At 62.1% G+C, this 56,316-nt stretch carries 52 protein-coding genes (1 of these 52 only partly in view); 30 read left to right on the forward strand and 22 right to left on the reverse strand.

Annotated elements, in window-relative coordinates; all coding sequences use genetic code 11:
• Positions 1-655 precede the first annotated feature (655 nt).
• Positions 656-1,162 carry a YciE/YciF ferroxidase family protein gene (locus tag AB4072_RS11590; protein ID WP_441968095.1) on the forward strand — a complete coding sequence of 169 codons (507 nt, stop codon included), beginning with the start codon at positions 656-658 and terminating at the stop codon, positions 1,160-1,162.
• A gap of 22 nt (positions 1,163-1,184) precedes the next feature.
• Positions 1,185-1,727 (forward strand): DUF4142 domain-containing protein, encoded by a 543-nt coding sequence (locus tag AB4072_RS11595; RefSeq protein WP_441968096.1) that lies wholly within the window; start codon positions 1,185-1,187, stop codon positions 1,725-1,727.
• Positions 1,728-1,775: 48 nt separating this feature from the next.
• Here AB4072_RS11595 and AB4072_RS11600 read toward each other — a convergent pair whose 3' ends face one another.
• Positions 1,776-1,931 carry a general stress protein gene (locus AB4072_RS11600; RefSeq protein ID WP_441968097.1) on the reverse strand — a complete coding sequence of 52 codons (156 nt, stop codon included), beginning with the start codon at positions 1,929-1,931 and terminating at the stop codon, positions 1,776-1,778.
• Positions 1,932-2,262: 331 nt separating this feature from the next.
• Between AB4072_RS11600 and AB4072_RS11605 the strand changes: the two genes are divergently transcribed.
• The 4 genes from AB4072_RS11605 to AB4072_RS11620 all read left to right on the forward strand — a co-directional run bounded on the left by AB4072_RS11605 (position 2,263) and on the right by AB4072_RS11620 (position 6,207).
• A complete protein-coding gene (locus AB4072_RS11605; protein WP_441968098.1) occupies positions 2,263-3,432 on the forward strand; it encodes a zinc-dependent alcohol dehydrogenase in 1,170 nt (389 codons plus the stop codon).
• Positions 3,433-3,444: 12 nt separating this feature from the next.
• Entirely contained in the window at positions 3,445-4,236 is a 792-nt protein-coding gene (locus AB4072_RS11610; protein WP_441968099.1) for an SDR family NAD(P)-dependent oxidoreductase, read from the forward strand.
• Between the two features lie 155 nt (positions 4,237-4,391).
• Positions 4,392-4,934, forward strand: coding sequence for a PRC-barrel domain-containing protein (locus AB4072_RS11615; RefSeq protein WP_441968100.1), 543 nt, complete (start codon positions 4,392-4,394; stop codon positions 4,932-4,934).
• A gap of 169 nt (positions 4,935-5,103) precedes the next feature.
• The gene (locus AB4072_RS11620; RefSeq protein WP_441968101.1) at positions 5,104-6,207 is read left to right on the forward strand and encodes a YihY/virulence factor BrkB family protein; all 1,104 of its coding nucleotides are present in this window, start codon (positions 5,104-5,106) and stop codon (positions 6,205-6,207) included.
• Between the two features lie 24 nt (positions 6,208-6,231).
• Here the strand turns inward: AB4072_RS11620 and AB4072_RS11625 are convergent, their stop codons facing one another.
• From AB4072_RS11625 to AB4072_RS11635, 3 genes are all read right to left on the reverse strand, one after another.
• Entirely contained in the window at positions 6,232-6,726 is a 495-nt protein-coding gene (locus AB4072_RS11625; RefSeq protein ID WP_441968102.1) for a YciE/YciF ferroxidase family protein, read from the reverse strand.
• A 128-nt stretch (positions 6,727-6,854) separates the two neighbouring features.
• Positions 6,855-7,112: a hypothetical protein gene (locus AB4072_RS11630; RefSeq protein WP_441968103.1), complete on the reverse strand. Its 258-nt coding sequence runs from the start codon at positions 7,110-7,112 to the stop codon at positions 6,855-6,857.
• A 106-nt stretch (positions 7,113-7,218) separates the two neighbouring features.
• Positions 7,219-8,217 carry a PhnA-like protein gene (locus tag AB4072_RS11635; RefSeq protein ID WP_441968104.1) on the reverse strand — a complete coding sequence of 333 codons (999 nt, stop codon included), beginning with the start codon at positions 8,215-8,217 and terminating at the stop codon, positions 7,219-7,221.
• 228 nt (positions 8,218-8,445) lie between these two features.
• Between AB4072_RS11635 and AB4072_RS11640 the strand changes: the two genes are divergently transcribed.
• Entirely contained in the window at positions 8,446-8,865 is a 420-nt protein-coding gene (locus AB4072_RS11640) for a CopG family transcriptional regulator (RefSeq protein ID WP_441968105.1), read from the forward strand.
• Positions 8,866-8,969: 104 nt separating this feature from the next.
• Positions 8,970-10,238 (forward strand): extracellular catalytic domain type 1 short-chain-length polyhydroxyalkanoate depolymerase, encoded by a 1,269-nt coding sequence (locus AB4072_RS11645; RefSeq protein WP_441968106.1) that lies wholly within the window; start codon positions 8,970-8,972, stop codon positions 10,236-10,238.
• 235 nt (positions 10,239-10,473) lie between these two features.
• Here AB4072_RS11645 and AB4072_RS11650 read toward each other — a convergent pair whose 3' ends face one another.
• Positions 10,474-11,403, reverse strand: coding sequence for a LysR substrate-binding domain-containing protein (locus AB4072_RS11650; RefSeq protein WP_441968107.1), 930 nt, complete (start codon positions 11,401-11,403; stop codon positions 10,474-10,476).
• A 93-nt stretch (positions 11,404-11,496) separates the two neighbouring features.
• Here AB4072_RS11650 and AB4072_RS11655 point away from each other — a divergent pair, with 93 nt between their 5' ends.
• Positions 11,497-12,414 (forward strand): DMT family transporter, encoded by a 918-nt coding sequence (locus AB4072_RS11655; protein ID WP_441968108.1) that lies wholly within the window; start codon positions 11,497-11,499, stop codon positions 12,412-12,414.
• Here the strand turns inward: AB4072_RS11655 and AB4072_RS11660 are convergent, their stop codons facing one another.
• On the reverse strand, positions 12,415-12,735 hold the full coding sequence (locus tag AB4072_RS11660; protein ID WP_441968109.1) for a hypothetical protein: 321 nt from the start codon (positions 12,733-12,735) through the stop codon (positions 12,415-12,417). It abuts the gene before it with no gap.
• A 35-nt stretch (positions 12,736-12,770) separates the two neighbouring features.
• Positions 12,771-14,309: a serine hydrolase gene (locus tag AB4072_RS11665; protein WP_441968110.1), complete on the reverse strand. Its 1,539-nt coding sequence runs from the start codon at positions 14,307-14,309 to the stop codon at positions 12,771-12,773.
• Between the two features lie 97 nt (positions 14,310-14,406).
• Between AB4072_RS11665 and AB4072_RS11670 the strand changes: the two genes are divergently transcribed.
• Both AB4072_RS11670 and AB4072_RS11675 read left to right on the forward strand, forming a co-directional pair.
• The gene (locus tag AB4072_RS11670) at positions 14,407-16,335 is read left to right on the forward strand and encodes a heavy metal translocating P-type ATPase (RefSeq protein WP_441968111.1); all 1,929 of its coding nucleotides are present in this window, start codon (positions 14,407-14,409) and stop codon (positions 16,333-16,335) included.
• Between the two features lie 70 nt (positions 16,336-16,405).
• Positions 16,406-17,305 (forward strand): Gfo/Idh/MocA family protein, encoded by a 900-nt coding sequence (locus tag AB4072_RS11675; protein ID WP_441968112.1) that lies wholly within the window; start codon positions 16,406-16,408, stop codon positions 17,303-17,305.
• A 51-nt stretch (positions 17,306-17,356) separates the two neighbouring features.
• Here the strand turns inward: AB4072_RS11675 and AB4072_RS11680 are convergent, their stop codons facing one another.
• From AB4072_RS11680 to AB4072_RS11695, 4 genes are all read right to left on the reverse strand, one after another.
• Positions 17,357-18,295 (reverse strand): ring-cleaving dioxygenase, encoded by a 939-nt coding sequence (locus AB4072_RS11680; RefSeq protein ID WP_441968113.1) that lies wholly within the window; start codon positions 18,293-18,295, stop codon positions 17,357-17,359.
• Between the two features lie 162 nt (positions 18,296-18,457).
• A complete protein-coding gene (locus AB4072_RS11685; RefSeq protein WP_441968114.1) occupies positions 18,458-19,894 on the reverse strand; it encodes a M20 family metallopeptidase in 1,437 nt (478 codons plus the stop codon).
• Between the two features lie 82 nt (positions 19,895-19,976).
• Positions 19,977-20,204 (reverse strand): DUF1127 domain-containing protein, encoded by a 228-nt coding sequence (locus AB4072_RS11690; RefSeq protein ID WP_441968115.1) that lies wholly within the window; start codon positions 20,202-20,204, stop codon positions 19,977-19,979.
• 310 nt (positions 20,205-20,514) lie between these two features.
• The gene (locus AB4072_RS11695; RefSeq protein WP_441968116.1) at positions 20,515-22,062 is read right to left on the reverse strand and encodes a helicase HerA domain-containing protein; all 1,548 of its coding nucleotides are present in this window, start codon (positions 22,060-22,062) and stop codon (positions 20,515-20,517) included.
• A 315-nt stretch (positions 22,063-22,377) separates the two neighbouring features.
• On the opposite strand from AB4072_RS11695, the gene AB4072_RS11700 reads away from it, so the two are divergent.
• From AB4072_RS11700 to AB4072_RS11720, 5 genes are all read left to right on the forward strand, one after another.
• Positions 22,378-23,508: an anhydro-N-acetylmuramic acid kinase gene (locus AB4072_RS11700; RefSeq protein ID WP_441968117.1), complete on the forward strand. Its 1,131-nt coding sequence runs from the start codon at positions 22,378-22,380 to the stop codon at positions 23,506-23,508.
• A 250-nt stretch (positions 23,509-23,758) separates the two neighbouring features.
• Positions 23,759-24,337: a TetR/AcrR family transcriptional regulator gene (locus AB4072_RS11705; RefSeq protein ID WP_441968118.1), complete on the forward strand. Its 579-nt coding sequence runs from the start codon at positions 23,759-23,761 to the stop codon at positions 24,335-24,337.
• Positions 24,334-25,314 (forward strand): HlyD family secretion protein, encoded by a 981-nt coding sequence (locus AB4072_RS11710; RefSeq protein WP_441968119.1) that lies wholly within the window; start codon positions 24,334-24,336, stop codon positions 25,312-25,314. Before AB4072_RS11705 ends, AB4072_RS11710 begins: the two co-directional genes overlap by 4 nt.
• A complete protein-coding gene (locus AB4072_RS11715) occupies positions 25,311-26,264 on the forward strand; it encodes an ABC transporter ATP-binding protein (protein ID WP_441968120.1) in 954 nt (317 codons plus the stop codon). The genes AB4072_RS11710 and AB4072_RS11715 overlap by 4 nt, the downstream gene beginning before the upstream one ends.
• Entirely contained in the window at positions 26,261-27,430 is a 1,170-nt protein-coding gene (locus tag AB4072_RS11720; RefSeq protein ID WP_441968121.1) for an ABC transporter permease, read from the forward strand. The genes AB4072_RS11715 and AB4072_RS11720 overlap by 4 nt, the downstream gene beginning before the upstream one ends.
• Before the next feature lie 46 nt (positions 27,431-27,476).
• Here the strand turns inward: AB4072_RS11720 and AB4072_RS11725 are convergent, their stop codons facing one another.
• Positions 27,477-28,985: an MDR family MFS transporter gene (locus tag AB4072_RS11725; RefSeq protein ID WP_441968549.1), complete on the reverse strand. Its 1,509-nt coding sequence runs from the start codon at positions 28,983-28,985 to the stop codon at positions 27,477-27,479.
• A 92-nt stretch (positions 28,986-29,077) separates the two neighbouring features.
• On the reverse strand, positions 29,078-30,028 hold the full coding sequence (locus AB4072_RS11730) for a GNAT family N-acetyltransferase (RefSeq protein WP_441968122.1): 951 nt from the start codon (positions 30,026-30,028) through the stop codon (positions 29,078-29,080).
• Between the two features lie 155 nt (positions 30,029-30,183).
• On the opposite strand from AB4072_RS11730, the gene AB4072_RS11735 reads away from it, so the two are divergent.
• From AB4072_RS11735 to AB4072_RS11745, 3 genes are all read left to right on the forward strand, one after another.
• Positions 30,184-31,398: a winged helix-turn-helix domain-containing protein gene (locus AB4072_RS11735; protein ID WP_441968123.1), complete on the forward strand. Its 1,215-nt coding sequence runs from the start codon at positions 30,184-30,186 to the stop codon at positions 31,396-31,398.
• A 150-nt stretch (positions 31,399-31,548) separates the two neighbouring features.
• Complete coding sequence (locus AB4072_RS11740) at positions 31,549-32,298, forward strand: phosphatase PAP2 family protein (protein ID WP_441968124.1); 750 nt, start codon at positions 31,549-31,551, stop codon at positions 32,296-32,298.
• Between the two features lie 8 nt (positions 32,299-32,306).
• A complete protein-coding gene (locus AB4072_RS11745; RefSeq protein WP_441968125.1) occupies positions 32,307-32,843 on the forward strand; it encodes a regulatory protein RecX in 537 nt (178 codons plus the stop codon).
• Between the two features lie 125 nt (positions 32,844-32,968).
• On the opposite strand, the gene AB4072_RS11750 is transcribed toward AB4072_RS11745, so the two are convergent.
• Positions 32,969-33,610 (reverse strand): DUF1345 domain-containing protein, encoded by a 642-nt coding sequence (locus AB4072_RS11750; RefSeq protein WP_441968126.1) that lies wholly within the window; start codon positions 33,608-33,610, stop codon positions 32,969-32,971.
• A 159-nt stretch (positions 33,611-33,769) separates the two neighbouring features.
• Here AB4072_RS11750 and AB4072_RS11755 point away from each other — a divergent pair, with 159 nt between their 5' ends.
• Both AB4072_RS11755 and AB4072_RS11760 read left to right on the forward strand, forming a co-directional pair.
• The gene (locus AB4072_RS11755) at positions 33,770-34,192 is read left to right on the forward strand and encodes an OsmC family protein (RefSeq protein WP_441968127.1); all 423 of its coding nucleotides are present in this window, start codon (positions 33,770-33,772) and stop codon (positions 34,190-34,192) included.
• Positions 34,193-34,396: 204 nt separating this feature from the next.
• Complete coding sequence (locus AB4072_RS11760; RefSeq protein WP_441968128.1) at positions 34,397-36,517, forward strand: transglycosylase domain-containing protein; 2,121 nt, start codon at positions 34,397-34,399, stop codon at positions 36,515-36,517.
• A 156-nt stretch (positions 36,518-36,673) separates the two neighbouring features.
• Here AB4072_RS11760 and AB4072_RS11765 read toward each other — a convergent pair whose 3' ends face one another.
• The 3 genes from AB4072_RS11765 to AB4072_RS11775 all read right to left on the reverse strand — a co-directional run bounded on the left by AB4072_RS11765 (position 36,674) and on the right by AB4072_RS11775 (position 40,002).
• On the reverse strand, positions 36,674-37,864 hold the full coding sequence (locus AB4072_RS11765; protein ID WP_441968129.1) for a multidrug effflux MFS transporter: 1,191 nt from the start codon (positions 37,862-37,864) through the stop codon (positions 36,674-36,676).
• Between the two features lie 58 nt (positions 37,865-37,922).
• Positions 37,923-38,666 (reverse strand): M48 family metallopeptidase, encoded by a 744-nt coding sequence (locus tag AB4072_RS11770; protein ID WP_441968130.1) that lies wholly within the window; start codon positions 38,664-38,666, stop codon positions 37,923-37,925.
• A gap of 88 nt (positions 38,667-38,754) precedes the next feature.
• On the reverse strand, positions 38,755-40,002 hold the full coding sequence (locus AB4072_RS11775) for a polyhydroxyalkanoate depolymerase (RefSeq protein ID WP_441968131.1): 1,248 nt from the start codon (positions 40,000-40,002) through the stop codon (positions 38,755-38,757).
• A 212-nt stretch (positions 40,003-40,214) separates the two neighbouring features.
• On the opposite strand from AB4072_RS11775, the gene AB4072_RS11780 reads away from it, so the two are divergent.
• Both AB4072_RS11780 and AB4072_RS11785 read left to right on the forward strand, forming a co-directional pair.
• A complete protein-coding gene (locus AB4072_RS11780; RefSeq protein ID WP_441968551.1) occupies positions 40,215-41,555 on the forward strand; it encodes an ActS/PrrB/RegB family redox-sensitive histidine kinase in 1,341 nt (446 codons plus the stop codon).
• A 170-nt stretch (positions 41,556-41,725) separates the two neighbouring features.
• Positions 41,726-42,301, forward strand: coding sequence for an ActR/PrrA/RegA family redox response regulator transcription factor (locus AB4072_RS11785; protein ID WP_441968132.1), 576 nt, complete (start codon positions 41,726-41,728; stop codon positions 42,299-42,301).
• A 146-nt stretch (positions 42,302-42,447) separates the two neighbouring features.
• Here the strand turns inward: AB4072_RS11785 and AB4072_RS11790 are convergent, their stop codons facing one another.
• A complete protein-coding gene (locus AB4072_RS11790; protein ID WP_441968133.1) occupies positions 42,448-42,948 on the reverse strand; it encodes an MmcB family DNA repair protein in 501 nt (166 codons plus the stop codon).
• A gap of 232 nt (positions 42,949-43,180) precedes the next feature.
• Here AB4072_RS11790 and AB4072_RS11795 point away from each other — a divergent pair, with 232 nt between their 5' ends.
• From AB4072_RS11795 to AB4072_RS11815, 5 genes are all read left to right on the forward strand, one after another.
• Complete coding sequence (locus tag AB4072_RS11795) at positions 43,181-45,703, forward strand: ABC transporter ATP-binding protein (protein WP_441968134.1); 2,523 nt, start codon at positions 43,181-43,183, stop codon at positions 45,701-45,703.
• A gap of 83 nt (positions 45,704-45,786) precedes the next feature.
• Complete coding sequence (locus AB4072_RS11800; protein ID WP_441968135.1) at positions 45,787-46,704, forward strand: MBL fold metallo-hydrolase; 918 nt, start codon at positions 45,787-45,789, stop codon at positions 46,702-46,704.
• A 144-nt stretch (positions 46,705-46,848) separates the two neighbouring features.
• Positions 46,849-47,856, forward strand: a complete 1,008-nt coding sequence (locus AB4072_RS11805) for an NAD-dependent epimerase/dehydratase family protein (protein WP_441968136.1) — start codon at positions 46,849-46,851, stop codon at positions 47,854-47,856.
• A 1-nt stretch (position 47,857) separates the two neighbouring features.
• Complete coding sequence (locus tag AB4072_RS11810) at positions 47,858-48,859, forward strand: glycosyl transferase (protein ID WP_441968137.1); 1,002 nt, start codon at positions 47,858-47,860, stop codon at positions 48,857-48,859.
• On the forward strand, positions 48,856-49,791 hold the full coding sequence (locus tag AB4072_RS11815; RefSeq protein WP_441968138.1) for an NAD-dependent epimerase/dehydratase family protein: 936 nt from the start codon (positions 48,856-48,858) through the stop codon (positions 49,789-49,791). The genes AB4072_RS11810 and AB4072_RS11815 overlap by 4 nt, the downstream gene beginning before the upstream one ends.
• On the opposite strand, the gene AB4072_RS11820 is transcribed toward AB4072_RS11815, so the two are convergent.
• The 4 genes from AB4072_RS11820 to AB4072_RS11835 all read right to left on the reverse strand — a co-directional run bounded on the left by AB4072_RS11820 (position 49,706) and on the right by AB4072_RS11835 (position 54,318).
• Complete coding sequence (locus AB4072_RS11820) at positions 49,706-51,688, reverse strand: SDR family NAD(P)-dependent oxidoreductase (RefSeq protein ID WP_441968139.1); 1,983 nt, start codon at positions 51,686-51,688, stop codon at positions 49,706-49,708. The genes AB4072_RS11815 and AB4072_RS11820 overlap by 86 nt on opposite strands.
• A 110-nt stretch (positions 51,689-51,798) precedes the next feature.
• A complete protein-coding gene (locus AB4072_RS11825; RefSeq protein ID WP_441968140.1) occupies positions 51,799-52,584 on the reverse strand; it encodes an ABC transporter ATP-binding protein in 786 nt (261 codons plus the stop codon).
• Positions 52,581-53,585: a FecCD family ABC transporter permease gene (locus tag AB4072_RS11830; protein ID WP_441968141.1), complete on the reverse strand. Its 1,005-nt coding sequence runs from the start codon at positions 53,583-53,585 to the stop codon at positions 52,581-52,583. Before AB4072_RS11830 ends, AB4072_RS11825 begins: the two co-directional genes overlap by 4 nt.
• A gap of 52 nt (positions 53,586-53,637) precedes the next feature.
• On the reverse strand, positions 53,638-54,318 hold the full coding sequence (locus AB4072_RS11835) for a glutathione S-transferase family protein (protein WP_441968142.1): 681 nt from the start codon (positions 54,316-54,318) through the stop codon (positions 53,638-53,640).
• Positions 54,319-54,526: 208 nt separating this feature from the next.
• On the opposite strand from AB4072_RS11835, the gene AB4072_RS11840 reads away from it, so the two are divergent.
• Both AB4072_RS11840 and AB4072_RS11845 read left to right on the forward strand, forming a co-directional pair.
• Entirely contained in the window at positions 54,527-55,681 is a 1,155-nt protein-coding gene (locus tag AB4072_RS11840) for an aminotransferase (RefSeq protein ID WP_441968143.1), read from the forward strand.
• Between the two features lie 107 nt (positions 55,682-55,788).
• Positions 55,789-56,316, forward strand: partial view of a polyamine ABC transporter substrate-binding protein gene (locus AB4072_RS11845; protein ID WP_441968144.1) — the 5' portion only. The gene runs 561 nt beyond the window's last position; the window shows 528 of its 1,089 coding nt (coding positions 1-528); it begins with the start codon at positions 55,789-55,791; the stop codon falls past the right edge of the window.

Below are 56,316 nucleotides of genomic sequence, written 5' to 3' on the forward strand. Positions count from 1 at the left end.
AATATGTACTGGCGTCCGATTTCGAGGGCGCCGTTAACATGATCTACGCGCGTGAAGGACTGCGTTGCGAACTCGTGACGGCAATGACGAACCTCAACCAGGCCGACGAGTTGCCGGATTCCGTAGCGTGGCCTCCATTATAAGCACTACCGCCATGCTGTCGTTGGACGCGAGTTCATGATTTCAATCGCACGGGATTCGGCCAAACAGAGAATTCTCCTGCCTTATTCGCCACCGGCATCGTCGCGGGCGCGACGGTCGGGCCTGAAGGCAAATGGCTGTAGCCGAAAAGGCCATCAAGCGCTTGGGCAAGCGGAAGCCGTTCTGGCACAAGTTTTAGAAACGGAGCGACATACAGAATTGTCACTTTCTCCACGAGTCGTTTCCGCCCCGTTCGTGTGACTAAACGACGAAAATTTCGAGCGATCAGGAACCCTCTCCTCGATGACTGGTTAATGAGGCAAATTTCGGTGTCAACTAGTGGGTTTGAACAATTTTGCAGTGGTCACGTTTCAGTCCAATAAGCCCAGCTTTTGTAGGCGTTTTGCATCTGTAAAAAGTTCTTTTTTGGCAAAATAAATTGCTTCGATTGCTATTTTCAATCTCTGAAAATCAGGATCGCTGCGTCGCGCTCGTTAGCAAAGTGGAGGGAACCATGGCTCTCTTTTCAAGTGAAATGAATACGCTGGACGATCTCTTTAGCCATACGTTGCAGGACATGTACTATGCTGAAAACCAAATCGTCCGCGCTCTGCCAAACATGATCGAAAAGGCTTCTAGCCAGGAGCTGAAGCAAGGGTTCGAAGAACATCTTGCGGAGACGAAAAACCACGTGGCGCGTCTGGAGAAGGTTTTCGAGATGCGCGGGCAGTCTCCGAAGGGAGTCGATTGCCCGGCCATCGATGGAATCATTGAAGAGGCGGACGACGTTATTGGTGAAATCAATGACGAGAATCTCTTGGATGTCGCCATTATCGCCGCAGCACAGGCAGTCGAGCATTACGAAATCACGCGTTACGGCACGCTGATAGCCTGGGCGACGCAGCTCGGTCAGGACGATTGCGCTGCGCTGCTTCAGGAAAATCTGGAAGAGGAGAAATCAGCCGACCGAAAACTCACGGCTATGGCTAAGGGAGGGGCTAATCAACGCGCAGTCGCCTAATATTAGATGACAGGAGATAGTCATGGATCGTCGGTACGTTTTGGCCGGAATTGCCGGCGCAATGGCCGCGCCTGCACTTGCGCAGACCACAGTACCTTCCGCTATGGGACAGCTCACCCAAGCTGACGTGCAACATATTCGACAGACGCTACAGGTCGGAGGCGTTTCGCTTGAGACGAGTCGGATTGCCCTGCAGAAGGCGCAGAATGCGGATTTAAAGCAGTTTGCCGGATTCGAAGTTCAGGAGCAGACAACTCTTTCCGAGGTCTTGCACTCAATATTGGAGCCGGGCGCTACGTCGGCGACAGGTGGGGCGGCTACTTCAACCGATGCGCAGAGCCGGGATATGATCCAAAAACTTCAAAGCGCCCAGACCGGAAGTGACTTCGATCGTCAGTACCTGCAGGGGCAACTGCAAGGCCACCATGCCCTCTTACAGATTCAAGAGCGCTATTTGCAATCTCGCTCGCAAAATCGTGAAGGCACGAATATCACCAAAATGGCTCGTGGCCAGATCCTCGAACACATTGCGCTGTTGGAGGGGATTCAGCGGAAGATGAGTTGAACGTAAAAGAGCCGCCAAAGGCGGCTCTTTTTAGTCCTATATATGGCGTTAGCGCTTGCCGCCTTTGCGCCCGGCTTCCGAGGCTTTCTCGGGATTCTTCTTGAAGTTTTCGGGGCTGGCCTCGCCGCCTTTCTTGGCGATTTCGCGTTGCTTGTCTTCATCCATGGACCCAAAGCCGCGTCCTGAACCTTTACTCTGTGGCATCGTCTCTCTCCTACAACTTCCACATGGCATCGCACATGGTTGAAAAGACAACGGTGTCCTTTTCGTTCGGTTCGACCTGTGCACTAATAATTCGACCTGTGCACTAATAATAAGTTGCTGGCCAATTCTTTGCCTTGCCGAATGCGGTGACGGCCGATGAGCTTTGCAGAGGGCGTTGATTTCGTCGAGCGATGTCGATTGGTCGTGTCGCTGCGGGCGGTGGGCACGGTCAACCCTGAGCGTTATCGCTGCAAAAAGAAACTCCGCTACATGCCAAAGGAACGCCTGTAACTCTGCGCCGTTGGAATCACGTCAATGAGGGGAGAGCTCGGTGAAAGCCCTGACATGGCATGGCAAAGGCGATATTCGGTGCGAGAGTGTTCCCGACCCCAAAATCGAACACACACGGGATGCCATTATCAAGGTAACGGCTTGCGCGATCTGCGGCTCCGATCTTCATATTTTCGACGGCGTAATCCCCACAATGAAAAGCGGCGACGTTCTTGGCCACGAAACCATGGGAGAGGTTGTCGAAGTCGGAACGGACAACAAGAAGCTCAAGGTTGGTGACCGCGTCGTCGTGCCCTTTACCATCTCTTGCGGCGAATGCTTTTTTTGTAAGCGCGGGTTTTACTCAGGTTGCGAGCGTTCGAACCCCAACAAGGCTATGGCCGAGAAATTATGGGGACACTCTCCTGCAGGCCTTTTCGGATATTCGCACCTCCTCGGTGGTTATGCAGGTGGACAAGCGGAATATCTGAGGGTGCCTTACGCCGATGTTGGCCCCATCAAGGTTCCGGACGGGCTCGGCGACGAGCAGGCACTCTTCCTGTCCGATATTTTCCCGACAGGATATATGGCCGCGGATTTCTGCAATATTCAGAAAGGCGACACGATCGCCATTTGGGGTTGCGGTCCGGTTGGACAAATGGCGATCCGAAGCGCGTTCTTGCTGGGCGCGGACCGTGTCATCGCGATCGATACTGTTCCCGAACGCCTCGCGCTGGCAAAAGCGGCGGGTGCTCTTACGCTCGATTTCAAGGAAGAAGACATCTACGACCGAATCCAGGAATTGACCGACGGACGCGGAGCGGATGCTTGCATCGACGCTGTCGGCACGGAGCCGGATATTGGAAGTGGCTTAGATGCGGTAGTGGATCGTGTCAAAGTAGCCACGTTCATGGGCACGGACCGTCCTCATGTCTTGCGGCAAGCTATTCAATGTTGCCGCAACTTCGGCACCGTTTCCATCGTGGGTGTTTATGGTGGGTACCTCGACAAGATCCCGATGGGTTCAGCGATCAATCGTGGCTTGACCTTCCGCATGGCGCAGACCCCGGTGCAGCATTACCTACCCCTTCTTCTTAAGCGGATTGAGCAGGGCGACATCGATCCGTCCTTCGTGATCACGCACCGAGCGACACTCGAAGAAGGTCCCCGTCTCTATAAGACTTTTCGCGACAAGAAGGACGGCTGCATCAAAGTAGTGCTCCGGCCGTAGAGGAGATCGACCATGGCAGGGACACATAAGTTAGCTGTCGTCACGGGTGCCTCAACGGGTATCGGATACGAGCTGGCTAAATTGGCAAGCCAGCAAGGCTATGATCTGATCGTCGTGGCTGATGAGCCCGCTATCGAAAAAGCGGCGCAAAGTCTGGCGGACGGCGTCTCCGTCAAGGCCGTCGAAGCCGATCTTTCAACGATCGAAGGCATCGATTCGCTCTATTCTTCCATCAAGGCGGATGGTCGGCCCGTCGACGCGCTGTTCGCCAATGCCGGGCGCGGTTTAGGAAGGGCATTTCTCGATCAAGATCTTACGGCATGGCGCAAGGTGATCGATACCAACATTACCGGAACGCTTGCGCTTATTCAGAAAGTAGCGGCCGATATGCGCAACCGCGGTGAAGGCAAGATTCTCATTACGGGATCCATCGCCGGTTTTATGCCGGGAACATTTCAGGCTGTCTATAATGGTACCAAAGCTTTCATCGACTCGTTTTCATTTGCCCTCCGCGACGAATTAAAGGATTCCGGCGTCACGGTGACCTGTCTCATGCCAGGGGCAACGGAGACGAAATTTTTCGAGCGAGCCGACATGCTCGACACCAAAGTCGGACAAGACCCCAAGGATGATCCCGCAGATGTCGCAAAAGTCGGTTTCGAAGCCATGCTACGTGGCGATGGAGATATCGTGAGCGGCTGGAAGAACAAGCTTCAATCCGCGATCGCGAACATAACACCGGCGGAAGTGCTGGCCGAGCAGCACCGTAAGATGGCAGAGCCAGGGACTGGCAAAAAAAATTAAGTGATGCTCGGGTCGGCACGCACGCTGTCCATGGTCCAGCTCAAACGGCTAAGGTCGATCTAGAGAAAGAAGCCGGGCCCAGAACGAAAAGCCGAACTCCTCGTTATTCTGACAAGCAGACAATTGTCCGCGCGTTCATGAACATGGAGGAGACCATGCTGACCCATCATTTGGCCTTGGCTTTTTTCGGAGCCGCACTGATCTCGGCACCCGCTATTGCCCAGACGACCCAGCCGAGCGCACCCACACCGTCTTCGGGGCAAATGAGCACCGGCAACTGGATGACTCAGGAGCAGCCAGGCCAGTGGCGTGTGTCGAAAATCGAGGGTCTGAATGTCTATAACAACAACAATGAAAAGATCGGCGATATTCGCGAACTTTTCCTGGATAACAGTGGCAAGGTGGCGGCGATTGTAGTTGGTGTCGGCGGGTTCTTAGGGATGGGCGAGCACGACGTGGCGGTACCCTTCGATCAGATCACTCTGGTCTATGAGCCTCTTTCCAATACGACCGCCTCGAGTGGTACCGCGGTTGCACCAAACCCCAATGCACCGGCGAGTTCGGGTACGGTAAACACAACGGGTTCGGTCGCGACCGTTCCCAGTGCCACGAGCCATGCCTCCACTCCTGATCATGCCAAGCTGAACATGACCAAGGATCAGTTGAAGGCGGCCCCCGAATTCAAATATGTCCGCTAGAGAGCGCATGAGATGTCGAGAGGGGCCACGGGCCCCTCTCTGATCCGCTGGGATCCTAAGCAGCCGGTCTCTGATGCCAAGTTCATTCAGCCACGGCTTGCGAGTATCGGCAAAACGGAATTCCGAGATGCCTCATCATAAGGCCACCGGTCCAGTCCGGAGCGCGTCCATGTCCAAGTTATGGTTGGTCGTTCTCGGCTGGACGCTCTTACGACTTGTTGTTGTCGGAGGTCACTCGCATCGCCGCCTTGCTCGTTACGAACATGGACGCTCCGACGGAACGCCAGCCGCCGGCAAGCCTGCGGAGGCTGCAACTGGAGGCAGCGAACCCGGTAGGGGACGCCAAGCTGCGAAACCAACCGAAATTCCGGCTCAAGGATGGAAGGACATCTTCTGGCGTCTGTATGAGCGAATGCAGCGGGATAGCGTCATGCTCGTTGCCGCAGGTGTCGCATTCTACACCCTCTTAGCGATCTTTCCTGCAATTGCCGCCCTTGTCTCGATCTACGGGCTCTTTGCCGATCCAGGAACGATCCACGGTCATTTGGAGGCTCTTTCCGGTATTCTTCCGGGCGGGGCTCTCCAAATCGTCGACGAGCAAGTGCAACGGATCGCCAGCAAGGGCGCAGGAACGCTCGGTCTCAGTTTCTTGTTCGGCCTCGCCGTCGCACTTTGGAGTGCGAACGCGGGCATGAAGTCCGTCTTTGGTGCGTTGAATATTGTCTACCGGGAAGATGAGAAACGCTCGTTTCTGGTTCTGAATGGCAGCTCGCTCGCATTCACACTCGGCGCAGTTCTGTTCCTGCTGGTTGCTCTCGGCGCGGTGGTAATCTTGCCGCTCGCACTGCACTATCTGGGGCTTGGCCCTTGGGCGAAGTCTCTCATTACAATTCTCCGCTGGCCTCTTCTTCTGGGCGGTATGGTCTTCGCCCTCGCGCTCATCTATCGGTACGCACCAAGTCGCGACTATCCGCAATGGCGTTGGGTGACGCTGGGCAGTGTGATCGCCGCCGTGCTGTGGCTAGTCGCTTCGATGCTCTTCTCTTGGTATGTGGCGGACTTCGGCAGTTATGACGCTACATATGGCTCGTTAGGCGCGGCGATCGGTTTCCTGACTTGGATCTGGATTTCCACCATTGTCGTTCTGGTTGGAGCGGAGCTCAACGCCGAGGCAGAACACCAAACAGCAGAGGACACGACGGAAGGCCCCCGAAAGCCGCTTGGTGCTCGGGGCGCCACGATGGCCGATACGGTCTGTGAAGCAAAAGGCTGAGACGCCCCGCTTAGGCGCAGATGATCACGCGGCAGCTCGCTGATTGACCGCCTTCGCCATCTTCGAAAGAAGTTCGTCAGTTTGCTTTTCCTCGGCCAGAGTTTGATCGAGAAGCTTCGCGGCGTCTTTCAAGCCCAGTTGTTCGGCCCAGGTGCGCAAGGTTCCATATCGAGTAATCTCATAGTGCTCGACTGCTTGTGCGGCGGCCACAAGGGCGGCATCAAGTGCGGCGCTATCCGCGAAGTCTCCCATGACTTCTTCACCTTCTTCGAGAATCCCCTTGATGGCCTCGCAGGTGACGCCTTGAGCCCGCGCTCCTGCAATTTCAAAGACTTTTTCGAGACGATCGACGTGGATCTCCGTCTGCTTGCGATGGTGTGCGAACGCCTTCTTCAGCTCGTCGGTCTCGGTCGCCTTCTCCATCTTTGGCAACGCTTTGAGGATCTGTTTTTCCGCGAAGTACATATCTTTCAAAGTGTGAAGGAAGAGATCATTGAGGTTCTTTTCTTTCGAGGGCATTGCTCATCTCCTTGTCGAAAGTGGCAAGGATGAAACTCGGAAGGCGCCGACTTGATCCAGAACTAAGTGAGGCCAAGCTTGAGCGCCGGCAAGTGGGATGGGGGCAAGCCGGAAAACGACCGAGCACATCATTGGTTCTGAACAGGCTTCAGTTCCATCAGCGCTTTCAAAGCTGATTGCGAGAGCAGGTCTGGATCCCGTTCTCCTACATTCGCCCTTTCAATTATGAGCTGAGCCAATAAACGCCTAACTTGCATCGCTGGGATTGCGTGGTCCGACGCCGCGTCCGTAAGGGTATTCAGTGCCTTTTTGAACGCGGCGTCCAGAATTTGAATTCCTTCAGGGTCAAAAATATCGAATCCACGCGGATGTTCTACGGGTTCCACGGGACATCTCCCATGCAAATTTGCCAATCGAGGACACGGATCAGGAATCAGCCCACTTAGAGCTTCCGACATCGCTCAAGTAACCCTTCTCCTCCGCATTGAAATTTCACGGCCTCGCGACCGGTCCGCTGACCGGGGGCAGACGGCTATTCTCCATCTCGACCCCACCGCGCGACGCCGATTCCGCGAACCCTGTACGCGCTGCCGAAGCCAAAGCGGTATCCGTAAGTGTCGGGTACACCGTGCCGGTCCGACCGCCAAACCAACCCGCCAAGGCACCGACGACGAGGGCGAGCGAGCCAAACAGCGCACTCCGAGAGACAGCTTGGGCGGCAGCGTCGGCGGCCTGCGTCGCCTGCAGCTTGGCCTGATCCACCGCCTGCCGGTATTGCTGCTCGTATTGCTGGATCTGGGCGCGGGCCTGATCCTCCGGAATGTTCTGCGCCCGGGCCAATGCGGCGACGGCGCGATTCCGCGCGGCCTGTGCCTGAGCCTGGTCGCCCGTGAGCGTGGCGCGTATGGCGGCGATCGCCGCGTCGCGCAGCGCAGCGGGGTCATTGCCGCCGGCTACGCCCCGTATCTGGTTCTCGATAGCGCTGAATGGATCGGTGACCTGCGATAATGAGGGGGCAGCGGCTTGAAGTGCGGTTTGAGCCGTGGCGCCGACCGTGCGGCTCACGCCTCCAAGCGCGCTTGTCACCGTACTGTAGGCCCCGCCGACCAGGCTGCTGGCCGTGGAAGTCAGAAGATAGAAGATGACCAGGGTCGTGAGCGCCCAGGCGGTGAGGCCGTGCCAGCCCGCAGTCGATTCCTTCGGCTTACCTGCAAGCCGACCTGCGGCGTAGCCGCCCGCAAAGGAGGCAATCACGCCGGACAGAAGAAACCAGGCTCCGGCCCCGATGGAAAGGGACATCGCGGAGGGATTCGCATTCGCTCCCGCGCCTGGGTTAAGCGTCGACACGCCAATGCCGACGCCGATCATGTTGAGGATAAGCTGCGTGACGAGGGCGATGACGACGCCGGCAAGGACGGCGCCCCAGGCAATGCGGTTGAGCATCATCGTGCGGGCATCTTCGGCGGGGAGTGTGACGGGGCGATCGACCATAGTAGCCTCCTGAACACAAGATTACCCAAAAAGAACGTGCGCCACCCACGCGTGTTCCGGAGGGGCCGCTTTTCCGAGAGCTTGTGCGCGCGTCCAGGGTCCGCCCTGACGGCTTCTGCGAAGCCAAGACCTTCAAGAGCGAGGAACCGGGGACTTGAGTGATGTCCCTTGTAATGCGACCGAGTCATCCCAAATACCATCCATGTGGATGGTCGATGGATGGTCAAGATGACTGGTAAAGGACAGGAGCTCCGCCCGAAGGCAGCCGATAGCGAGAAGATCACGATCAATCTCGGCTATGTCGATCTCGGCCATATCGACCTCCTGGTGCAGGAGAGTTTTTACTCGAACCGCACCGATTTCATTCGGACAGCGATCCGGAATCAACTCGATCGCCACAACGACGCCGTCAAGCAGTCCGTTGCGAGACACCAACTCGATCTCGGTCTGCGTCAATACAGTCGGCAGGACCTGGAGGCCGTGCGAGCGGCTGATGAGATGCTTCACATTCAGGTCCTCGGGCTGGCCGTCATCGCGGCAGATGTCTCTCCCGAACTGGCGCGCGAAACCATTGCCTCCATCCACGTGCTTGGCGCCTTGCAAGCCAGTCCCGCGGTGAAAGCAGCGTTGAGCGACCGCATCCGATGAAGGTCTGATTCTCGCTGCTTGAAGTGAGTGCCTTCAATCCCTTCCGAGAGGAAGGGCACCGCTCTTTCTTTGCCGAAATCCCACCTCGCATAGGAGCTATTCCCATGACCGTATTCCTGAAAATCGACATGATGGAGGCGACCCGCCTCACACGCGAAGGGCGACTTGAAGAAGCGATGGCCGTTCTGCGCGGAGGGCTCGCCCCTTCATCTGCCGCCCCGTCCGGTTTCGACGGTGATGCACAGCAGAAGCCGGCCGGGCATACGCCGCCCATTCTCGATATGGTGCCACCGTCCATGGAAACCGGAGGCGCCTGGACGGCCCCGCAATTTTGTGAGGCGCATCCCGCCGGTCGTCCCGGGAGCATGAGCCCGCCGCAGATGCCGGAAGCGCTCCGCGGGTTCCTCGATCGTGTCGTGCAACCCGGCTCCGTCCGTGGACTCGATGGATTGGTCGGGCCTGCTGTAAGGCGCGCCCCGGCTCCTCTACCGGACGGGGCGCGGTTTGAGGAGCACAGCTATGCCAACGAGGCAGGAAGCCGAGCGTACAAGCTCTACGTTCCAAGCGGCTACGACGGAACGGCGCTGCCCCTTGTGGTGATGCTCCACGGCTGCACCCAGTCGCCCGACGACTTTGCCGCCGGTACGCGAATGAACGATCTGGCTGAAGAGCAGACTTTCCTTGTCGCTTATCCGGCGCAGGCACAATCAGCCAATGTCTCCAAATGCTGGAACTGGTTCGACGCGAGCCATCAGCAGCGCGACCGGGGCGAACCCTCGCTGATCGCCGGGATCACCCGCCAGATCATGCGCGACTTCCCCGTCGAACCCGGCCGCGTGTATATCGCCGGCCTGTCTGCCGGAGGTGCCACAGCGGCAATCATGGGCTCGGCTTACCCGGATCTCTATGCGGCCGTCGGCGTCCATTCCGGATTGGCGTGCGGGGCTGCGAGCGACATGCCATCCGCCTTCGCTGCGATGCGGCAGGGCGGATCGCCCGCTGCAAGAGGATCGCGTCCAGACGGCGGGTTCGACGCTGTTCCGATCATCGTATTCCATGGCGACCGCGACACGACTGTCAACCCGGTCAACGGCGATCAGGTCATCGCCCAGTCGAGGGCTATCGCTGATCTCCGGGTCACCGTCAGCCACGGCGAGGCTCGGGGCGGGATCAGGTACACCCGCACCGTTCAGACAGACGAAACCGGGCGACCGATGCTGGAGCAGTGGGTCCTTCACGGCGTGGGCCACGCATGGTCCGGCGGGAGCGCTGCCGGATCATACACCGAGCCGCGCGGGCCCGACGCCAGTCGCGAGATGATGCGCTTTTTCCTCCAGCATCCTGACATTAGGCGGGAGTCCGAACCCACTTAGATCTAGGGCTTAACGAACACTCACGCGCCGCCCGTCACTCGACCGCTTACTCGTGATCGCGCGCTCGATCAGGCCTCTCGCACCGATGAGTCTGGCTTCGGCTGGGGATGCGCACGCGCTTGAGCCCGAGGCCGCGCTTTTCGCTATTCCGCGAAGGCGGGAAATTTTCTGAGTTCCGCGATGAGCAGACCAGGCCTGGGAATGCTGATGCAGCAACGCGTAGAGTTCCTCGTGCTCACGCTTTCAGAAAAGCCGCTATCGTCGCCTCGTCCGCTTCGGCCGCAACCATGATGCGGCGGGCGAGTTCGGCAGCGGCAGGACGTAAAGGTGCATGGGACCGGTCGAGCCAATAGGCGACCGGGTTGAGCGCTGTTCTCTCATCGACCGCAACGAGGCGTCTGCTCGCCAGCATTTCCGTCGTCAGGGGCGGACGGGCAAGCGCGATGCCGAGCCCATGAGCGGCGGCGTCGAGCACAAGGTTGTAATCCTCGAAGCGGCGATCTTGCGGGCGCGCACGATAATCGAAGCCCTGCTCCGCGAACCAGGCGCGCCAGCCGCCCGCGTTGGAATCGTGAATCAGCGGATAATCGAGCAGGCGTTCAGGTGCACCTTTGCCGATCCGGCTGGCAAGGCCGGGTGCCGCGATCGGAAAGCAATATTCTTCGAACAGGCGCACACAACGCCGACCCGGCAGCGCCCCGCGTCCGCAACGCATCGCCAGATCAACTCCCTCCTGATCGAGATCGGCATCCCGGTGTTCGACGGAAAGCTCGATGCGCAAAAGCGGATCGCCCTTCTCGAACGCGCTGAGACGCGGCATCAGCCACAGGCCGCTCAATGACGGAATCGAGGTCAGGCGAACCACGCCCGCGCCGCGCGCCTCGACCCAGCGGTCGGAACTCGCGGCGATGAGAACGAAAGCCTCCGTCGTGCGTTGAAAGAGCCGCTGCCCGTCCGGCGTCAACGAGACGCCACGAGCCTTGCGCTCGAACAGGCGCACGCCCAGCCAATGCTCCAGCTTGGCGACCTGACGGCTGATCGCCCCATGGGTGAGATTGAGGGTGGAAGCCGCCGCCGAGAAACTGCCAAGGCGCGCCGCCGCCTCGAAGGATCGCAAGGAATCGAGGGGCGGCAGGGTCGGGAAAGAAGGCAAGCTGTGATTCATGCTCACAGCTCATCCTCGATTTGTTCGTTTGTCAACGAGCCAGAACGGAGAGATTCTCCGGCCCGAAAGCCGATTCGAGGAGAAGCCTACGCCATGACCGCCACCACCGCCTCCGACAATCGGCCCTTCGACATGGTGACGTTTACCGCCGTCACCATCACGATCATCGCCTGGGCCTCGGCCTTCCCGGCCATCCGCGCCGGATTGCAGGCGTTCGGCCCGTTGGAGCTTGGCGCGCTGCGCTTCGCCATCGCGGCGGTTCCGGCCGCCCTGTTTCTCATCGTCACCCGTCCCGGCTGGCCCACATGGACGGATTTCGCCCGGCTCGCGGTCGGCGGCATCGTTTTCGTGGCGCTCTACACGGCGCTTCTCAATATCGGGGAGAAGACCGTGTCGGCGGGGGCCGCCAGTTTCATCATCAACGTGAACCCGATCATCACGGCGGGATTGGCCATGTTCTTGCTCGGCGAGCGCTTCAGTGGGCGCGCCTGGGCCGGGACCGCCTTGTCCTTTGGCGGAATTGGCCTGATCGCGCTCGGGGAAGGCAAAGGGCTGCATCTCGATGCGGGCGCTCTTTTCATTTTGGGCGCAGCCTTCTGTTCCTCGATCAGCACGGTGGTGCAAAAGCCTCTCTTCGCACGCCACCGCCCGCTCACCGTTTCGGCCTGGAACATGGTGATCGGCGCCATCGTGCTGTCACCGGCCTTGCCGAGCGCGGTGACGGAGTTGTCGTCGGCCTCCACCGAAGCGACGCTCGCGGTGATCTATCTCGGCATCGTGCCGAGCCTCATCGCCTATGGCACCTGGGCCATTGCGCTCTCGCGCCTGCCCGCCAGCCGCGCTTCGAACTTCATGTATTGCGTGCCGCCCGTCGCGACTTTGCTCGGCTTTCTCTGGCTCGGCGAAACACTCACCTTATTCGGAGCCATGGGCGGCGCAATGGCCCTCATGGGCGTCGCTTTCGTGAATTGGCGGCCCATCGCCAAGACGCCAAAGATGAAGAAGGCCTGATCACCAGCCGCGCTGGCGCTTGATCATCTGCTTCTGCATCTCTTTCTGGTTCCGCCAATAATCCTTCTGCATATCCTGCTGCATCCGGTAGTAATCCCGGATGCGCTCCTTGCGGCTCGTGGAATTGCGATACTGATTCCAGTCGTAATGCCTGTTGCCGCTGTAGGGATCGTCATCGTCGGAGAAGTCGAAACGAAACTGCGCCGGTGACGTGAGCGAAGGCGTCTGTAACGGTGCGGGACCCATGGCGGCAGCCGGCCCGGTACCGGCAACGAACATCGCCATCATCGTCGCGATGACGGAGCATTTGCTGATGGTCATGACCTTCTCCATTTTGCGCTGACACGGAGTGCCGATCATGGTCGACGCTCGAAGACTTGCGGCAAGGCCGGATCGATCCAGCGCATGAGAACGACGTCGCCGCGCTCGTTGCGCTCGAATCGCATCTGCGCGGCTGACTCGTCGCCAATCAAGGCCGCCGGAGCAACGAAAGCGCCCTCGGCCAAGAGCCTCGTGGAGAAGACATCCGCATAAAGCGGCGTGAGCACGAGCACTGCGTCCGATTCAAGCTTGATCAGGAGCTTCGCATCGGAGACCGAAACATTCGCCTCTCCCAAAAGCGGCGAAGTATAAGTGCCGGCATAGATGGACACATCCTGCAACGCTGCGGGCGTCATCTTCGGTTTCGCCTGCTCGGCAGCCTCTCTCCTCACGCGTAATGCCTCGGCGGCGAGCGCCACGTTGTCGACGGTGGTGTTGCCGAGAATGCGATCATAAAACCATTGCGCGATGGCATCCGGAAAACCGTTATTCTCCAGATTGGTGAGAACGACGATGCCCACATCGCGGTCAGGCAGAAAACCCACATGCGCGCCAAAACCCGAGGTGCCTCCATTGTGCCAGATGACGCGCCCGTTCGGCGTCGCGGTGACGATCCAGCCGACCGCATAGGATAGGCGCTCGCTGATGGCGACGCGTGGCGTCCAGGTCACGTCGAGGTTCTTCTCGGAGACGATGACCTTGTCCCCGAATTGTCCGCGCCCCAGGTGCAGCCGCAGCCATTGGGCGAGATCGGGCACGTTGGAATTGAGATTACCCGCCGGGCCGAGCGCATAAGGAAACGCCGCATGGAACGGCACCGTGACAGGATCGCCCGCCGTCGCGCGATGCCCGGTGGCGTGGTCCGGTGCTTTCTCGATCGCTTCCGACGTCGCGCTCGTCGCGCGCATGCCGAGGGGATCGAGCAGGTTCTTTCTCACCACATCGTTCCAGGAGGCGACATCTTCCTTCTGGGCGAGAATGCGTCCGGCAACCATATGGGGAATATTGAGATAACTGAAATCGGAGCGGAACGACGCCGTGACCGGCGCATAGCGCAGCGAGCGGATGAGGGTCGCCTCATCGAAGCCGAGCACGGTCAGGCCGTCATTTACATAAGGCGTCAGCCCACTGCGTTGAGCGGGAAGATCGAGCATGCGAAATTCGCGCGTCAGCCAGGGATCGCTCAGTTGAAATTCAGGGAGAAGATCGACGACCCTGTCGTTCCAGGCCAGCTTTTCCGCATCCACCGCCTGAGCCATCGTCGTTGCGAGAAAAGCCTTCGTGGTCGAACCGATCTGGAAAATCGTCTCCGCGCCGACCTTGTCGGGCCGACCGCGCTCGCGCAGGCCGAAACCGTTGCTGTAGACGAGCTTGTCGCCATGCACGATGCCGACGGCGACACCCGGCACCTTGAATGTCGCCATGCCCGCTTGCAGATAAGTCTCGAGTTCCGGCACCAGCTTCTGGATACGCTCCTGCACGGGAGCCTGAGCCATGGCCGTGCCGGCCGCCAGACTTGTCATCACCGATGTGGCGGTCACAATCGTCAGACGAAGCAAACCGAACGGCATCATGAGACCAACCCTTTTTTTGCGGATAGGATTATGATCGTGTCAGAACTTGACATTACGTTCAATCCCAACCGCCACGGTGACCGTATGGGTTCATGAAATGAGTGCGAGCGACCCGACATCCGTCGCTTCTGTTCCGGTGACGGCGGGTGTGAAGCCGGCGCGATCTCTTCGCGACCTTCAGCGGCTGGCGCGTCCGGTGCTGGTGGCGGTGCCTGCGTTCGGGCTCGTCGTCGGCCTGATCGCGCGCTATTCCGGGTTCGCGCCATGGGCGGGGCCGATCTGGGCCTTTGCAACCGTGCCGGTTCTGGCGGTCCTCCTGATCGAGATCGTCGCCAGCCTGCGCCGGGGCGATGTTGGGCTCGATATCGTCGCCGCCCTGTCGATGACGGGCGCACTCGCCTTTCAGGAAAATCTCGCCGCCGTGGTGGTCGCGCTCATGTATGCGGGCGGCCAGTATCTCGAAAACTATGCGGAGCGCCGGGCGCGACGGGAAATGACGGCGCTGTTGTCGCACGTACCACGCACGGCCATGCGCTATCGGGACGGGCAGCTCGAAGAGGTCGCGCTCGATCAGGTGACGCCCGGCGACCGCATTCTCGTGCGGCGCGGCGATATCGTGCCCGTCGATGGCACGGTCTCTAAGGGCATCGCCGTGCTCGATCAATCGGCGCTCACGGGCGAATCCATTCCCGTGCAACAGGGCGCGGGCGAAGCGGTGATGAGCGGCTCGACCAATGCGGGCGATCCCTTCGATCTTGCCACCACGCACCGGGCGGCCGAGAGCACCTATGCGGGCATCATCCGTCTCGTGGAGGAGGCGGAGCGGTCCAAGGCGCCGATGTCGCGGCTCGCCGACCGTTTCGCCATGGTCTTCCTCGCCGTCACGATCCTCCTTTCGGGCGGCGCTTGGCTGTGGACCGGCGATCCGATCCGCGCGCTCGCGGTGCTCGTCATCGCCACGCCCTGTCCGCTGATTCTCGCCGTTCCGGTGGCAATCATTTCCGGCATTTCGCGTGCCGCGAAGGCGGGCATTCTCATCAAAGGCGGCAAAGCCCTTGAAACACTCGCCCGCATTCGCGCGCTCGTCGTTGACAAGACTGGCACGCTCACCCACGGCGAAGCACGTGTGAGCGCGGTTCATCCCGAGAGTTGGCTGTCGGAAGCCGAGCTTTTTCGCATCGCCGCATCCCTCGATCAGGCTTCGAAACACGTGATTGCGCGCGCCATCGTCGTGGAGGCGCAAAGGCGGGACTTGAGGCTCTCATTGCCCACGTCCATCGAGGAAACGCCGGGCGAAGGCGTCGAGGGCATCGTCGACGGCAAGCACGTCATCCTCGGCGGACGCAGCTTCGTCGCCAATCGTGTGCCGGATGCAGAGCGTGCCTTGAGCGCGCAAAAGAAAGCCGTCGGCGCGGTCACCGTCGCTGTCGCCATCGACGGACAGTTCGCGGGCACGTTGGTGTTGGCGGATGAATTGCGCGCGGGAACGGCGCGCCTTCTCGCCGATCTGCGCCACCAAGGGATCGCGCGCATCGTGCTCGCGACCGGTGACCGTCGCGACGTGGCGCAGGCCGTGACGGCGGGTTTGCCGTTCAATGCCATCCACGCGGACCTGACCCCCGACGCCAAGATCTTCGTCGTGACCGGCGAACGGGAGAACGGGCCTGTGATGATGATCGGCGACGGCGTCAACGATGCACCGGCGCTTGCTGCCGCAGATCTCGGAGTCGCCATGGGCGCACGCGGCGCGGCGGCCTCGGCACAAGCCGCCGACGTGGTGCTTCTCGTGGACCGTCTCGACCGCGTTCTCGTGGCGATTCAGATCGCCCAACGGGCCCGCCGCATTGCACTGGAAAGCGTCTATGTGGGCATCGGCCTCTCGTTCATCGGCATGATCGCCGCGGCCCTCGGTTATCTGCAACCGGTCGAGGGAGCTCTGATTCAGGAGGCCATCGACGTGACGGTGATCCTCAATGCGCTGAGAGCTCTGCGAGGTGGCGTGGGAACAGTCACTCCGCACAACTAAGTTTCACTGCATTCTCGCTTCGCCTCCATTCAGCGGTTATACGCGCTTGGCAAAGATTGGGAGCGAGACGATGACTTTTGGTGTCGGCGTGTTGGGTCTTGGCGTGATTGGCCAGCGGCTGATCGAAGGGTTCGAGGCCGATCCGCATTTTCGTGTGATCGCCGCATACGACCCGAGCCCGGTCGATGTCGACGTGCCGCGCGCAAACAGCGTGCAGGAGCTCATCACGAATCCGGCCATCGCCTGCATCTACATCGCCACGCCACCGGCAACGCACGAGGAACTCGTCCGTGCCGTGGCTGATGCTCGCAAGGCGATCTTCTGTGAGAAGCCGCTTGCCGCGTCAGCGACTTCCGCGCATGCCTGCCTCGAGGCGGCACTGGACGCGGGCGTGCCCGCAGCCGTGAATTTCCCCTTCGCGACGGCGCCCGCCGCAGTGCGGCTAAAGGAACTCGTCGAGACCGGCGCGCTTGGCGACGGTCTTTCAGCCACCTTGAAGGTGCGCTTCAAGACCTGGCCGCGCGGGTGGCAACACAGCGCGGTGGGATGGCTTGCCGGACCCGAACAGGGTGGCTTCACGCGTGAGGTCGTCTCGCACTTCGTGTTTCTGGCGCTCCGCCTTTTCGGCCCTGCCACCGTGGTCGAGAAGCAGATCCAACGCGGCCCCTCCGGCACGGAAACGCGCGTCAAAGCGATCTTGCAATTCGCCCGCTGCCGTCTCGTCATCGACGGCGCGGTCGAGGGTGAGATCGACGATCTCAATCAGTTCGAGGTCAGGGGTTCCAAGGGCTCCGCTATGATGAGCGACTGGTATCGCCTGCGTTATGCGGGCGGCGACATCGAACCCGTCCGCGCGGTCGGCAGCCAGATCGCTGAACTCGCCAAACTCCTCGCCGGAGAGCCTTGCCATCTTGCGACGATGCAGGAAGCGGCGGACGTGGTCGAGATCATCGAGAGCATCTTGTCGTAATGAGGTTTCTCCTCCCGCTGTTTCGACGGGAGGAGAAAGGGTAATCGCTCCTTAGAGCGGCTTCAGTCCGGCCTCAATCTGCGTGCGCCGTGGTTCCAGGAACGGCGGCAGGGCAAGGCTTTCGCCCAAGGTCGCCATGGGCTCGTCGGTGGCGAAGCCGGGGCCGTCGGTGGCAATCTCGAACAGGATGCCGTTGGGCTCGCGGAAATAGAGGCTGCGGAAATAATAGCGATCGATCGGCCCGCTCGATGGCGCGCGGATGGCTTGAAGCCGTTCGGCGCATTCGAGATAGGTCTTTTCGTTTGGCGTGCGGAAGGCCACATGGTGCACGCCTCCCGCGCCCGGTTGTGCGAAAGGAAGCTTCGGCTCGACCGCCACATGAAGCTCGGCAGCAGGTCCGCCTTCGCCCATGGCGAAGACGTGAACCGTGCGGTCGGCTTCCGCGAATTCACGCTCATGGCGCATGTCCATGCCTTCAGTCAGGACAAGGGCGGTGCGCTCAAGCTTCGGCACGCTGATCGTGATCGGGCCGAGGCCCCGGATTTGATGCTCGACGGGGACGGAACTGCGCTCCCACGGCACGCCATCACCCTTACCGCCGTCATCCACCAAGGCAAGGCGCTGGCCTTCCGGGTCCTCGAAGCTCAGCCACAAACGCCCATCGCGCTCGACAATGCCGCCATGAGCGATCTTGTGCGCGTCGAAGCGCTCCTTCCACCATTGCAGGGTTTTTTCGCCGGTGACGCGCAGGGCCGTTTGCACGATGCTGTGTGTGCCACGCTTTTCGCGCCCCACGGGCCAGTCGAAGAACGTGACGTCGCTGCCTGGCGAGGCGACACCGTCGCCGTAGAACAGGTGATAGGCGCTGACATCGTCCTGGTTCACGGTCTTCTTCACGAGGCGCATGCCGAGAGCCTGCGTATAGAAGGCGTGATTACCGGATGCATCCGCCGTGACGGCAGTGAGATGGTGAATTCCTGTGAGTTGCATAATGCTCTCCATCAATCGGTTGCCCCGAAGATATGATTGCGATCATGCAAGATCGACCCCACGAAAAGCGGATGAATACTTGCCAAAATGCAAGATAGCCTATTCGCCCAATCGAAGGCGTGGATGCCCGGGACGAGCCCGGGCCCGACGGGAGAGGGTCGTCTAAGCCGCCTTGGCGTTCAGGTGTTCCGGCGTCACTTCGGGTGGGATCGGGCAGACATAGGCCTTGCCGCCGGTTCGCTCCTTCAGCTCCGCCTTGGCACGGGCGAGAAGCTCGGGGTTGCGTAACACGTCAGCGGCGGTGGCGGCCATGGATTTGGCGGCGAGCACCATGCCCTTATGCGCTGCCGGCAGCTTGCCCTGCGCCACGAGCTGCCAGGTATGGAACGGGGTGCCGATGGCAAAGCACGCCGTGTGGCATTGCACCGTCGGTACGATCCAGCTCACATCGCCCACATCGGTGGACCCCATGAGCACACCCTCGCTTTCGGTCATGGGAAGAAGACCGTCATGCAGCGCCTTCACCTTGAGCGCGATGTCATGCAGCTTCACGCTTTCCAGAATGTCTTCCGCCGTCAGCGCCTTCTTCTGAAGCTCTTCCGCGAAGGCCACATCCGCCGCATCGAAAACGGGCGGACCGAGGCGCTTCATGTTCTCGTACATGGCCTCCTGCAAAGCTTTGTTGGGAAGTACGTTGAACGTCGCATCGGTGATCTGCACCTCGACGCTCGTCTCCGTCATCAAGGCCGCGCCTTCCGCGACTTTCTTCACGCGCTCGAACAGGATTTGCGCGTCGGGAAGTTGCGGCGAGCGCACGAGATAGAGCACTTCCGCATAAGCCTGCACCACGTTCGGCGCGATGCCGCCGGTATTGGTGGTGGCGTAATGCACGCGCGCGTCGGAGGGCATGTGCTCGCGCATGTAATTGACGCCGACATTCATCAACTCGACCGCATCGAGCGCGCTGCGCCCGAGATGCGGAATCGCCGCCGCATGCGCCGCGCGGCCCTTGAAGCGAAAGTAAGCCTGCACGGTGGCAAGCGAACTCATGGTCGATACCTCATTGACCACGTTCGGATGCCAACAGAACGCCGCGTCGATATCATCAAACGCGCCCGCGCGGGCCATGAAGGTCTTGCCCGATCCGCTCTCTTCTGCCGGACAGCCGTAATAGCGCACGGTGCCGGCGATTCCCTCATCTTCCAACGCGCTCTTCAAAGCCGCCGCCGCGAGCGCGGAGGCGGAGCCTAAAAGGTTGTGGCCACAACCATGACCGGGCGTCCCGGCCTTGGTCGGCGCATGTTCGGTGAGGCCCGATTCTTGCGCGAGATCGGGTAGCGCATCGTATTCACCAAGAATGCCGACGACGGGTCCGCCCTGGCCCGCCTCCGCGATGAAGGCGGTCGCCATGCCGCCCACATTGCGCGTGATGCGAAAACCTTCGCCTTCAAGCAGCGCGATCTGCTCTTCGACCGAGCGATGCTCGTCGAAGGCGAGTTCCGGCATGCCCCAGATCCGGTCGCTCATGGCGCAATATTCCGCGCTTCTTTCATCCACGCGGCGCGCGACTTCATCGAGGCTCAAGCGATCGTTGTGCATTTGTGAAAGGCCTTTCTTCGGACACGTCGAGGTAAGAGCTTATCCTTCCCGAAGCCGTTCCGAAAGAAGCCTTCCCGTATCTTCAACTGAAGCCGAGATGCTTGCGCCAATAGAGCTGATGGACATCATGCACCGCCATGAAATCGTCTGCACCAAGGCCGATATCGCGCAATTGATCGTCGCTCAGATCGGAGATGGCGAGCCGCGTCCGCCTGATGGCCCCAAGCAGCCGCAGCCGATGCCATAAATCCGCGAAGAGGACGAGCTTGTTCGTCGCGGCGAATGCGCCGCTTTCCACCGAGATGTTCATGATTCACAGTCCTTTTGTCGGACTGAAGAATCGCAGGAAAGACCGCTCACGTCCCGCCCAATCCCTTCGCCAACGGCCGAAGCGTTCGGCGGTTCGGCCATGACAGGAGGTGTTCTCGCCAGCGAACCCACCGTCATTCCGGGGCGCGCGAAAGCGCGAGCCCGGAACCCATAAACGTCAACGTGTTCTAAAAAGGAACAACGGCCAATGTTGCGCAGGAACCGTCACCCTTGACGGCTCTGGATTCCGGGCTCCGCTGCGCGGCCCCGGAAGGACGGAGAAGTTGTGCACCACGACGTGATGCACGGCCCTAACCGACCGCGAACAGGTCCTGATCGCCGGATGGCGAGGTGGCAGGTTCCTCGAAGGCGTTCGGATCGCCGGGACCCGTCTCCCAGCCGAGATCGGGCAGGGCGATGATTCGAAGCCCGCGCGGATCGTTGCGGGTCACCACGATGTTGCGGCTTTCCATATAGGCGACGAGGCGGCGGGCGCGGCCTGGCGAGCGGCTGCCGCAGGCACGCGCGATCTCGCCATCCGGCGGACACGCGGAGCGCTCCATGGCGGCGCGGGCGAGCAGCAGATAGACGCCTTGAATGTCTTCTTCGAGATCGCTCGCGAACGCCACCGCGCGATCCCATTCCGTACCCTCGGCGGTCGCCATGTCGACGCCCGCGCGCGCCACCGCGAGACGACGGCGGAAGGCTGGGAGGTTTGGTGGTTCGCCACTGACACGACGGATGCGGCAGCGCACGAGAAAGTCCTGGTAGAGCACGGCAACCGTGCGGAACGCCGCTTCCGGATCGTCGAGGATTTCGCGCATCACAGCGTCAAGAGCGAGTTCGCGCTCGGCTTTCGATTCCTCCGTCATCGCGGTCGGTGCTTCCGGCGCGGTGGCGGGGCGGGTTCTTGCGAGCTGCGCCAGAAGATCGTTGGTCGCGGGCGGCGGTGGTGGCGGTGCGCGACGCTGTACGACAGGCCGGGCCATTTCCTCCGCGCTCGCAGTAAAGATGAGATCGCGCGCATCGTCGGTCTGCTGCTCCGGCATGGGCAGCAACTTGAAGCTGCCGCTGCGCGCCGAGGTCTCAACATTCCCAATCCGCACCGGCAGCGGGCGGCGCGACAAGGCAGGACCCAACGCCACGAAATGGCCGCGCTCCAGATCCCGGAACATTTCGGCCTGGCGACGCTCCATGCCTAACAAGTCCGCCGCGCGGGCCATATCGATGTCGAGGAACGTGCGGCCCATGAGAAAGTTCGAGGCTTCCGCGGCCACGTTCTTGGCGAGCTTGGCGAGGCGCTGCGTGGCGATGATGCCGGCAAGGCCGCGCTTACGGCCACGGCACATGAGGTTCGTCATGGCCCCGAGCGAGATCTTTCGGGTCTCGTCCGAGACCTCGCCGGCGGCAGCGGGTGCGAAAAGCTGGGCTTCGTCGACGACCACGAGCATCGGATACCAGAGATCGCGCTCCGCATCGAAGAGGCCGCCGAGAAAGGCGGCGGCGCAACGCATCTGCGCTTCCGAATCGAGTCCTTCGAGGTTGAGCACGACCGAGACGCGGTGCTGACGCACGCGCGCCGCAATGCGCTGAAGATCGCCCTCGCTGCGGGCGGCATCCACCACCACATGGCCGAACTTGTCGGCGAGCGTGACGAAATCGCCCTCCGGGTCGATCACGGCCTGCTGGACGTAAGGCGCGCTCTGTTCAAGCAGGCGGCGCAACAGGTGCGATTTACCCGAGCCGGAATTGCCCTGGACGAGCAGGCGCGTCGCCAGAAGCTCCTCGAGATCGAGAAGGGCCGAGCCGCCGGACGTTGCCCCTGAGGACACGACCCCCATGTCGATGCCGACCTTCATTCCCTGTCTCGATTCTCCACGCGCAGCCGTTGCCGGAGACCCCTCCTAGCACGATGAGGAGCGCGAAGGGGCAAGAACGACTCAGGCTTTCCACAATCTTGCCGCGCCCCGACGACAGCCACGGGGTCGCAGGAAGCGGCTAAGTCGGCTCGAATTCCGGCTCTCGACCCGCCTCGAGCCTTCTTCTTGGTCTGAAACCACTGGATTGGGCATTGAGATTGCCTGACCTGACGGTAGGATGGCCGCCATGATGCGGGCCTTGTCCGGCCGACGCCGGAGCGACAGGCTCGCCCGATCCGCAACATGGAGATTGTCGTGAAGCCAGCCTGGGCCATCGGATTGATGACTGGAACCGTCCTCGACGGCAATATCGACATCGCCCTGATCAGGACGGATGGCGAGACGGTTCAGGAATTCGGGTCCTGGACGCTGGCGCCCTACCCACCGGAACTGCGTCCCCTCCTGCGAGACGCCATGGCTCAGGCCCGCGATTGGAATTTTGAAGGGCCGGAGCCTGCGATCTTCGGGCAGGCGGAAGACGCCTTGACCCGGGCGCAGTCGGCGGCGGTGACAGCTTTTCTCGCCAAGGCCGGCATCAAACCATCGGACATATCCGTCATCGGCTTCCATGGTCAGACCATGCTCCACCGGGCGCCCGATAGCGCGCGCCATGGCCAGACCCGGCAACTCGGCAACGGCGCGCTGATGGCGAGCCTCGTCGGCACGAATGTGGCCTTCGATTTCCGCACCGCCGACATGGCGGCGGGAGGGCAAGGCGCGCCTCTGGCCGCCAGCTACCATATCGCCCTGTTGCGCAGCATCGACGCCAAGCCGAACACGGCCGTTCTCAATCTCGGCGGGGTGAGCAACGTCACCTGGTGGGGCGGCGGCGATATGATGGTCGCGTTCGATACCGGACCCGCCAACGCTCCGCTCAACGACTGGATCGGCCGGCACGGCCTCGGCGACATGGATCGCGATGGCGCCATCGCGGCCCGTGGAACCGTGGACGAGGCGCGGCTCGCCCGCCTCCTCGAGCATCCCTACCTGACGGCTTCCTATCCCAAGTCGCTCGACCGCAATGATTTCACCGCAGCCATGGCTGACGGGCTGAGCCTGGAGGATGGCGCGGCCACCTTGACCGCGTTTACCGCAGGGGCCGTGGGCAAGGCGCTCGATCTGTTGCCGCAGCGCCCCGAGCATCTCATCCTGTGCGGCGGCGGGCGGAGAAACCCGACGCTCGTCGATGCCATCCGCACACGCGCGCGCATCGAGCCCGTCATGGCCGAGGCTGTGGGTTGGCGCGGCGATGCCGTGGAGGCGGAATGCTTCGCCTTTCTGGCGATCCGCGCCCTTCGTGGATTGCCGATCAGCTTCCCGCTCACGACGGGCGTCAAACAGCCAATCACCGGCGGACGCATCGCGACATTCGACGCGGCGGCTTGAGCAGGAACAACACCTGACATCCGATCGGCTTTGCCGTTCAGGTGATGGTGCGGGTGAGTGCCCGCGCCATTCTGTCGTTTCGACTCGGCAATAGCCTTCCATTACGATGACTGGCCAGTCAGTCATGTGATGAAAGATGCCCCGCGCGTCGAAATCGCCTGAGCTTTCAAGGACTCAACCACTGCGCAAGCGGGCCGCTCCCCGCCGCCGGGCGCCCGCCCGAAGCGATGAGGATCGGCAGGCGAAATTTTTGCGCATCCTCGATGCGGCTCTCGATGTCTTTTCCGAGAAAGGGTTCGCGCAGAGCCGGCTGGAAGATGTCGCGGCAAGAGCCGGAATCGCCAAGGGGACAATCTATCTTTACGTGCCCTCGAAGCAGGGGTTGTTCGAGGCACTCGTGCGCTCCGGTATCGGCGGCGCCATCGCGGAACTCGAGACACGTCTCGCTGTTCTCGATTCCACCGCCGAGGACCGCCTGCGCGCCCTGCTCCACTTCTTCAACAAGGAAGTGTTGGGCACCCGCCGCCGCAACATCGTGCGGCTCCTGATCGTCGAAGCGGAACGCATTCCGGCGCTGGCCGATTTTTATCACCGCGAAGTGCTCACCCGCGTGCTCAGGCTTTTGCGCGGCATCGCGCAGGAGGCCGTCCGACGCGGCGAGTTCAAATCGGACGAGTTGGTGCGCTTTCCGCAATTGGTCGCCGCGCCCGGCATCGTGGCGCTGATCTGGGGCGATCTGTTCCAGAGGCTGGAACCCATCGACACGGAGGCGATGTTCGAAGCGCATCTGTCGCTTCTGATGAGGGCGCTGAAAGGAGAAGCGGCATGAACCGCAAACTTCTTGCAGCGCTTGCGCTCATTCTCGTCATCGGGGGCGCCGTCACGTGGTGGATTCTGAGCAACGAGAATGAAAGCGAAGTCTTCCAAGGGTACGTGGAAGGCTACTACGTCTATGCCGCACCGGAGACGGGCGGGCGCATTGAAAATCTGACCGTCGATTCCGGTTCGCAGGTCAAGGCCGGGCAGTTCCTGTTCCAGATCGAAGGATCGATGGAACTTGCCCAGCGGGATCAGGCGATAGCGCTGTTGGAGCAGACGAAATCGCAACTGGCCAACCTGGAAGCGGCCCTGCAACGCCCGGAGGAGATCGCCGTTCTGCAGGCACAGGAGCGGCAGGCCCAGGCGCAACTGGTGCTCTCCACGACCGATCTTACGCGGCAGAAGACCTTGCTCGACCGGGGTATTTCGGCGCAAGCGACCTACGATCAGGCCAAGGCCACCAATGACCGGGACAAGGCGGCGCTGGAAGCGGTGCAACGGCAGATTCAGGCGGGACGGATCACCGCCCGCACCGCCGAGATCGCCGCCGCCGAAGCGGCGGTAAAAGCGGCGCAGGCCAATCTCGAACAGGCCGAGACGCGCCTTGCGAAGCTGAAGGTCTACGCCCCCGCCGATGCGCAGGTGCAGGACGTCTATTTCCGCACCGGCGAAGTGCCCAATGCCGGTCAGCCGGTGCTCTCCCTTCTGCCGCCGGCCAACCGGCGCATCCGCTTCTATGTGCCGGAGCCGAAGCTCTCCACCATCGCGCTCGGGCAAGTGGTCGGCGTGACCTGCGACAATTGCCAAAAAGGTCTGACCGCCAAGATCACCTTCATCTCCCACGACGAGGAATACACACCGCCGGTAATCTTCAGCCTGGAGGAGCGCGCCAAGCTCGTATTCCGCGTCGAGGCGACACCCATCGGCGACACCATCTTGCCGGTTGGTCAGCCGGTGAGCGTTGTCCCGCCGGAGAACCGTTCATGAGCGCACAGACGATCGCCAGAGCGCCGGAATCGGACATCGTCATCGACGTGGAAGGCCTGACCAAATCCTTCGGCGGACCACCCGTGGTGAAGAACCTGACCATGCAGGTGCGCAAGGGCCTGATCTACGGCTTTCTCGGCCCCAACGGCAGCGGCAAGACCACGACCTTGCGCATGCTGTGCGGACTTCTCACGCCCGATAGCGGACACGGCACCTGCCTCGGTTACGACATCCGCACCCAGACCGCCGACATCAAGCGCCATGTGGGCTACATGACACAACGCTTCTCGCTCTATGCGGATCTCTCGATCCGCGAGAATCTGGAATTCGTGGCGCGCATCTACAATCTCGACCACCCGCGCAAAGCTGCGCAGGACGCGATCACGCGGCTCGGACTTGAGAACCGGGCCGACCAGCTCGCGGGCGATCTGTCGGGTGGGTGGAAACAGCGCCTCGCGCTCGGCGCCTGTATTCTTCCTCAACCTGAGCTGCTTCTTCTCGACGAGCCGACGGCGGGCGTCGACCCAAAGGCGCGCCGCGATTTCTGGGACGAGATCCACAGGCTCGCTCATGAAGGCCTGACCGTTCTCGTCTCGACCCACTACATGGACGAAGCCGAGCGCTGCCATGAGATCACTTACATCGCTTATGGCGAGATCCTGGCGCACGGTTCCGTCGCGCAGGTCGTCGCCGATGCGCATCTGTCCACTTACATCGTGACCGGGGCGAACCTCGCGGATCTTGCCGATTATCTCAAAACACGCGACGGCGTCGACATGGTGGCGCCCTTCGGCGTCGAGCTGCATGTGAGCGGACGCGACGGCGCGAAGCTCGATGCCGCGACGGCAGAATTGCGCGCCCAAGGCCCGCAGGTTTGGACACGCGGCGAGCCGACGCTCGAGGACGTGTTCATCGATCTGATGAGCCGCACGAAGGACAACTACGCATGAACGGGACAAGCGACGTCGACCGGCGTACGCGGGGCTTTCGCGCCTCGTTCGGCCGGTTGCGCGCGACCTTCATCAAGGAATTCCTGCAATTGCGCCGCGACCGCATCACGTTCGCAACGATGATCTTCATTCCGCTCATGCAGTTGCTGTTGTTCGGCACGGCCATCAACGCCAATCCGCGCCATCTGCCGACAGCGGTGTTGATTCAGGACGACAGTTCCTTTGCGCGTTCCTATCTCGCAGCCATGCGCGCGACCGACTATTTCGACATCAGCATGACGGCTTCAAGCGAGGCGGATCTCGACTATCTCATCCTGTCCGGAAAGGCGCTGTTCGGGGTGCAGATTCCCGCCCATTTCGGGCGCGATCTGATCCGAGGCGACAGACCGGAAATCCTCGTCATCGCGGACGCCACCGATCCCTCCGCGACAGGAAATGCGGTTGCCGCCCTCAACGGCATTTCCGACACGGTTTTCTCCCGCGAACTGACGGGCGCCGCCGCAAATCTCGCGCCGAAACCGCCACCTTTCGACCTGCGCGTTCACCTGCGCTACAACCCCGCCATCGAGACGCGGCTCAACATCGTGCCCGGCCTGATGGGCACGATCCTGACGCTCACCATGCTGATCTTCACCGGCCTCTCCGTGACCCGCGAGATCGAGCGCGGCACCATGGAGAGCCTGCTCGCCATGCCGATCAGGCCCGTGGAAATCATGCTCGGAAAGATCGCGCCCTATGTGGTGGTCGGCGGCCTGCAGATGACGTTGATCCTCACCGCCGCACGGCTTCTGTTCGGTGTTCCCGTCGAGGGCAGCCTTCTTCTTCTGGTCACGCTGACGCTGCTCTTCATTCTCGCCAATTTGTCCGTCGGCTACACCTTCTCGACTATCGCCACGAACCAGTTGCAAGCGATGCAGATGTCGTTCTTCTACTTTCTGCCGAACATGCTTCTGTCGGGCTTCCTGTTCCCATTCAGGGGCATGCCGGTCTGGGCGCAATATTTCGGCGAGTTGCTGCCCCTGACCCATTACCTGCGCATTGTGCGCGGCATCATGCTCAAAGGCACGACCTTCGCCGATTTGCAGATGGATGTTCTGGCGCTCGCCCTGTTCACGCTCGCCGCTATGGCGCTCGCGGTCGCACGGTTCCGGCAGACCTTGGATTAGAGCGTAATCAGAACAAGATCTTGTTTCAATCTGAAACGATCAAACTCTAGTCCGCGATGGCTGCCTCGGCTGCCTTGACCGCGCTGCCCCGCAAAGGACGCTCCTCCATCAAGGCGATGAAGGTGAGCGCGATGGCAAAGCCGATAGCGGCGGCGGCGAAGACCATCTGGAATACGCCCGCGAGATCGATGCCGCTCTTCGCGGCAGCGGAGGCCATATTCTCGAAGTTCGCAACGTCACCCAAACCCGTGCCGCCGAGCACGATGGCTCCGAACAGCGCGACGATGAGCGCGCCGCCGAGCGAGCGGAAGAAGTTGGTCGATCCCGTCGCCGTCCCGAGCTGATGCGGCAACACCGCATTCTGGATCGCAACCGTCGTCACAGGCAAAAGCGTGCCGACGCCGACACTAATGAGGCCGAGGACGAGTTCCACGGCGGCGAGCGGAAGCGTCGCAGCGAAAGCGATCAGAATACCCATGCCGACGAGGGAGAGTGTCAGTCCGGCGAGCGGAAGGCGCTTGTAGTGGGTGAAGCGCGCCATGGTGCGCCCGGACACGGTCGCGCCCATCACCGTGCCGACACCGAGTGGAATCAGGGCAAGGCCAGAATGGCTCGCGGAGAGACCGCGCACGACCTCGAAAAAGATCGGCAGATAGATGGTGAGCCCGATATAGGTGCCCATGCCGAAACAGGCGGAAAGCGTGCCCATCCGCACCACGGGGTTCTTGAGAACATCGGCGGGAATGAGCGGCTCCGGCGCATACTTCATGCGAGCGGCGAACAACACCCACAGCCCCGCCGAGGAGCCGACGAGACCGATGATCGGTGTCGAGAACCAGGGAAACCGCAGACCGCCCCAGCTCAGCGCCAGAAGAAGCGACACGGTCGCGACCACGAGGAGGAAGGCACCCAGAAAATCGAGGCGATGCGGGTGGTCGTGACGCGGCAGTTTCTTCAGGCCGTGATAGGAGATGACGAAGGCGAGGAGGCCGAGCGGCAGGTTGATCCAGAAGATCACCGACCAATGCAGATGTTCGGCAAAAAACCCGCCGAGCACCGGGCCCGCAAGGCTCGCCGTCATGAACACGCTGGCGAAATAAACCTGATAGCGGCCACGCTCCTTGGGCGGGACGAGATCCGCGACGATGGTTTGCGCAAGGGCTATCAGCCCGCCCCCGCCGAGCCCCTGCAAGGCGCGCGCGGCGACTAGCACGAGCATGGTCGGCGCGAGCGCACAGGCGAGAGAACCCACGATGAAGATCGTGATGGCGATGAGAAGCGTGATGCGCCGCCCATGGCTGTCGCTGAACTTGCCGTAGAGCGGTGTCGCCGCCGTGGCCGTGAGAAGATAGGACGTCACGACCCATGGCATATGCTCGAGATCGCCCAGCTCGCGCCCCATGGTCGGCAGCGCCGTCGCGATGATGGTCTGATCGAGCGCTGCGAGAAGCAGGGAGATCATCAATCCGAGAATGATCGATCGGATTTCGGCTTGGTTCAAAGAGGCGGCAGGTCCGCGCTGGGTTCTGGTCGTCGACTGGTCCATCTCATCCATCGCGTCGTGGCGGATTGTCTTTTTAAGAGCGAAGGCGGCTTTGTCCCGAACAATCCGCGCAGGTCTGGTATGCATCCTTCCTGACGAGAGGATCAAGCGGCCTGTTTTCTCCGCACGAATCGCTGTTCCATAACCTCCTCGCCCCACTGCCGCCCCGACCTTTCTTCGGCCAGGGTGAAGCCGGATGCCTCATAGAGACGCCGGGCCGCATCGAGACCTCGAAACGTCCAGAGGTGAGTTTCAGGAAAGCCTTGCCGGTCACAGAAGGCGACAGCCTCGGAAAGCAATTTGCGACCGATACCGCCACCGCGGATTCCATCATCCACGATGAACCACCGAAGATGTGCAACACCAGGCCCCATATCTTCGCCGTCGATGGCAATCATGGCGACGACGCGTCCAGCCTGCATGGCCCGCCAAAGCTGATTGCAAGGGTTGTCCAAGCGACCGGAAAACTCGGCCAGGCCCGCGGCCACGGTCGCTTCGAAGGGACGACCGAAACCGACTGTTCGCGCGTAATAGAGCGCGTGCATCTCGACGCAGCGGGCCAGGACACCCGGCTGATATCCGGTCTCGATTGTCACGGGCAGCAAGTCGTCTTTTGCTGTCGATCTATCCTCCCCCAGGGCTTGCGCATAGAGCCGCAGGCCGTCAACCACGGTCTGGTGCTGCTCGGGGCGCAATCGCCCCAGCGCCTCTGCCACCTGTCGCCGGGCGAAATCATGAATTTCAGCCACCACCACTCGACCTTTGGAGGTCAGGATGAGCTTTTTCGTGCGGCCATCCGGCTCGCCCGGCTCCTCCTTCAACATGCCCGCTTCTATAAGCTTGCGCAGCATTCGGCTGACGCTCGACTTTTCGAGATTGAGAAGATTGGACAACTCGCCGGCCGTGATCGCCTCTTGCGCGCTGATCTCAAGGAGTGCGTGGACCGCCGAAGGCGGCATCTCGGTTCCAGCCAAACCCTCCCGCATGAACCCGAGTTCTCGCACAAGGCGGCGCGATGCCACCCGGATCGATTCGATGGAGGTTACGTCCGCCATTGTACCCGTCTCCGCTTGCTGATTTAGTTGCATGATACAACCAATAACCGAAACATCGTGGCTTCGCAAGGATGTGCCGGTTCCGGCCTCCCGCTGAAGACGCGGTGGAAAACACCCCGCACTTGCGACATCCGGCGACTTGGCGCTAACTGGGCATGTTCTTGATTCGTTTCGCCATGGCCAATCGCACGAAACTCTCCCTCGCCCAAGCCCGGCGCATCGCGCTGGCCGCCCAGGGTCTTCACGAAGGCCGTCCCGGCGCAGCGACATCGCGGCATCTCACCCGGGCGCTGCAAAGGTCGCACCTGTTGCAGATCGATTCGGTCAACGTGCTGGTGCGCGCCCATTACATGCCGCTGTTCTCGCGGCTGGGATCGTATGATCGCGCCCTCCTCGAACAGGCCGCCTACGCGCGAAAGCACCGCAAGACCTTCGAATATTGGGGGCATGAGGCCTCGCTGATCAATCTCGACCTGCATCCCCTGTTCCGCTGGCGCATGGCGCGCGCGGCCAAGGGCGAGGGGATTTATGGCGGCATCGCCCGGTTCGGACAGGAAAAGCGCGCCTTCATCGAGAAAGTCCGCCAGGAAATCGCCGCGCGCGGCCCCATCGGCGCGGGCGAATTGTCGGATGGCGGCAAGGCCAAGGGATCCTGGTGGGGCTGGAGCGACGGCAAGCGCGCGCTGGAATGGCTGTTCTGGGCTGGCGAAGTGACCACCGCCTCGAGGCGCGGATTCGAACGGCTCTACGATCTGCCGGAACGGGTGATCCCGTCATCCATCCTCAACGCGCCGACACCATCCGAGGATGAGGCTCAGCGCCAGTTGCTGCGGCTCTCCATCCAGGCGCTCGGCATCGCCAGCGAGCGCTGCCTGCGCGATTATTTCCGCATCGGGCCAACCATCGCCAAAGCGCGTCTTCCCGAACTCGTGGAGGCGGGCGATCTCGTTCCCGTCACCGTCGAGGGTTGGGACGGCCCGGTTTATCTCGACCCGAACGCCCGCATGCCGCGCAAGGTGGAAGCGCAGGCGCTGGTTTCGCCCTTCGACCCCATCGTCTGGGAGCGCACCCGCACCGAGCGGCTGTTCGACTTCCACTATCGCATCGAAATCTATACCCCCGTGGAGAAACGCGAGTTCGGCTATTACTGCCTGCCGTTCCTTCTCGGCGAAGACATCGTCGCCCGTCTCGACCTGAAGGCGGATCGCGCGACGGGACGCCTGGTCGTCCACTCGATCCACCCGGAACATCACGCCAAGCCCGATGAAATCGCCCCCGCCTTGGGCGACGAATTGCGTCTTATGGCGAAGTGGCTCGATCTCGGCGAGATCAAGACGCCGAAAGCGTGGACGAAAAGACTCGGGCTTTGAAAGCCTTCCCCCAGAGTATCGCGGGATACGGCGCCTCAATTTCACTCTTCCCCACCCGGACGACCCCCCCACCCCGACCCCTCCCCGCAAGGGGGAGGGAGGGCCGAACCACCCTCGCCAGGATCCATCACACAGCCTATTCTCCCCTCCATGAAAACATTCTTCTCGCCCGCCCAGCGTCTCTGGCTGCGGTTTGGTCTCAATGAAATCGGCCCGCTCGTTTCCTTCTTTGGCATCGCACTTTTCGCGCTCGCTTTCGTGTTGATCGCGGACGAAGTCGTGGAAGGTGAAACGCACGCCTTCGACCGCGCGCTCCTTATGGCTCTGCGCAACCCGGCCAATCCGGCCGACCCGCTCGGTCCCGTCTGGCTCGAAGAGGCGGCGCGGGACATGACCGGCCTTGGCGGAACGGCCGTGCTCGGCATCATCACGGTGTCCGCCATCATCGGCTTTCTCATGGCGGGAAAGCGCGGCACGGCCCTTCTCGTGCTGATCGCCGTCGACGGCGGCATGATCCTGTCGAGCCTTCTGAAGAACGGGTTCGACCGGCCGCGTCCCGATCTCGTGCCACATGCCATGGAAGTCTACACGGCAAGTTTTCCGAGCGGCCACGCCATGCTCTCGGCCATCGCCTATCTGACGCTCGGCGCGATTTTCGCGCGGACGCTTCCGCGAAAACGTCTCAAGGCCTTCATCATGAGCCTCGCCGTCTTCCTCACGCTCATCATCGGCGTGAGCCGGGTCTATCTCGGCGTTCACTGGCCGAGTGACGTGTTGGCCGGCTGGAGCGTCGGCGCGGCGTGGGCTTCCTTGTGCTGGTTCGTGACTTTGCAATTGCAACGTCGGGGCCAGGTGGAGCGGCCCGGCGAGCGCGCACCGGAATCCTCGGGCGCCGCCTGACATCAACCATGCCGTTTCAGGACACAACACCCAAAAAGCCGCCGCGCCGGGTCACGGCCGCCTATCTCAAGCGCGCGGCCATGGCCTATCTCGAACGCTATGCCTCATCGGCGGAGAACTTGCGCCGGGTGTTGCGGCGCAAGGTCGAGACGCGCTGTCGCCTGCGCGATGAGGACCCGTCGGAATTCTTCGAGATGGTCGATGAGGTCATCGCGACAAGTCTGCGCATCGGGCTCATCGACGATGCGCGATATGCGGCGGCGCGGGTCGCCACATTGCGCCGTCGCGGCGGCTCTACCCGGGCAATCGGCGCGAAGCTCGCCGCCAAGGGCGTCTCCCGCGCCGTGGTAGCGGACGTGCTTGAGGAAGCCGAAGGCGATGACGAGGCCGCCGCCCATGCCTATGCCCGCCGCCGCAGGCTCGGCCCCTACCGCCCTGGAGAGAGCGCACCTTATAGGGACAAGGACATAGCGGCACTGGCGCGCGCCGGTTTCAGCTTCGCCATCGTCCGTCGGGTGATCGAGAGTGAGCGGGAAGAGGTCTAGAGTTTGATTGTTTCAGATTGAAACAGAATCAAACTCTCGATTCTTTTGATGTCGCATGATCCGGGCGAACAACCGGTTTCCACTTGTTCTGATCAAGCTCTAGAGTCCGATCATGCGCTGAAACATCAGATCAGACCGGCCCCGACATTCACCGCCAGCGCAAGCACGGTGGTGTTGAACAGAAATGCCAGTATCGAATGCCCGAGAGCCAGGCGCCGCATGCGGCGAGAACAAACGATGACGTCCGATGTCTGCGCCGCCGCTCCGAAATTAAAGGCGACATACAGAAAGTCCCAATAGTCCGGCTGTGTCTCCTTCGGGAACTTCAATCCACCGCGTTCGCCGCCATCGCCGTAATATTCATGGGCATAATGAGTGGCGAAGATCGTGTGCACCAGAAGCCATGAGCAAAGGATGGTGGCGATCGCGATCGAAATACGAAACACCTGCTGGCTGGCGCCCGAATCATGAATGCCGTGCAACTCGATGACGATTGCTCCGAGACTCGCCAAGGCGGCGCTGAGCGTCAGAATCAGGACGACGACAGCGCCCACGTCCTCCATGCTTGCCCGTCGCCGCATTTGCTCCGTGGTGGATCGCGCGAACATGACAGCCAACGTCGCAAGATACATGAAGACGCCCGCATCCCAGGTGACTAGCAATCGTGTGTTCACCTGCCAAGTTCGCGGCAGCAGCGCATAGATGATGCCCGCAATCACCATCGAGATGAGAAGGCGCGGGCGCGGGCCAGCGTGGAGCCGGATCATACGGGGTTCCTCGAAAATCGGTTTGAGGCGACGCTATGTCTGAACATGCGAAGAATGATTAATCTGCCAAGGCATTTGGCGGAAGTTATTCCGTTCTCCACTTTCTTTTCATCGCGCAGCCCTAAATGATCGCCTTCAACCGAAGCAGGAGAGACGATCATGGAGCGTAAGGCAAAAGCCGTTTGGCAGGGCAGCGGCAAGGATGGAACCGGCCAGCTCACATCCGATTCCGGCGTCCTGTCCTCAACGCCTTACTCATACAAGACCCGTTTCGAGAACGAGAAGGGCACCAATCCGGAAGAGTTGATCGCAGCCGCCCATGCGGGTTGTTTCACCATGGCGCTCGCCTTCCAGCTTCAGGGCGCGGGCTTCACGCCGACGGAACTGGCGACCGAAGCTGCGGTCTCGCTCGTGCAGGAAGGCCAGGGCTTCAAGATCTCGAAATCAGCCCTCACTCTTCAGGCGAAGGTGCCCGGCATCGACAAGCCCAAATTCGAGGAACTCGCCCGCGCAGCGGAAAAGAACTGTCCGGTCTCGAAGGTACTCAATGCCGAGATCACGATGAATTTTACGCTGACGTAGGGTGAAGGGGCGAGCGGTCGGTCGTTGAGTTGATAGGGACCCGCGTGTTGCGCGATCTCCACGACGAACGACTAACCAACAACCATTCGCCATTCGCCACCCCCCATTCGCCCCTTCGCGCTTAACCGCCCCTTAAACCGCCACAATTACGTTGCTCCACGACCGTGGGGCTATGATACAGGTCCCGTGAAGACGAGGAAGCACGTGGCGAACGGACGCAATCGGCGCGAGCCGGTTTTCGAGACGCCCGCCGCCGATGCGAGAGATGGAGATTTCCGCCTCTCGCCTGAGGACAGGGCCGGGGCACCCATGACACGCAAGCGCGCATCGCGAGACGGCGATGACGAGAAGCCGACGCGCCCTCGCGCGCGGCGCTCGAAAAAGCCGAAGCGCCGTGGCGGTCGCTCCCTTCTGGGCAAGCTCTTCTATGCGGGTGTCGTGCTCGGCCTCTGGTGCCTGATCGCGGTAGGCGGCGTCGTGGCCTATCACGCTTCGAAACTGCCGCCCATCGACCAGCTCACGGTGCCGAAACGCCCCCCGAACATCGCCATCATGGCTGGCGACGGCTCTCTTCTCGCCAATCGCGGCGAGACCGGCGGACGCACGGTTTCGATCAAGGAATTGCCGCCCTACCTGCCGAATGCCTTCGTCGCCATCGAAGACCGACGCTTCTATGACCATTTCGGCGTCGACCCCATCGGCATCGCCCGCGCGATGGTGCGTAACGTAACGTCCCGCGGCAGCATGCAAGGCGGCTCGACGCTGACCCAGCAGCTCGCCAAGAACCTGTTCCTGACCCAGGAACGAACCGCCTCGCGCAAGATTCAGGAGGCGATTCTCGCGCTCTGGCTGGAGCGCAACTACACCAAGAACGAGATTCTCGAACTCTATCTCAACCGCGTCTATTTCGGCTCGGGCGCCTATGGCGTCGAGGCAGCGGCACAGCGCTATTACGGCAAGTCGGCCCGCAACGTATCGCTCGCGGAGGCCGCCGTTCTGGCAGGCCTCGTCCAGGCTCCGTCGCGGCTCGCACCCAATCGCAATCCGAAGGCGGCGCAGGATCGCAGCGAATTGGTCATCGCGGCCATGAACGACCTCGGCTTCATCACGCCGGGCATGACCAAGACCGCGCTCGGCGCGCCCGCTCAGCCGGTCCGCCCCAAGGGTGCGGGTTCGGCCAACTACGCCGCCGATTACGTGATGGACGTGCTCGACGATTTCGTCGGCACCATCGAATCCGACATCGTGGTGTCGACCACCATCGAACCGAGCCTGCAGGGCGCCGCCGAGCGTGTTCTCGTGGAGGAGCTCGACGGCAAGGGCCAGAAGTTCAACGTGAGCCAGGGCGCCTTCGTCGCCATGCAGCCGGACGGCGCGCTCAAAGCCCTGGTCGGCGGGCGGAACTACGAGGCGAGCCAGTTCAACCGCGCGACGGCAGCGCACCGCCAGCCGGGCTCGTCCTTCAAGCCCTTCGTCTACCTCACCGCCATCGAGCGCGGCCTGACCCCCGACACGATCCGGGACGACAGCCCCGTGAGCTATAAGGGCTGGCAACCGGAAAACTACGACCGGGGCTATCGCGGGCCGATGGCGCTTCGCGACGCGTTGGCCTTGTCCCTCAACACCATCGCCGTAAAGCTCAATCTGGAAGTCGGCCCGAAGGCCGTGGTGCAGACGGCGCAGCGACTCGGCATCACCTCGGCCCTGCAGGCCAATCCGTCGCTGGCTCTCGGCACTTCGGAAGTGACGCCGCTCGAACTCGTGACCGCTTATGCGGCCTTCGCCAATGGCGGCGACGGCGTCATTCCCTATGTCATCGCGCAGGTGAAGACGACGGATGGCAAGGTGCTCTATCAGCGTCCGCCCGGTGGCGGTCTCGGTCGCGTCATCGAGCCCAATGCTGTCGCGATGATGAACGAGATGATGCACAACACGTTCGTCATCGGCACCGCGCAAAAGGCGCAGATCCCCGGTTGGACGCTCGCGGGCAAGACCGGCACGACGCAGGATTACAAGGATGCCTGGTTCGTCGGATTCTCGGGCAGCCTCGTAGCGGGCGTCTGGCTCGGTAACGATGACGGCACGTTGACCAAGCGCGTGACCGGCGGCAACCTGCCAACGGAAGTCTGGCACAATTTCATGAAGACGGCGCTCAAGAACCAGCAGCCCGTGCCGCTTCCCGGTCTCGATCGCTTGCCCGGCGATGTGCCGGTTGCAGGCGTTCCGGGCCAGACGATCGCCACCGCCCAACGCGAAAGCGCCTGGATTCCACCGACCCAGAAACGCGGCGAGAAGAATTTCTTCGAGCGGTTGTTCGGGCTTTAGAGCATGATCAGAACAAGTGGAATCCGGTTGTTCGCCCGGATCATGCGGCATCAAAGAATCGAGAGTTTGATTGTTTCAATCTGAAACGATCAAACTCTAGAGCATGATCCGGACGGGTTTGATGATGCCATGTCGAACGTCAGGACATATGCCGTTCTAATCCCTGGTACGTGCTCTCGCCGTCGAGGCGAAAAGGATCAGGGCCAGGGATCCCGTCATGGCGATAGCGAGCGGCAGCGGCAGGGCGGAACCGCCGAGAAACCGTCCGAGCCCGACTCCCAAAAACGCTGCGAAAGTCATCTGGCAGATCCCGAGGAGTGAGGAGGCCGCGCCCGCGCGATCCGGGAAAGGCATCATCGCGCAAGCCATGGCCTGCGGCATGGTGAGGCCGACGCCAATTCCATAGATCGCCATCGGCGCGCTCACCGCGAGCGATGAAGGCACGCCGAATCCGACGAGGGTCAGCATCACGATACCCCCGGCGGCAAGGCAGATCACACCGAGCCTGATAGTGCCGTCGAGGCCGCGCCGTCCAATGAGACGCTGCGCAAGTATCGTGCCGAGAATATAACCCATCACCACGAAGCCGAAGGAAAAGGCATACGGCAATTCGCTCAGGCCGTAGACACCCTGCAACACGAAGGACGAGCCGGAGATGAAGGCGAAGAGCCCGCCATAGGCGAACATGGAAAGGCCGACATAGACCCGGTAGCCGCGATGTTTCAGAAGCTGCGCGAAGCCGCGCAGCATGGCAGGCACCGAGAGTGCCGACGAGGAACGGACGCGAATGGTCTCGGGCATGCGCAACGCGACGACACCAGCCAACGCAAGGCCGCAGAAAATCGTGAGGACGAAGGAGGCGCGCCACCCGAAGGCGATTCCGATAACACCGCCGAGCACCGGCGCGATGGCCGGGACCACACCCATGATCATGCCCATGCGCGAGAGTTCCCGGCCCGCGCGGGCGCCATCGTAAAGATCGCGCACGATGGCGCGCCCGAGAACGATGGGACCGGACGCCCCGAGGGCCTGCAGGAAGCGGGCGGCGATCAGGGTCTCGATAGAAGGCGCTACAGCGCAGGCCGCGCTTGCCAGAGTGAAAAGCCCAAGCCCGAACAACAGAACGGGCTTGCGCCCGATCCGATCGGAAATCGGCCCATAGAAGAACTGTCCTGCCGCAAAGCCGAGGAGAAAAGTGGAGAGGGTCAGCTGAACTTGCGCATCCGTCGCCTGCAAGGCGCTCCCGATCGCCGGCAGGGATGGCAGGTACATGTCCGTGGACAACGGACCAAGCGCGGTCAGAAGCGCCAGAACGGCAGTGAGCGCGAGAGTATCGGGCTTGAGCATCAGGAACCGGAAAGGAGGACCGCGACGGGCTTAAAGCCAAACCGAAGTCCTGTCACGCTCACCCGAAGCGATGCAAGGCGCTGCCGTAGACCTTGAGCCAGTTCTCCGCCTCGTCCGTACGCGGGCAGATCCCGTAGACCAGGGACCAGAAGCGGTTCGAATGGTTCAGCTCGCGCAGATGCGCCACTTCATGCGCCGCGAGATAATCGAGGACGAAGGGCGGCGCCATGATGAGACGCCAGGAGAAGCTCAAGGCCCCCCGCGCGGAGCAGGAGCCCCAGCGGCTTTGGGTGTCGCGCACGGTGATGCGCTTGGCGACGACCCCAAGCGCGGCCGTATGTTGTTTCACGGCTTCCGCGAAGTCCTTCTTCGCCTCGACTTCGAGAAAATCCTGAATGCGGCGGGCCACATGGGGCAACTCGCCGGACACCGCGATGATCGGCTCGCCGTTCTCCCCCGTTGTGGCGCGCGTGCGCGCGCGGACGTTCGACCAGTGCACGACCTTGTGCGGAACGCCGCGCAGAGGCACCAGCGCGCCGGGTTGAAACAGCACCCGCGCGGGCACCTTGGACAGGCGCGTGGCGATCCAGCTGCCGTGGCCGTCCGCGAATCGCTGGGCGATGCCGAGATCGGTGCGCTCGGGAATCGTGAGCACCACTTCGCCGGTGGCGTTGGAGACGCGAAGCGTAATGCGCTTGGCCGTGGGACGGCGACGCAGGGCCACCTGGAAGGACTGCCCGGCGTGAAAAACCTTCAAGGCTGGAGGGTCCGCGGGAACGCGGCGGAACAATGCGAATTTCATGTCCGCAATGTGCCCCGAAGCGCGGCCGATGTCAGCGCAGCCGTTTGCCGCTGGCGGGAATCGCTCCCGAGACGCCGTCGGCTCTTGACTACCGCGCGGTGTTTGTTCTCGCGTGATTCTTAATGAATTCACCAATTCGAGGAACGATTTCCGCACGGAAGCGGGACCCGTTGAAGACCCCATAGTGACCGACGCCAGGCTGGAGGTGATAAAGCTTCTTGTCCGAGGACAGATTCGAAGTGAGATCGAGAGCCGCGAGCGTCTGGCCGACGCCGGAGATATCGTCGCGCTCGCCTTCGACCGCCATCAGGGCGCAGCGGCGGATCGCCATGAGATCCACCGGCTTGTCACGATGCAGCATATCGCCCTTGGGCAGTTCATGCCGCACGAACACCTTGTCGACGGTCTGAAGATAGAATTCGGAGGTCAGGTCCATGACCGCCAGATACTCGTCGTAGAAATCCCGATGCTTTTCGGCCGAATCGCCGTCTCCGTCGACCAGATGATTGAACATGTCCCAATGGGCGTTCACATGCCGGTCGAAATTCATGGCCATGAAGCCGGAAAGCTGCAGGAAGCCGGGATAGACCGAGCGCCAGACGCCCGGATAGGCGGGGGGCACCTGCGTGATGCAATGGCGCTCGAACCACGCGATACCGCGCTTTTCCGCCAATTGGTTGACGCCGGTCGGCGAGCGGCGCGTATCGATGGGCCCGCCCATCAGAACGGCCGTGGCCGGGGTCAGGGGATCCTGCTCGGCCTCCATGCGCGCGATGGCGGCGATCACCGGCACCGCCGGCTGGCAGACCGCGAGCACGTTGAGTTCCGGCCCGAGGGTGCGGAACATGGCGACCAGGTAATCGATGTAATCGTCGAGGTCGAAGCGGCCCTCGCTCAGAGGCACCATGCGGGCATCGGCCCAATCGGTGATCATGACCTCGTGAGTCGGCAAAAAGGCCTCGACCGTGCCGCGCAGCAGGGTCGCGAAGTGCCCGGACATGGGGGCGACGATGAGAAGTTTCGGTTGCGGCTTGGAAAGCTTGACCGCACGATCGAACGCGATCACGCGGCCGAAGGGGCGCTCCCATACGACGCGCTCGGTCACGGCCGCCTTCTTGCCATCGACGATTGTCGTCTCCAAGCCGAAAGCCGGCTTGCCATAGCGCCGGGTGGTGCGCTCGAAAAGCTCGCAGGCCGCGGAGACCGTTCGTCCGTAAGCTGTGCTGTTCAGGGGGTTGCTGGGATCGTCAAAAAGGCGCTTGGTCACATCCGTTGCGACACGGGCGGGACTGAGCATCCAATGAGCAGCTTCGTACCAACAATAGGCGAGATTCATCGACAAAACCCCCGAGGCCGGGACCCGATTTCCTCCGCGAATCAAAATGCGAAGCCGGGCAATATCCTCGACCCGAATCGTAAAATGAGAGTTCTCAAGGCGTTATGCAATGGTGTTTAGGGTCGCATGGTCAAGATTAATGTATGAGACTTGAGCATTCACCCTGAGTTTATTCCTTGGAAGGGAGAGGAAGAGCCCTATCCTCTTTGCAGATGGTCGAAATCAAACCGAAGGATCTTGCTCGCAACGCGCGCCAGCTGCGCCTCGACACTCTCGTCAGGCTGCGTTGGCTTGCCATCACCGGTCAGTCGCTGGCTGTCGCAGGCGTTCGCTTCGGGTTCGGTTTTCCGCTCCCCTTCGTGCCGTGCTTCATCGCCATAGCGGCGTCCGTTCTGGTGAATCTGCTGCTGCGGATCCAGTTTCCCGCAAGCCACCGGCTCAGCGACAATTCCGCGACCTTGCTGCTCGCTTTCGATATTTTGCAGCTTGCCTCGCTGCTCTACCTCACGGGCGGCTTGCAGAATCCGTTCTCCGTCCTGTTTCTGGCCCCGGTGCTTATTTCCGCGACAGCGCTGACTCCAGTGCGAACGCTGGGGCTCGGATTGCTGGCGGTCGCCTGCGCCACGCTGCTGATCCTCGTCCATCGCCCACTGCCCTGGTTCCCACGCCACGCGCTCGACATCCCGTTTCCGTATGTCATGGGAATCTGGACCGCGATCCTTCTCGGAATCGCCTTTACGGGAATGTATGCCTGGCGCGTCGCCGAAGAAGCGCGGCTCTTGGCGCAAGCACTCGCGGCGACGGAACTGGTGCTGGCCCGCGAACAACATCTCTCGCAGCTCGACGGATTGGCGGCGGCGGCGGCGCACGAACTCGGAACGCCGCTCGCCACCATTGCGCTCGTCGCCAAGGAACTGGATCACGACCTGCCCAAGGAAGGCCCCATCGCGGACGACCTCAAGCTTCTGCGCGAGCAGGTCGAGCGGTGCCGCACGATTCTCACCAAGCTGACCTCGATGGGGCAGGATACGGCGGATTTTCTCGAAACGATTTCCTTGAGCCATCTGGTCGAAGAAATCGTCGCGCCGCAACGCATGCTCGACATCGACATGGAAATCGTCACGACCGGAGAGGGGCCCGAGCCCATGGGACGCCGCAACCCCGGCGTGGTCTATGGCTTGTCCAACATTCTCGATAACGCAGCCGACTTCGCTCACGAAAAGGTGATGGTGGAAGCCAGCTGGACCGAGGATGAGGTTTTCATCGAAGTCCGCGACGACGGACCGGGCTATGCGCCGGAAATTCTGCTGCGCCTCGGCGAGCCCTATGTGACCACCCGGAGCGCCGCCGAGCGTAGTCAAGACGAGGAGGAAATCGCCTCCGGCCTCGGGCTTGGCCTGTTCATCGCGAAGACCCTGATCGAGCGGTCCGGCGCGCAACTCACATTCGTGAACGCGAGCCCCCCGGGAAAAGGGGCTATCGCGCGGATCGTTTGGCCGCGTCATACGTTTGAAAGGGGTGCGGCAATATTGCCGCAGGGGTCCGAGAGATGAACCCTGATAGAGGAGGGCAAGCATTCCTATATCGGGTCTCGAACCCTGTCGCTCTAGAGTTTGATCGTTTCAGGTTGAAACGTGATCAAACTCTCGATTCTTTCGATACCGCATGATCCGGGCGAACAACCGGTTGTTCTGATCATGCTCTAGTTTGGGAGTCCTCCGACATGCAAGGAGATGTTCTGAAGGCCGATGCGCCGGTGGCGTTCGAAGATCGTGCCGACAAGAGCCTCTTGATCGTCGACGATGACCGCCCCTTTTCCACGCGTTTGGCACGCGCCATGGAGGCGCGCGGCTATCAGGTCCGCGTCGCGGAAAGCGTGGCGGACGGGCTTACCGCGATCGAGACCGAGCCGCCCGCTTTCGCGGTGATCGACATGCGGCTTGGCGACGGCAACGGCCTCGACGTGATCGAACGCCTTAAAAATCGCCGGCCCGACGCACGCGGCGTCATTCTCACCGGCTACGGCAATATCGCGACCGCCGTGACCGCCGTGAAAATGGGCGCATTCGATTACCTCGCCAAACCCGCCGACGCCGACGAAATCCACGCGGCCCTGATGGCAGCCCCCGGAGAACGGGCCGTGCCGCCGGAAAACCCCATGTCGGCGGACCGGGTGCGCTGGGAGCATATCCAGCGGGTCTACGAGCTATGCGGCCGCAACGTGTCGGAAACGGCACGCCGCCTCAACATGCACCGCCGCACGTTGCAAAGGATTCTGGCAAAGCGCGCGCCGCGTTAGGCGGAACTCGTCCATGCCAAGCCGCGCGGTCTCGAACCGCGCGTCGCTAAGGAGCGACCGCAAGGTCGCGTCTCGAAGGAGGGTCCAGCGGGCACTGGAGCCGCCTCGCCCTTCGAGACGGCCTGGGTGAGGCTGTGTCGTGCATCCTACAAATGCCCGTCGATCACCGCATCCGGGTCGGCGAGCGCGTGCAGAACGGACGCCGCCGCCCGCGCGAAGCGTAGGGTCACGGCTTTGCGTCGTGCGCTGGACAAGGGATGGTGGGCCGCCTCGCGCATGATGGCCGCGCCGAAGGAATCCGCAACGATCAAACCGCGATCCTCCGGCAAAATCTCCACCGGCACCGTATCGGGAATCGCGAAATAAAACCGATCGCAGAAATCCTCGTAGTTCGGCCATTTCCTGTCGGCGCGGAAATCCGCGATGCTCGACTTGATCTCGATGATGATCAGCGCGCCATCGGGTGCGAGCGCCATGAGATCGGCCCGGCGACCGTTGGCGAGCGTCAATTCCGGGATCGTCACGTGACCAAGCTGCCCGAAAAGACGGCGCACCCCACGCTGCACGCCGGAGGCCATGAGCGACTGACGGCCATCGGGCGCGAGAATCGGCTGCTGCGAGGAAATTCGGATCGGCGAATCGGTCATGCTGAAGAGACTACCCTCAGGCTTCACGCGCGCAACGGCACGGATGTCGCAACAGCCTAACCTCCTGGCGAGCCGGGTTTGCGATCTCCATCTTGAGGGGACTTTACCCTCTAACCTTCTGATGCTGCATGATTTCATCAGAAAACCGGATTTCATTTTTCTCAATCGGGCATCTAGCCGATGTGCCCCGGCTTGGCTAACGTCGCGGCACCGCCCTCTCTCAGGATGTCCCATGGAGCGCGATCCGCTTCGCCTTGCCTGGAAAACGAGCCCGATCATCCACATTCTCGCCATGGCTCTGCTCGCCTCGGCGGGCGCCTTGCTGGCGCTTGAATTCGATCTCGTGCGCGCCCTCGTGAACGAGATCATGCAGCCCGCCCCTGCCGATGTCGCGAGACATTTGTTGCGTATCGGGATCTCCACGCCCGCCGGGTTTCATCCGGAATCTCTCATTCTGTTCGAAGGCTTCGTCCTCGATGCAGGGACCTTCCGCGATGTCGCCATCGGCATGGTGATCGCGATTCCGGTTCTGATCGGCCTCGTGCTGAGCGCCGTGAGCTGGCTCGTCAGCATCGTCGGAACAGGTGTCCTCAAGCGCTTGCGGAGAACCGTGCTCGGCGCCGTGCTCGGCGCCTCACCGGGCACGCGCGAAGAAGCCGCGGAGGCGACCTTGCTCGTCGGCGAGACGCTGGCGCGGGAAAGCAACGTATTCGGGGCGGCTCTCATCTCCACGCTGAAGCTGTGGGGCGTCATCGGCGTCAGTGTCGCCTTCACCGTCGTGTCTGGATGGCGGCTCGGACTTTGTTTGGCAATGATGCTCGTCATCGGGGCCGTCTTGTGCGCACACCGGCTCAATCTGCGCCTTCAGGCCGCGCGGGCGCGTCAACGTGAAGGCACGGCGGTGTCCGAGAATTTCGCGAGCGTGATCGAGCGGCTTCCCGCCGTCCACGCCCATGCGACCGCACCCTATGAGACCCGCTGCGTCAGCCAGGCTCTGGCGAGTGGCCATGCCCCGGTCGAGGACGAAGAGCGGCGCCTCGCCTTCGCGGATGCGGCGACAAGCATCGTCCTGCTCCTCGCGCCGCTCACCGTTCTCGGCGTCGGCGCCTGGTCAAGCGCCAATAATCTTACCCCCGGAACCCTCGTCGCCTGTGTACTGGCCGCCTCTCTTGCGGCCTTCGGCGTGCGCGAAGTGGTTCAGTGGCAAAGGGTTCTGGACCGCGCGCGCCTGCTCCTCTCCGACATCGCCCACGATCTCGCCGCCCTGCAGACGCGGGACAGGCGGGTTGCGAAGGAAAAGCTGCCGAAGGACGGCGACCTCGTCGCACGGAATGTCTCGGCCTACGATCCCGCGAGCGGCGGGCGCATTTCCGGCGTCAACCTGGAGCTTCCCTTCCCGTCCCATGTGGCCCTGGTCGGCAACGGCGATTCGGGATCGCACATGCTCGCGGCGCTCATCGGCGGCCAGCTTTCGCCCTCGACAGGCCACCTCACCTATGGCGGGATCGATCTCGTCGCGGCCGATTCCCTGTCGCGCGCACAGCGGATCGCTTTTGCCGGGGAGACTGTCCTGCTTCCGGGCACCTTGCGAGACAATCTCATCTACGGCTCGGAAGCCGCCGACGATCTCGACCAGCGCCTCGCCGACGCGATTGCCATCACCAGGCTCGACCGGGTGACCCACGCGCGGGGCCTCGCCTCGACCTTCAACCCGGAGCGTGAGCCGAAGCTCGCCGCCTCCATCGTGGAATCGCGCCGGGCCGTTCAGGCGGCGCTCATCGCGGAAGGTCTCGACCGCTTCGTCGATCCCTTCGACGCCACGCGTTACAATCGCCATGCGACGATCGGCGAGAACCTGTTGTTCGGCAAACCGGTCGGCGACACGTTCCGCGAAGATCGCCTCGCCTCGCACCCCTTCATCCGGGCCATTCTGGAGGCCACCGATCTCACGAAGCCGCTGGCACGGATGGGCCTTTCCATCGCCACCAGCATGATCGAGATCTTCGCCGAAATTCCGGACGGACATCCGCTCTTTGCGCGTTTCTCGTTCTTCTCCGCGGCCGATCGTGCCTATTTCGAGGATCTTGTCGCCCGTCGCAACGAGAAGCGCCGCGCAACCTCGGCCAGCGACCGCGAGCGCCTGATCGGGCTTTCCTTGCGCTACAACGAGAGCCGTCACCGTCTCGGCCTGCTCGATGAGGGCATGCAGGGGCGCATCCTCGTCGCGCGGGCGGATTTCACCCGCATGCTGCCGGCGAGCCTGCAACCGTCCATCGAGTTCTATGAGGCCAACCGCATCTGCACGGCGGCGAATGTGCAGGACAATCTGCTCTTCGGCCGCATCGCTTCCGATCAGGCGGGCGCGGACGATTCCGTGCAGGCCGTGATCCGCCGGGTTCTGACCGAGCGCGGGCTCGATGCGGGCGTGGCGCGAATCGGCCTTAACAGCGCTCTTGACGCCGGCGGTGGCGATTTGACCCTCACCGAAGTCGCCGCCATCGATCTTGTCCGCTGCCTGATCCGCGAGCCCGACATTCTCGTGGTCGCCCGCGCGCTCGACGGCCTGCCGGGCCCCGCGGCGGACAAATTGGTGGCGGATTTGCGTCGATCTCTCGCCGGTCGCGGATTGATCGTGGTCACGCCGGAGATTTCCGAGCCCATGGACGCCCCTCCCTTCGACGCCATCATCCGCTTCATTCGAGGGGAACCGAGCCTCGAGAGCCGGATTCGCCGGCTGGAAAGCGAACCGGCATGACTTTGACGACAAACTGGCTTAATTTCGGCGTTGATGTGCGCTAACGCACATGCGTCGGGCCGAGAAATAACCATGTTCATGTCATGATGAGGGGGAGTTCATCGTTCATCGGACCGCTTCAGGTCCGATTCTGGGGCACGCGTGGCTCGACCGCCGCGTCCGGTCCCCGATTCGTCGAGTTCGGCGGCCATACCCCTTGCGTCGAAATCCGCTGCGGCGAGCGTCTCTTCATCGTGGATGCCGGCACCGGGCTCTCGGCTCTGGGCGATGCGCTCGGCAGATCGGCCCCGAAGGAAATCGACATCCTTCTCAGCCATCTTCATCTCGACCACGTCGGCGGCTTCCCCTTCTTCAAGCCGGTGATCCTCGACAATGAACGGGTGATCCGCACCTATTGCGGCAATCTGGAAGGCGAAACCGCGAAAGCGGCCCTCGACCGCCTGTTCTCGCCGCCGCTCTTTCCCATCCGCCTCGATCAGATGCCCGCCCGCGTGGAACATCAGGGTTTCAAGGCGGGCGAAACGCTCACCTTCGCCGATGGCGCTCAGGTGCGGACCCATCCGCTCAACCATCCCGGCGGAGCGACGGGCTACCGCTTCGACCATGCGGGCCGCAGCGTCTGCTACATCAGCGATCTCGAACATTCCGATCCGTGGCCCGATCCGGCCCTTGCGGCCTTCGTGCGCGGAGTCGATCTCATCATCTATGACGGCATGTTCTCGGAGGCCCAATACGGCAACTGCGTCGGTTGGGGTCATTCCACCTGGGAGAAGGGTGTCGCCCTCGCCCAAGCCGCCGGCGTGAAGGAGCTTGCGATCTTCCATCTCTACCCCGGTCACGACGACGATTATCTGCGGGCCACGGAGAAGGCCATGCAGGCCGTGATGCCGACCGCCTTCATCGCCCGCGAGCGCCAGGCGCTGGCCTTCTCACCTCGCGACGTGGAACCGGTTGCAGTTCAGGACAAGGCCGTTAAGGTGCCCGCCACCCGGCGAGCGTAACCAAGCTCGGGGGTCGATCCACTCGTGCTTGATCATGTCTCATTGAAACACGATCAAGCACTCGTTCCTTTAGATTCAGCATGATCCGGGCGAACAACCGGTTTCCACTTGTTCTGATCATGCTCTAGGCGAGCTCCATCTCCGATGACTGCCCCCATTTTCGTCACCGGCGCGGCCGGCTTCATCGGGTTTCACGTCGCCGAGCGGCTTTTGCGCGACGGGCATCTCGTGGTCGGCATCGACAATTTCACACCCTATTATGATGTGGCTTTGAAGGAAGCGCGGTTCGCGCGCCTGAAACTTCACAACGCCTTCATCCCCGAGCGCATGGACCTCGCCGATGCGGCGGCGACGAAAGAGTTGTTCCGGCGTCACCAGCCCAAGCGCGTCGTCCATCTGGCAGCCCAGCCCGGTGTGCGGTTCGTCGATCCGCAGCCTTACGCGACTTCGAACGTCGTGGCCTTTCTCAACGTGCTCGAATGCTGCCGCAATGACCTCATCGAGCATCTGATCTACGCCTCGTCCAGTTCCGTCTACGGGGCGAACAGGAAGTTGCCGTTCTCCGAGCACGACGCCACCGACCATCCGGTAAGTCTCTACGCGGCGACGAAGAAAGCCAATGAGATGATGGCGCATTCTTACGCCCATCTTTTCGGCCTGGCTGCGACAGGCCTGCGTTTCTTCACCGTCTACGGACCGTGGGGGCGGCCCGAGATGGCGGTTTATAAATTCACCCGCGCCATCGCCGAAGGACGGCCCATCGAAGTGGCGAATGCGGGCAAGGTCTGGCGCGATTTCACCTATGTGGACGACATCGTCGAAGGCATCGTGCGGGTCATCGAGCGGATCCCCGTGGCGAATTCTGCCTGGGACGCCAAGCATGCCGATCCGGCCACCAGCTCCGCGCCGCACCGCATCTACAATATCGGCAACGACCACCCGGAAGAACTGAACACCCTGATCGCACTGATCGAGCACGAACTCGGCCGCAAGGCGGAACGCATCGAGCGACCGCTGCCGCCCGGCGACGTGCTCGAAACCCGTGCCGATGTGTCGGATCTGCGCCGCGACGTCGGTTTCTCGCCAAGCACGACGCTTTCCGAAGGCATCCACCGTTTCGCGGCGTGGTTCCGCGAATACCACGGCGTCTGACATGCCGATTCTTTTCTCGCTTCTCGCATCGGCCCTTCTTTCCGCGCTGCTGATCGTCGCTTTGAAACCGCTTCTCGTGCGTTACGCACTCGCACGCCCGAACGCCCGTTCGAGCCACAAGGTGCCGACACCACAGGGCGGCGGCATTGCTATTCTTGCCGCGACGCTTGCTGTCGCGACCCTCGCTTCCGCATGGCTCGCGCTTCCGCTCATGCCGTTCATGATTGTCGCCCTCGCGGCCATTGCATTCGGTGTGATCGGGGCGGCGGACGATATTCGACCGCTTCCGGCGAGCGCGCGCCTTGCAATGCAATTCGTCGGCGTCTGGGCCATTGTGGCGGACCCGAATATCCGCGTCTTTTCGGATTCCGTTCCGCTGATCATAGAGAAGGCCGTTCTCATCTTCGCGGGGGTGTGGTTCGTCAATCTCGTGAATTTCATGGACGGGCTCGATTGGATCACGGTCGCTGAAATGATCCCGATCACAGCCTTCATTGCGGGGCTCGGCGTTTTCGGCCTGCTTCCGATTGAGACCGCCCTGCTGGCTGGCGCGCTCTGCGGTGCGCTTCTCGGGTTCGCACCCTTCAACAAACCGGTTGCGCGGCTTTTTCTCGGCGATGTGGGATCGCTTTCCATCGGCCTTCTGGTGGGATGGATGCTGCTGGAACTCGCCGGTTCCGGTGCATTCGCCGCTGCGCTCCTTCTGCCGCTCTACTATCTCCTGGATGCGACCACCACCTTGCTGCGTCGTCTCGCGCGCGGCGAAAAGGTGTGGGAGGCGCATCGCAGCCATTTCTATCAGAAGGCCACCGATAACGGCTTCTCGGCGCTCGCCGTCAGCGCGCATGTGTTTTCACTCAACATCCTGCTCGCAGGCTTGGCCGCGCTCACCATCGCTCAGCCCTCGATTGTGGTGCAGATCATCTGTCTTCTCGTCGGCATCGTTCTGGTTTGCGCTCTTCTGATCCGTTTTTCGAAACCGCGTCTGGAGATCGCCCGATGAATGCGCCTCTGATCGCTTTAACCGGCGCCACCGGCTTCATCGGCAGGCATCTCCTGCGTGAATTGCCGCGACAGGGTTTTCGCGTGCGCGTTCTGTTGCGCCGCCCGTCCGAAGTGCCGGAAGGAGCGTCGAGTGCCGTGATCGGCGACATCGCCTCGCCGCAGAACATGAGCGCCGCTTTGCGCGACGTGGACGCGGTGATCCATTCGGCCGGCCTCGCCCACGCCATGTCGGGTCGCCCGGAAGACGATTACCGGACCATCAATACGCAAGGCACCTTGGCACTGGCTCAAGGAGCCGAGCGCGCGGGCGTGAAGCGCTTCGTGTTTCTGTCTTCGATCCGCGCTCAGAGCGGCCCGGTCTCCGATGTTGTGCTGACGGAAGAACAGGCTCCCGGGCCGACCGATCCTTACGGCCGCTCGAAGCTCGAAGCGGAGCAGGGTCTGGCGCAGTTGGGAATCGACTGGGTCGCCTTGCGCCCGGTGCTTGTCTACGGGCCCGGCGTGAAGGGCAACATGGCCTCGCTTGTTTCGCTCGCGCGCTCCGGTTGGCCCTTGCCTCTCGGCAGCCTGAAGAGCCGCCGCTCGCTCCTGTCCCTCGATAATCTCTCCGGTGCGGTGGAAGCCGTGCTGAAAGCACAAGGCTCGATCAGACGCCCCTTCATCGTGGCGGACCCCGAGCCTGTGACGATTCCTGAGATGATCGCGGCCCTGCGTCAAGGCCTCGGCCGTGCACCCGGCTTGATCCCGTTCCCGCCTTCCTTGCTGAAAGCGGCCGCCCAACTGACCGGTCGGGGCGAGGCCTATGAGCGTCTGGCGGGATCGCTGGTCGCGAGCCCGAACGCTCTCATGCACTTCGGCTGGTCACCGTCTGTTGCGACGCGGCAAGGGCTGGCGCGACTGGCGAAGGCATCGCTTGCGCACGACGCTTGAATTCCGGGATCGCATCCTCGAACACCCGCTCGGCTGCCGCGCGATCCAGGTTCGCGAGCGCCTGACGAAGACCTTCCAACCATTCATGCACCTTGGCGCGATCCGCAAAGACCGGCTTTGCCGCCATGACGCCATCGATGCCGATCTCAGTACGCGGCTCCTCGCGGGCGAAGAGAATTTCGTGCAGGCGCTCGCCGGGGCGCGTGCCTGACACCTGAATGTCGATGTCCTCGCCCGGCTCGTAGCCGGCGAGACGAATCATGCGCTCGGCCAGTTCGTAGATGCGCACCGGTTGACCCATTTTCAGCACATAGACCGACGCGCGCTCGTCGCTGTTGGCGCTCTCGGCCAAGGCGCGGCCTTCATTGTCCGCGTGAGACGCGGAGGTGAGCACGAGATCCGCCGCCTCTCGGGTCGTCATGAAATAGCGCACCATGTCGGGATGCGTGACGGTGACGGGACCGCCACGCGCGATCTGCGCCTTGAACTTCGGCACCACGGAGCCGACGGAGCCGAGCACATTGCCGAAGCGCACCGCGATGATGCGGGTCGCGCCGCCCCGACCCATGAATTCCGCATCAAGCGCCTGCCCGTACATTTCCGCGAGACGCTTGGTGACACCGAGCATGGATACCGGCTCGATGGCCTTGTCGGTGGAGATGACGACGATGGCGCCGACACCCGCTTCAACAGCCGCGTCCGTCACGTTCACCGTGCCAAACACGTTCGTCTTGATGCCCTCGGTCCAGTTGGTTTCGAGATAGGGCACATGCTTCAGCGCCGCTGCGTGGAAAACCACGTCGGGACGCCAATCCTTCATCACCTGCAGCACGCGATCGCGATCGCGCACATCGGCGATGACGCCATCCACATTGGTGTCGCTGTTGAGCAGCGTCGGATTTTCCAGAATGTGGTGAAGCGAAGGCTCCGAGCTTTCGAGAATCATCAGATCGCTCGCGCCGAAGGCGACGACGCGGGTGCAGATCTCGGAGCCGATGGAGCCGCCGCCTCCGGTGACGAGGACGCGCTTGCCGCGAATGAAGTTTTCAAGCCGCGTGCGGTTGATCTGCACGGTCGGGCGCAACAGCAGATCCTCGATCTCGAGCGGCGCGAGTTCCGCATCGCGCATGCCTTCGCCGATGCTGGTGACGCGTACCAGCGGCAGGCCGAGACGGCGCGCGCGCGCGATCAGTTGCTCGGGATGCGCCTCGGGTGCGAGCGCGCTCGGGGTCGCCACGAGACGGCGGATCGGCGTGCCGCGCTCCTGGAAATCCTGCACGACCTGATCGAGATCGACGAAGGTGCCGAGCACCGGGACGCCGCGAATCGATTGTCCGAGATCGTCGGAGCGGAAGGACAGGACGCCCTTCGGCTGAATTTTCTTCACCGTGCCGGATTCGATGGCGCGCAGGATCACTTCCACATCGGTGCCGCGCCCGAGAATCATCGTCGGCACGTTGGCATCGCGCTCCAGCACGTTGCGCGAACGCGCGTATTTGAAATAGCGGAACGCCAACCGCGGACCGCCCAGCAGGAACATCTGGATCAGCCAGTAAAGGGCGATCGAGATCTTGCCGAAGAAGAAGCCGGAAAGCTGGGACGAGACCAGGACGTAATCGGTGATGAGAAGCACCAGCGCGAGAACGGTGGTCGCTCGGAAAATGTTGAACAGGTCGGGCAGGGACGCGAAGCGCCACTTGGAACGGTAGAGCTGGAAAAACCAGTAGACCAGACCCGCCAGGACCAGGAATGGCGGCAGGAACCGGGGCAGGTAGTGCAGGCGCTCTTCGAGCTGCCATCCCTCGAAGCGCACGGAAAAAGTCGCGACCACGGCAAGCGCGGTCATGATCAGGTCGTGCGCGATGATCAGCGTTTTCTTGAGAAGCTGTCGATTCATAGGCTCTGCCGCATGCTGGGGCGGGTATCCGCCGGGCTCGGCCCTTTGTCAAATACCTTGGCCTGGGGCCGATTTGTGCCCCTTGCCGGGCAGGGGTCTCGAAGAGCCATCTAAGATGCTGAAGAAAGAGGGTTTTCTGCCACGATCACGAGCCGACCCGCATCATTCAGGATGCGGGCCTCGACACCGAAGCTTGCCGCCAGATTGGCCTGCGTCAACACTTCCTCCGGCGTCGCGTGGGCGCGGACCGTGCCGCGATCCATCAAGACGACCTCGTCGGCATAGCGGGCGGCGAGGGTGAGGTCGTGGGTGATCGCGACCACGATGGCTCCAGCTTTGGCATAGGTGCGCAGGACGTCGAGCACGCGCAGCTGATGGCGCGGATCGAGGGCGGCGATGGGTTCGTCGACAAGCAGGACCGGCGCCTTCGTCGCGAGCGCCCGGGCGAGCAGCACCCGCGCCCGCTCGCCGCCGGAAAGCTCCGTGGCGGGGCGGTCCTCGAACCCCTGCAGCCCGACAGCCGCAATGGCCTCGACGACGGCATTCCGCCCCAGAGACGGAAGGGAATCAGGCTCCTCGCCATGGGGCAAGCGCCCGAGCGCCACGACATGTAAGACGGAAATGGGCCAGGCGACCGTACCGCTCTGGTGCAGATAGGAAATCGCGCGCGCCCGCTCCGGCCCATTCACCCGGGCGACCGGCCGACCGTCGAACAGAACCAAGCCTGTCGCGGGTGCGAGGAGCCCGGCGAGGGTCCGCAGCAGCGTAGTCTTCCCCGCCCCGTTCGGGCCGAGCACCATGGTCAGCCGCCCCGGCGTGAAGGCGAGATCGATATCGCTGAGAACGGGCTTTCGCCGCAATGTAACATTGAGGGATTGGGCGACAAGGCTCGTCATGCGGGCGTCTCCGCGAGTTCGGCCTTGCGCTTGAAGATGACCCAGAGGAAGAACGGCACCCCGAGCATGGCGGTGAGAACGCCGATCTTCACCTCCGCACTCGTCGGAATGAGCCGCACCGCGCAATCGGCCGCAAGCAACAGAGCCGCCCCGACAAGCCCCGACGGCAACAGCGTGCGCGCGGGATCGTAGCCGACGAACGGGCGCACGAGATGAGGCGCGACGAGCCCGATGAAGCCGATGGAGCCGACAACGGCGACCGAGGCTCCCGTGCCGATGGCGGCAGCTCCCACGATCATGAGCCGCAACCGGCTCACGTTCACCCCGAGACTCTTCGCCGTATCCTCGCCCAGCGACAAAGCCCGCAGCGGGGAAGCGGCGGCCAGGAGAAGCGCGCTTGCCACGACAATGAAGGGCAAGACCAGCATCACATGAACACTGGACCGGTCCTCGAGCGAGCCGAGCAGCCAGAAGACGATTTCCGTCACCGCGAAGGGGTTCGGCGAGAGGCTGATCGCGAGCGACGTGGCCGCGCCGGCGAGACTTCCCACTGCCAGGCCCGTCAGCACCAGAACGACGATGGTCGTGCTGCGCCCCGCCACCAGAACCACGAGGGCGATGGACAACAGCGCGCCTGCGATGGCCGCGACCGGAAGCGCCCACGACAATGCTCCGACAAGACCGAAATAGAGGACCGAAACCGCCCCGAAGGCCGCCGCTTGCGGTGCGCCGAACACCGCCGTATCGGCGAGCGGGTTGCGCAACAGCCCCTGCAAGGCCGCGCCCGTGAGCCCGAAAACCCAGCCGATCATGAGCGCGAGCAATGTCCGCGGCAGGCGGATCTCCCGCACGACGATGCTGGCCGTACCCTGATCGGATACCAGAGCCTTCAATGCGGAAAAGGCCCCGAGGGGCGCCGGGCCGATGGCGAGGGAAGCCACGGCGAGAAGCGCCACGAGAATCGAAAGGCCGGGAATGAGAGGCCGGCGGGGAAAATGCATAAGGTTGCGGTCTTTGTTGCTTCCCACGCGATAGCAACAGCCCCGCCGAGTGTCACCCCGCCATTTCTTGCTGCGCGGATTTCTCTTCCTTGGGGAAGAGGGCAAAATAGGGTTGAGCCTCTGCCAGAACCCGCGCGAAGGAAGGTCGCTCCATCAGGCGGGCCAGATACAGCGCAGCGTTCGGGTAGGCCTTGGCGAGGGGGTTCAGCTTGTCCGCATAGAACAGCGCGGGCGCGGCCGCGCAATCGGCCATGCCGAAATTCTCACCCGCCGCCCAGCTTCCCCCCGCCATCTCCGCGTCGACGATGCCGAGAGCCGTGTCCAGCAAAGCACGCGCCTGAGCGACGCCATGGGGATCGCTGTGCCCTTCCGGCCGGATTCGGTCGGTGACGATCTTCTGCATGGGGACATTCACGTAGAGATCGTAAAAGCGGTCCCAGTGACGCGTGCGGAGAGCTTCGTCATCGTTTCTCGGAATGAACCGCACTGCTCCGGAGTGATGCCTATCGAGATATTCGATGATGATGCTCGTTTCAGGGATCGTGCGACCGGCCGACCGATCTCTCAGCACCGGAAAACGGCGGATCGGCCAGATGGCCTCGAAAGCGGCGCGCGAATCGGCGTCAGTGAGATCCACGATGACGGGTTCGAAGGGCGTCTCGTTCTCGTAGAGAGCGATAAGCACCTTGTGACAGAACGAGGATAACGGATGAAAATGTAGTTCCAGAGACATCGGCAAAATCCCTTCATGATCCCAGGCCAGACTTTTGCGCCCTGGGACGTGGCATCGAGAAGCGCTTCCTCGTTCCCTAAATAACGCATCCGCCGCGTTCGTCATCTGAGCTTCCTTCAGCGACAAGAGGCAAGATGGCGGTTCGATCTGTCCTCGGGCCGTGTTACGAACCGACTCAACCGACGAACACCCAATCCCGGAGCGCGGCATGAACCCGATCTTCGCCAATATCCCGACGACCATCTTCGAGGTGATGTCGGGGCTCGCCCGGGAAACCGGTGCGGTCAATCTGGGCCAGGGCTTTCCGGACGATCCGGGGCCGGAGGATGTGCGGCGCAAGGCGGCCGAGGCCGTGCTCGACGGTTACAACCAATATCCCCCGATGATGGGCCTGCCCGATCTGCGCGGCGCCATCGCCTCCCATTACAAGCGCTGGCAGGGTCTCGATCTCGATCCGAACAGCGAGGTCATGGTGACGTCGGGCGCGACGGAGGCTCTGGCAGGTGCGATCCTCGCGCTGATCGAGCCGGGTGACGAGGTCGTTTTGTTCGAGCCCATGTACGACGCCTATCTGCCGCTGGTGCGGCTCGCCGGCGGTATTCCGAAATTCGTGACGTTGCAGCCGCCGCATTTCCGACTGACGGAAGAGGCGCTCGCCAAGGCCTTCTCGCCGAAGACCAAGGCTGTCGTGTTCAACAATCCGCTGAACCCCACCGCGACGATCTTTTCAGGCGAAGATCTGGCGCTCCTTGCCGCTTTCGCGAAAAAGTTCGACGCCATCGTCATCTCGGACGAAGTCTGGGAGCACGTGGTGTTCGACGGCCGCCGCCACCAGCCGGTGATCGGGTTAGAGGGCATGCGCGACCGTTCCGTAAAGATCGGCTCCGCGGGCAAGATCTTCAGCCTCACCGGCTGGAAGGTCGGTTTCGTCTGCGCCGCGCCCCATATCATGAAAGTGCTGGCCAAGGCTCACCAGTTCCTCACCTTTACCACGCCGCCCAATCTCCAGACGGCGGTGGCCTACGGGCTTGGAAAAGAAGACACTTATTTCGAGACCATGCGGCGCGATTTCGCGAAAAGCCGCGACCGCTTCACGACCGGGCTGGAAACGCTCGGCTTCAATGTCATCCCGAGCCAGGGCACGTACTTCCTCAACATCGACATCGCGCCGTTGGGAGAGACGGACGACGTGGCCTTCTGTCGCCGCCTCGTCACCGACCACGGCGTCGCCGCGATTCCGGTCTCGGCCTTCTATGCGCAAGGGGCGGTGAAGAATGTTGTGCGGTTCTGTTTCGCCAAGAAAGACGCCACCCTTGATGCCGGGCTGGAGCGTCTGGCGAAGGTGGCTAAAAAAGCGGCTTGATCATGCACAAGGGAAGTCCGCCCGGGCCGGTTTTGCCGATTGTATCGGGGAATGGAATTTCCTAGCTTCGCGAATTGTTACACCAACCCAGCGGAGGTCCGCCGTCGATGATTCGTCCTCTCGTCGCAATCGCTCTCAGCCTCGGTCTCGTGACCGGCGCCAGCGCTCAACAGCAGCGCACCGTCAATGTCTATAACTGGTCCGACTATGTGGACCCGAAAGCGTTGGACGAGTTCACGAAAACGACCGGCATCAAGGTCGTCTACGACACCTACGACAACAACGAGATCGTCGAGACGAAACTTCTGGCCGGCAAATCCGGCTACGATATCGTCGTGCCGTCGGGCCCCTTCCTCCAGCGCCTGATCGGCGCCAAAGTCTTCCAGAAGCTCGACAAGGCGAAGCTGCCGAATCTCGCCAATCAATGGCCCGACATCGCCCAGCGCCTCGCCGTGTTCGATCCCGGCAACCAGTTCGCCGTGAACTACATGTGGGGAACCACGGGCATCGGCATCAACGTCAAGAAGGTCAAAGCCATTCTCGGCGACGTGCCGCTCAACACCTGGGATCTGGTGCTCAAGCCCGAGATCGCCTCCAAGCTCAAGGCCTGCGGCATCTACATGCTCGATTCGCCG

Source organism: Microvirga sp. 2MCAF38 (genome assembly GCF_052115485.1).
Taxonomy (GTDB): Bacteria; Pseudomonadota; Alphaproteobacteria; order Rhizobiales; family Beijerinckiaceae; genus Microvirga.

Bases quoted from the DNA above. Each gene is read 5' to 3' on its own strand.
- AB4072_RS11590 (WP_441968095.1), top strand. From the start codon at position 656: ATGGCTCTCTTTTCAAGTGAAATGAATACGCTGGACGATCTCTTTAGC.
- AB4072_RS11595 (WP_441968096.1), top strand. From the start codon at position 1,185: ATGGATCGTCGGTACGTTTTGGCCGGAATTGCCGGCGCAATGGCCGCG.
- AB4072_RS11600 (WP_441968097.1), bottom strand. From the start codon at position 1,931: ATGCCACAGAGTAAAGGTTCAGGACGCGGCTTTGGGTCCATGGATGAA.
- AB4072_RS11610 (WP_441968099.1), top strand. From the start codon at position 3,445: ATGGCAGGGACACATAAGTTAGCTGTCGTCACGGGTGCCTCAACGGGT.
- AB4072_RS11615 (WP_441968100.1), top strand. From the start codon at position 4,392: ATGCTGACCCATCATTTGGCCTTGGCTTTTTTCGGAGCCGCACTGATC.
- AB4072_RS11620 (WP_441968101.1), top strand. From the start codon at position 5,104: ATGTCCAAGTTATGGTTGGTCGTTCTCGGCTGGACGCTCTTACGACTT.
- AB4072_RS11625 (WP_441968102.1), bottom strand. From the start codon at position 6,726: ATGCCCTCGAAAGAAAAGAACCTCAATGATCTCTTCCTTCACACTTTG.
- AB4072_RS11635 (WP_441968104.1), bottom strand. From the start codon at position 8,217: ATGGTCGATCGCCCCGTCACACTCCCCGCCGAAGATGCCCGCACGATG.
- AB4072_RS11640 (WP_441968105.1), top strand. From the start codon at position 8,446: ATGACTGGTAAAGGACAGGAGCTCCGCCCGAAGGCAGCCGATAGCGAG.
- AB4072_RS11645 (WP_441968106.1), top strand. From the start codon at position 8,970: ATGACCGTATTCCTGAAAATCGACATGATGGAGGCGACCCGCCTCACA.
- AB4072_RS11650 (WP_441968107.1), bottom strand. From the start codon at position 11,403: ATGAATCACAGCTTGCCTTCTTTCCCGACCCTGCCGCCCCTCGATTCC.
- AB4072_RS11655 (WP_441968108.1), top strand. From the start codon at position 11,497: ATGACCGCCACCACCGCCTCCGACAATCGGCCCTTCGACATGGTGACG.
- AB4072_RS11660 (WP_441968109.1), bottom strand. From the start codon at position 12,735: ATGACCATCAGCAAATGCTCCGTCATCGCGACGATGATGGCGATGTTC.
- AB4072_RS11665 (WP_441968110.1), bottom strand. From the start codon at position 14,309: ATGATGCCGTTCGGTTTGCTTCGTCTGACGATTGTGACCGCCACATCG.
- AB4072_RS11670 (WP_441968111.1), top strand. From the start codon at position 14,407: ATGAGTGCGAGCGACCCGACATCCGTCGCTTCTGTTCCGGTGACGGCG.
- AB4072_RS11675 (WP_441968112.1), top strand. From the start codon at position 16,406: ATGACTTTTGGTGTCGGCGTGTTGGGTCTTGGCGTGATTGGCCAGCGG.
- AB4072_RS11680 (WP_441968113.1), bottom strand. From the start codon at position 18,295: ATGCAACTCACAGGAATTCACCATCTCACTGCCGTCACGGCGGATGCA.
- AB4072_RS11685 (WP_441968114.1), bottom strand. From the start codon at position 19,894: ATGCACAACGATCGCTTGAGCCTCGATGAAGTCGCGCGCCGCGTGGAT.
- AB4072_RS11690 (WP_441968115.1), bottom strand. From the start codon at position 20,204: ATGAACATCTCGGTGGAAAGCGGCGCATTCGCCGCGACGAACAAGCTC.
- AB4072_RS11695 (WP_441968116.1), bottom strand. From the start codon at position 22,062: ATGAAGGTCGGCATCGACATGGGGGTCGTGTCCTCAGGGGCAACGTCC.
- AB4072_RS11710 (WP_441968119.1), top strand. From the start codon at position 24,334: ATGAACCGCAAACTTCTTGCAGCGCTTGCGCTCATTCTCGTCATCGGG.
- AB4072_RS11715 (WP_441968120.1), top strand. From the start codon at position 25,311: ATGAGCGCACAGACGATCGCCAGAGCGCCGGAATCGGACATCGTCATC.
- AB4072_RS11720 (WP_441968121.1), top strand. From the start codon at position 26,261: ATGAACGGGACAAGCGACGTCGACCGGCGTACGCGGGGCTTTCGCGCC.
- AB4072_RS11725 (WP_441968549.1), bottom strand. From the start codon at position 28,985: ATGGATGAGATGGACCAGTCGACGACCAGAACCCAGCGCGGACCTGCC.
- AB4072_RS11730 (WP_441968122.1), bottom strand. From the start codon at position 30,028: ATGGCGGACGTAACCTCCATCGAATCGATCCGGGTGGCATCGCGCCGC.
- AB4072_RS11735 (WP_441968123.1), top strand. From the start codon at position 30,184: ATGTTCTTGATTCGTTTCGCCATGGCCAATCGCACGAAACTCTCCCTC.
- AB4072_RS11740 (WP_441968124.1), top strand. From the start codon at position 31,549: ATGAAAACATTCTTCTCGCCCGCCCAGCGTCTCTGGCTGCGGTTTGGT.
- AB4072_RS11745 (WP_441968125.1), top strand. From the start codon at position 32,307: ATGCCGTTTCAGGACACAACACCCAAAAAGCCGCCGCGCCGGGTCACG.
- AB4072_RS11750 (WP_441968126.1), bottom strand. From the start codon at position 33,610: ATGATCCGGCTCCACGCTGGCCCGCGCCCGCGCCTTCTCATCTCGATG.
- AB4072_RS11755 (WP_441968127.1), top strand. From the start codon at position 33,770: ATGGAGCGTAAGGCAAAAGCCGTTTGGCAGGGCAGCGGCAAGGATGGA.
- AB4072_RS11765 (WP_441968129.1), bottom strand. From the start codon at position 37,864: ATGCTCAAGCCCGATACTCTCGCGCTCACTGCCGTTCTGGCGCTTCTG.
- AB4072_RS11770 (WP_441968130.1), bottom strand. From the start codon at position 38,666: ATGAAATTCGCATTGTTCCGCCGCGTTCCCGCGGACCCTCCAGCCTTG.
- AB4072_RS11775 (WP_441968131.1), bottom strand. From the start codon at position 40,002: ATGAATCTCGCCTATTGTTGGTACGAAGCTGCTCATTGGATGCTCAGT.
- AB4072_RS11780 (WP_441968551.1), top strand. From the start codon at position 40,215: ATGGTCGAAATCAAACCGAAGGATCTTGCTCGCAACGCGCGCCAGCTG.
- AB4072_RS11785 (WP_441968132.1), top strand. From the start codon at position 41,726: ATGCAAGGAGATGTTCTGAAGGCCGATGCGCCGGTGGCGTTCGAAGAT.
- AB4072_RS11790 (WP_441968133.1), bottom strand. From the start codon at position 42,948: ATGACCGATTCGCCGATCCGAATTTCCTCGCAGCAGCCGATTCTCGCG.
- AB4072_RS11795 (WP_441968134.1), top strand. From the start codon at position 43,181: ATGGAGCGCGATCCGCTTCGCCTTGCCTGGAAAACGAGCCCGATCATC.
- AB4072_RS11800 (WP_441968135.1), top strand. From the start codon at position 45,787: ATGATGAGGGGGAGTTCATCGTTCATCGGACCGCTTCAGGTCCGATTC.
- AB4072_RS11805 (WP_441968136.1), top strand. From the start codon at position 46,849: ATGACTGCCCCCATTTTCGTCACCGGCGCGGCCGGCTTCATCGGGTTT.
- AB4072_RS11810 (WP_441968137.1), top strand. From the start codon at position 47,858: ATGCCGATTCTTTTCTCGCTTCTCGCATCGGCCCTTCTTTCCGCGCTG.
- AB4072_RS11815 (WP_441968138.1), top strand. From the start codon at position 48,856: ATGAATGCGCCTCTGATCGCTTTAACCGGCGCCACCGGCTTCATCGGC.
- AB4072_RS11820 (WP_441968139.1), bottom strand. From the start codon at position 51,688: ATGAATCGACAGCTTCTCAAGAAAACGCTGATCATCGCGCACGACCTG.
- AB4072_RS11825 (WP_441968140.1), bottom strand. From the start codon at position 52,584: ATGACGAGCCTTGTCGCCCAATCCCTCAATGTTACATTGCGGCGAAAG.
- AB4072_RS11830 (WP_441968141.1), bottom strand. From the start codon at position 53,585: ATGCATTTTCCCCGCCGGCCTCTCATTCCCGGCCTTTCGATTCTCGTG.
- AB4072_RS11835 (WP_441968142.1), bottom strand. From the start codon at position 54,318: ATGTCTCTGGAACTACATTTTCATCCGTTATCCTCGTTCTGTCACAAG.
- AB4072_RS11840 (WP_441968143.1), top strand. From the start codon at position 54,527: ATGAACCCGATCTTCGCCAATATCCCGACGACCATCTTCGAGGTGATG.